Here is a 57,671-nt window from a genome sequence, read left to right as displayed (position 1 = left end):
GGCACTTCTTTGGGAATGGACATGAAGCGGGGCGTCTCGGTGCGCGGCGGACATCGGCACCATCTCAAAGCCATTAATACCATTCGGCGGTGCGGTAGTATTGCCAATGCCGTCGAGCAAGGCGTTCTTACCAGTGGCGTGTTTTATGAATGCGTCAAGCACGATGTGCCTTTCTCTCTTGCAGGCTCTATCCGGGATGATGGGCCCCTACCCGATACTAAAATGGATCTACTAGAAGCCCAATCCGACTATGCTCGGTTGATTCAAGGAGCCGATCTGATTCTGATGCTCTCTTCCATGCTGCATTCCATCGGCGTCGGCAATATGACGCCAGCGGGTGTCAAGATGGTGTGTGTCGATATTAACCCGGCAGTTGTGACCAAGCTGAGCGATCGCGGTTCTGTAGAATCGGTTGGTGTTGTGACGGATGTGGGGTTATTCCTCAGTCTGCTGGTGCAACAGTTGAATAAATTGACCAGTCGGTATCAAATGGAAAAAGAACTGCAAGTTATTGTTCCGCAGTAGCCGTTCCGCAATAACCGTTTGACAATATCCCGATGAAACTACCTCGCACTCTTCGCAAAAGTCTGATCCTGGGCGGATTGTTCGCACTGATGGCATTTTTGTACATCGGTCTTCAGGGCAGCGCGATCGCTTATTAGAGACTTTCAAGAAATTGTGCGAGAACCCGCGCTCCGCGCGGGTTCTCACACAACCTCCTGATTTAACCATCTCGACGATTGCTATAAATCACGTCGATGATTTATTTCAGGGGCGAACGGTCGTTCGCTCCTGAAAACGATGCCATGGTCAATGTTATTTAATTCACGCTCCTCAGGAAAATGCGATCGCCAACGCAACAGCCATGGATCGGGATGGATGACACTCAGCTTACCCACCAGTGGTCTGTCCATTAAAAATTGACGGTTAAAACGGGTGATGTGCCGCGCGAAACGCGGCACATCACCCGTCAGAAAATACTGGACAAAGCACTAGAGCCTAGAGACTTAAGTCCGATCGCAAAAGGGAGTGTTGCGCAGCAACACTCCCTTTTTTCCTTAACGATTTAACCTGTGGGAGCTACGAACCCCGCTTCAGTGCCGATTCGATCTGAGCAAACTCTTGCTCCAGGCGAAGTTTTAGCTTTTCAGGGACGGGACGATTGGGATACGAACTGTAGTGCCCTGCCAGCGAATTTAGAGCCGTCCGCATCGTCGTGAAAGAACTTAATTTAGTGAGCGATGGGTTACTGCGATAGCGCGATGCAAAATTATTAATCATCTGCCGTGCTTCTGCTTGCGCGGCTGCCTTATCAGGCGAACCATCCGGCAGATTAATGGCAGTTCTCAGGCTACTCACCACGGCTAGAGTATCTTCCCGATAGCTACCAGTAAGTCCGCTGGGTGAGGCAGAGCAACCCATCAAGCCAACGACTAGCATCAAAGTCAGGGCAAGCAGGCGAGACAAAAATCTTTTCATAAAACCTCAGCAGAAAAAGCGGGGATCAAATACTCATTTGCCAATCATAACTTGAAGCGGGTACAGGTTTTGTAGACCGATAGGTAGGGATCACAGGCAAGACAGGTCTACCCCACCCCCAACCCCTGTTTTCGCACTACCCTATAATAAACCTCTCGAAAATTAAGTTTTTTGGATTAGTTTGGGCGGGGGCTTTGCCCCCGCCCAAACTAATCTGCAAGAGGTCTAATCAGTTCTTCCGATTCATCAACAACCCTATGAGACCGCAACGCATTCCCCCTCAGCCCGGACAAGAATCTGTTTGGGACTACCCCCGCCCCCCTCGATTAGAAGACTCGACCAAACATATTCAGATCGTTTTTAACGGCGTTGTTATTGCCGATACTCACCGTGCCAAGCGGGTTTTGGAAACCAGCCATCCGCCCGTGTATTACATTCCCCCGGAAGACCTGAAACCTGACTGTTTCATCCCAACGCCCCGCTCAACCTTTTGCGAATGGAAAGGACAGGCTGCCTATTACACAGTGACCGTTGGCGATCAACGGGCTGAAAATGTTGCCTGGTATTACCCCGACCCAACCCATGCATTTGCTGGCATCAAAGATTACGTGGCAGTTTACCCCAGTCGCATGGAAGCTTGTTATGTCGATGGCGAGTTGGTGCAGGCGCAACCCGGAGACTTTTATGGCGGCTGGATTACCCAGGACATCGTAGGGCCGTTTAAAGGCAGTACAGGCACTTGGGGCTGGTAAAATACGGTTTGCCGATAGATTTACTGTACTTTATGACCTGAATAGAGTACGATGAAGAGATTCATCCAGCAAAACGCGACTCCGATGGAGAGCTAATCTTAGCCAGGAGGCATTGGCGATGATTCAATCTGACAACGCGACCCAACCCAACCCCAACGTCACTAAAATATTGAGTTCGACGCCCCAACGTCCTGCCGACGCAGACGATAATCGTTACGCTCAAACTCGCATCCGTCTTCGGATTCCCAAAGATTATTGCCAGGAACCCGTGATCTCCCATCTCATTTCTGAATATGGAGTGACAGTCAATATTTTGGCAGCCCTATTGGGGGCAGATGCGCGGGCTGATGGCTGGTTTGATTTAGATATCAAGGGACCGATGAAACAGATTCAGAGTGCGCTGATGTATCTCAATGAGCTAGATCTAGAGATTTGGTATGACACCGACGCCCAGACAGACGGTTGGTAATGTCAGAACCCCGATGGTGATGTGTTGAAAAAAAAGGCGCAGAGCGCCTTTTTTTTTCAACACATCACCATCAATGCTTGCGCCCCTATGAAACAGCATGGCTCAAGAGCGGCATCAATCCAGCCGGGTCGGGTTTTGTAGCTATCGTGAGTGTAGCGTCAGGAGTGTGACTGGCTGAAGGACCGATGGGCTTGTTCAAATCATCGGCGCGAATCGAGCGAATCAACAGCCACCCCAGCCAAACGCAGACCGCTAACCCACCCAATGCCAGCAACAACGAAAGCAATTGCCGCAAGCTGTCAGAAGTGCTGGATGTCTCTCGGATCATCGTGTTACTTTTGCGCGTCGCTGTGATCCGAGAGGGGTGGGTTGAGGTGAGGCGAGAGGACGGTGTAGTGGATGTCGAAGGCATCGGTGATGAGTTCAATCGAGATTGCGATGTTACTTGCGGCATCCCCGATTTGATACCCGTGGTGAAGCCTGTGTTAAAACCAGAATTGGGTGGCATCCCACTTTCAACCCGCAATCGTTGTAGCTTTTGACTCACCGCAATGGGACGTTGACCTGTACGGCACCATTGCAACAACGACTGCCCCGTCACGGCACAGAGATTAGACGCCTGGATATCGTAAATCCGCTGGAGCATGGTGCGATCGCTACTGACCAACACCACCAGACTGGCAGGAAAACTTTGAGAAATCGCATAGGCACAACGACCGACCGCCAGCGACACCCTGGCACGCTTGGTCAGCGATTGCCCTGAAGCCGACTTCAAAACAGCATGATGGGCATGGGCTTCACTAATTTTCCAGCCACTGGTGGCATAAAATCGATTAAATTCTCGGGCGATTCGCTCTAGATCGGGGTCTGGAGAGCGATCGAAGAGAAATTTCATCTCTTCATACACCACCTGCGGAATAATACAACTCCCCACCCGACTAAACTCCAACCATTCTCGCGGAGTTGCGGTCGATAGAGCGTTAATATCTAAAACCAAAATCACGGGAGGGAGAGCTGCCATAAATTAACCTCCAATACCAAGACGACCTGCCAAACTGGGGGTCAACGGTAGTAATATTGCCAGCATTAAAAACAGTGCCAGTAGCGCCAGGGCAGCTCTAGCATCATTTGGCTCGGACAATTCATTGAGCGACGGTCTTTCCAGATCTCGCTGCAAAAATAAAATGACCACTGCCCAATACAGTGCCAGTGGGTTGACCAACGCCGCCAACCCCAATAGCACCAACGTTGCGATCGTTGTTCGTCCTGCGACTTTACGTCCATAGATCGCTTGCACAACGCGCCCGCCATCGAGTTGTCCGGCAGGCATCAGGTTGATTGCCGTCACAACCAACCCCAGCCACCCCATCACCATCAATGGATGAACATCCACCAACGGTTGTTGCAACACATCACCCAAAATCACTCGCGCCAACGTTCCGACTAAAATTGACCCTTGGAAAAAATCAGACGGAATTTGGAATAAGCTGCCTTGACCGGATAACAATAACCCGACCACCAGCATTGCCAGGGACACCAGACCACCCGCAGCGGGGCCGGCAAATGAAATATCAAACAAGACCGAACGATTGGGGAGTAACGATTCAAATCGGGTTAACGCACCGAATGACCCAATTTGCCAGGTTGGGATGAAAAAGGGTGGGCTTAGCCGGATCTGATGTCGTGCCGCCAATACACGATGCCCCAACTCATGCGCCGCCAGAATAGCAATAATGCCAAGGCTGATCGGCAATGTTTCATGAAATCGACTGACGTTGCCAATCAGGTCAAACCCTAATAAAAAGCCGGACGCTTCCATGCAGGTCGCGATCGTCGCCAATGCCAGCATGGCTGCAACCATGGCTTGCAAAACGGTCGTTGGCTTTGGATCATTCGCACTCGGCAACACAACGACCACAGGCTTACCATCGGGTCCCTCTACCAAAAATAGACGGTAGCGATCGCTCAATTTATCCGCAAGATGACTCGAAAGTCGGGTAAACGTGTCTTCTACTTCTCCCCGCAAATTTCCTCGAAAAATTGCCCCATTCTGATAGGGAATCGTCTCGGTGACAAAAAAGGTATCAATCCCAAAAATACTTTTGATCAGAGTCAAATCTTCAGCGGGAATAGGCAATAGCTCAGGTGCCGCATCGGCTGGCTGCGTCTCTTTTAGGGTGTCATCCACCTTGCCATCTGCAAACTTGACTGCCTCTGGATCAAATGAATCAGAGCTAGCCTCCGGATCAAGCGATCGCAGATCGGACTCTTCACTCGAAAGAGCTGTGGAAAATGTCTTGGGCACACCGGCATCTGCCCCTATTGCTCGCAACCGCTTCCCTAAGAAAATGTATAAGCCGATCGACGTTACAAATAGAAATAAAATTCCTGCCAGGTTTAGATAGACCCCAACTATGGTCAAACCAAAAATAATTAGCCAGGGAGCCATTAAAGTGAATGACTGAAGCCAAGCCAAAATGCCCAACTTACCAAAGGGTCTGGCGCGATAAAACCCCCAACCCAAAATGCCCAATGCTGCTAATAAAATTAATGTGGTGATCATCTCCAACCATTCCTCTGCCCTATATAACAGAGCCAATTAAGGCATGGCATCTGACTGAGTTACTTATCCAAGACCGTACGCAGATACTAGTAGATGCAGCCCAATGTTTGCTTTGGCTCTATCCTAAACCTATCAAGCTATCATCCAAGATCAGCAGAAATGCAAATGCTTTTTTGAAAAGTCAATATTTGGACTGAGCCTGTTTTAAGTGCCTATGCGAAAAGTGATGAGAGGGGTTGATGGTTCGTTCCCGAATCGCACAAATCATCAACTTTTCAGATAAGCTCTCAGACCGGACCGTTCATCGCAGACAAACTGCCCGATCTTCAATGAAAAACAGGTTCGGTGCCTGACCCAGATGCTCATGAATAAATCTGCAACCCTGGTCTAGAAGTAGCACGCAGCGCGCGACACGTCTAAACCAGGATGGGAGTAAATGTCATCCATGTGTCTGAAAATAGATCTCGAAACGTCGGGTCAAAGCGGTAAAACCCTCCCCTAAAGGCGAGCTTGACCAAACCCTTCTAAGGATCGTGAATTGAATAAAACCAGAACTTCACGTTCGGCAGCGCAGCGTCGCCGCACTTCCCAAAACAAATGTCCGGGTTTTATTGGATGTGTGATCCTAAGTTTCAAACTCTATTGACTCAGACCTGCACCAAGGACTTGCCCCAAAAAAGCACTTTTTATTATCTGAGATAGATATAAACCGCCAGATTCAACAAGTGCTTGCCGGATCTAGCTCAGCCGGATGCCCCTGAAAGAGATTATTTTACGTGCTATTGCAGCACATTAGGATGTGAATGCGTAAGTCTTGACTTACGGGGAGGCAATGAGAAATAGCGTAAATACACTGACACCCAACATTTATTCTATGTTAAACCATAATCTCTAGTTGTATCTGTGAAAGCCAGATTCGATAAGGCTTTTCATAAAAAATAGAGCAAAATTTCACAGGAAAGTGACGGACGGAGATTCGGTATAACTGGCATTGACACAATTTTGGATTTAACGGTTGGGAAGGAAATTTCCCCATATAGCTGAAATCACTGAGCGTTTCCTCAAGAAACATTCAGCGATTTCAGCATATAAAAATCTTAAATGGAGTGACTCAGCACCGCTTGTCGTAAATTACCTTGATGCATCTCTAACAGGCGATCGCCTGCCTCTGCGTCCAGCCCTGTCCAATGCATCAGTAATGCTAATTTCACCCGACGACCGCTTTTTTCGAGCAAAACGGCAGCGGCTTCTCGGTTCAACTCCGTCAAGTCTTGGAGAATGCGCAATGCCCGATCGTGCAGTTTTTTGTTAGTCACGGCGACATCGACCATGCGGTTGCCATAGACTTTGCCCAACCGCACCATAACCCCGGTCGAGAGAATATTTAACGCCAGTTTCGTCACGGTTCCGGCTTTGAGGCGAGTCGAGCCTGCCAAAATTTCGGGACCGACCAACAGGCGAATATCGATATCCACCTCGGCACTCACCTGTTCTGCGGGTACACAGGCAATCAGAATGACGCTAGCGCCTCGCTGACGAGCCGACTGCAAGGCACCATGAACAAAGGGGGTAGTGCCCCCAGCAGTGATGCCGACGACCACATCCAAATCAGTGATATGACGATGGGCGATCGCCTGTGCCCCATCTTCTGCCCGGTCTTCTAAATCTTCAGAGCTACGCACCAGTGCCCCAGCTCCACCCGCAATAATGCCCTGCACCAATTCGGGAGAGGTGCAAAATGTGGGCGGACATTCGGCAGCATCCAGCACCCCCAGACGCCCACTGGTACCAGCACCGACGTAAAACAGGCGTCCACCATGACGCAGTGCCGCTGCAATACAGTCAATCGCAGCCGCCAGAGAATCTTTTGCTGCCGCGATCGCGGCGATCGCTCGGGCATCTTCCTGGTTAAATAGCTCAACGATTTCCAGAGAGCTGAGTTGATCGAGGTTTTGGCTATGAGGATTGGCTTGCTCGGTGAGCAAATGACCGCGTTCTTCTAACTCATGCGCCGACTCAAAACGTTGATTGCTCACAACAACCCCTCTAAACGGCGACGAATTTGTTCTAACTCAGATGCAGACAAGTCTGGTTTGCCATCGGGTTTGCCATCAGTCGGAGATTGATCAGGGGTCGATTCGAGTTGCCAATCGAGATTTTCTACATTTGATTCTGGCGGAATTGCCAGCGTGCCATCGGGCACCAACACGCAATCGTAATCGGCTTCTTCGCAAAATTCTTCGACCTCTTCCGATTCAATCGCTTCGACCGTCGGACTCATAAAATCTTGCGCTTCTAGCAAAAGCCCATAGCGTATGGCGTCGTCTTCTGATTCAAACATCAGCACGACATTCCGATCCGTATCTTTGAGCTTGAGGGTATGTATGCCCTCATTCACGGTTCCGAGGTTAAACAGTAAAACAAATACGCGCATACGCTTTTAGAGGCTGTCAAGCTCACAATAACGGCTGACATTTACATTTTGCCGGGTTGTCATTGGGCGATCGCGGAGGATGGCACAGACGACTGCGCGGACTGGCAAGATGGTCGAAATGTCGTTCACCTGTCTATGGTAATGGGGAATGGAGATCAGGGATCAGCCTCCGTATAATTTCACTCGGTGTAGCAATTTAGCGATTGAATTCTCCAGGCTAATTGAACTCTGGAGGAAACTACTGTAGGTTTTTAGTGTCTGATCAGGGTAGCCATAGCAGTCATTCGAATCGGCAGGATAAGGGCGAACATGACCAACTCTCCTAACCCAGAGAATGAATCGGAATCGGTAAATGAGGCAGAAGCCTTACGGGAACGGCGATCGCGTCGTCGCCGCCGTCGGCGACGCATCGGTTTGGGCGTGGGTACAGTTGTCCTGGTTGGCATTGCTGTCGGGGCATGGCGAGGGTGGGTGTTTATCTACGAAGATTTGGTGCCCGAGGTCGAAAGCAGTCTATCCGATACAATGAATCGCCCGATCGAGTTAGGAACGGTCGAACGCGTCAGTTTATCGAGTTTGCGCCTGGGTCCTTCCAGTCTGCCTGAGACGGCTACCGATCACGATCAGGCTTCCGTCGAAGCTGTCGAGGTGCAATTTAATCTGCTAGAAGGTTTATGGACGCGACGGGTGGGTCTCAACATCCGGCTGATTAATCCCCAGGTGTACATCGATCAAACTGAGGATGGTCGCTGGATCGAGATTGAGCCCCAGACTAAAGAATCATCTGGGTTTATTAAAACCCAGCTCGATAGGATTGAGGTGGACAATGCTGAGGTCATCTTGGCTCCGTTTCCAAAGTCCCAGAAACAGCCGGACGCCTCGGATGCCTCAGAGCCTGCGGCGAGTGGCGATGCAAATGGCAATGCGGCTGGAAATACCGATACAGTAGACCGTCCGGAAGCCACAGCTGAAGCAAACCCGAATGGAAACAGCCCCACGGGCGAAGCGATTACCGAAGATACAACCTCGACCGATATTAAGGGGAACGCGCCAGTTCCGATCCAGGTTGTGTTTAAGCAGGTGAATGGTTGGGCATCGTTTCAGGATGACAACAAACACATTACCTTTGAGGCGATCGCCCTACCGAAAAAAGGCGGCAGAGTCGAACTTGGCGGTGAAGCATTATTGCGATCGCAAGATATTAAACTAGCAATCCAGGCTGAAAATCTGGAGGGTTCAGACGTCCTCACGTTGATCCCGGTGCCGCTAGCGCTTCAGGCAGGAAAAGTCTGGGGTAATTTAGAGCTTGCCTTCCATGAGGGGAAAATTGCCAGTATCAATGGGACAGGACGCTTTCAAGATGCGATCGCCACAATTCAAGGGGTACCCAGCCAATTCACCGATGCCAGCGGACGCTTGCGGTTTCAGGGCAAACGCATCGGCTTAGAAGAAGTGCAGGCTATCTATGGGCAAATTCCGGCAACTGCCGCCGGGTCAATCGATTTAGATCAGGGCTATGATCTGACTGCCCAGGTTCGAGGTGTACCCGTTGCCAATATTCTCAAAACCTTTTCGCTCAGCACGCCAGTTGCCCTGAGTGGGGCATTCAATTCCGACATTCGTCTCACCGGGGCATTGCCGGAACCGCTTCTGACAGGAACCGCTGAGAATACGCAAACGGTGCGGGTCGATCGGGTCGATCTCAGATCGGTACAAGCCAAGTTTACAGTGACGCCGCAAGGGTTGACCTTCGACCAGGTTCTGGCAACTCCGACTGCCGGAGGTCAGGTGGTCGGCGATGGACAGATCGTCTTTGCCACCCAAACCCTGGCATTTAATGCGATCGCCCGCGATATCCCCGGAGATACCGTCGCTCGTCCCTACGGCTTCAACAATGCCAGCGTCCGCCTCGGTCGGGTGGCAGCGGATGTGCGTGTGGCAGGGACGTACTCTAACTTTCAAACAACGATCCAATGGCGTGCTCCAGAAGGCACCTATCCCGGTCAAGGGGAATTGTTGATCGCAGGCGATCGCATTCAGGCTCGCAATACAACCTTGCAAGTGGCAGGTGGCACCGTCACGGCGAGAGCCGACTCGATTGGCGGACGCTTACAGGCGGCGGTGACGATTGCCGGGGTGCGGCTGAACCAATTTGCCAGCAACCTATCGGGTTTATTTGACGGCACCATTCAAGTCACAGGCAATTTATTTAACCTCAGCCCCCGTACGATTCGGGCAACGGGAGATGTACGGCTGTCGGACGGTCTGCCCGGACTCAATCGCCCCCTGACAGCCGCCCTTCAGTGGACAGGCGAAGGCTTGCAGATCGATCGGGCAACCGCTCCCGGACTGGATGCCAGCGGCTTTATTGCGGCTCGGCTGGAGGGAGAAGGTGCCCCCGGCATCGGCAATCTTAATCTTGACGTGCGCCTGAACGATTACAGTCTGGCATCCTTACCCGTGACGCTGCCACCCCAACTGCAACTGGCAGGGCAGGCAAATTTTGCAGGTCAAGTCACAGGGACACTGGATGATCTGCTCGTTGCCGGGAATCTCCAACTCGAACGCTTACAGGTGAATCAGATCACCTTTGAACCCTTGCTCAGCGGCGCAATTCGCTACGGTACCCAACGCGGGTTAAACGCCGATCTCAGGGGCGATCGCGATCGCATTGCTGTCAATCTCGATAACCAAAACCGTCCGGTGACCTTCGCCTTAGTCCAGGGCGACATCACCGCAGAAGGCAGGCGTCAGGGCGATATTCTTCAGGCAGAAGTCCGCAACTTTCCGTTGCTGGCGCTCAATTACGCCCCGGCTGCCCAACAGGGATTCGGTGCCATCGGTGGCATTGTCAACGGCAACTTTGCTGTGAATATCAACGACCTGTCTAATCCTCAGATTGTCGGTGCAGTGGCGATCGCCAATCCAGCGTTGGGCTATATCGATGCGGATAGTTTTGAGGGCAGAATCAGCTATGTCAATGGCGTTGCCAGCGTCACCGAAGGCGAATTGTTGTTGGACAATAGCCGCTATCTGATTAACGTCGGCGTCAATCTTGCCAGTGCCGATCCCAATGTTCGAGGAGAAATCATCGTCGATCGGGGTGATGTTCAGGATGTATTGACGGCGCTGCAATATTTTGACCTCGGTGACTTTGGCAGAGGCGTTGAAACGCCCACCTATAACGATGCCGCCGATGTGCCAACTGTGCCGATCGATGTCACAGGCAGACCGTTGTTCTATCAATTGCGCCGATTCTCTGAAATCGTTGCCCTGGTGCAACAAGAACGCGATCGCCAGGAAGAAGCAGAAATTCTTCCGGCACTGGCGAAGCTGCAAGGCACCTTTACCGGCAGCATTCAGCTGGGCGGGTCGGTGCAAACAGGGGTGAATTTAGATTTCAATATCAACGGCGAAAACTGGAATTGGGGCGACGATTATCAAGTGGCTCAAGTGGTTGCCAATGGGAACTTTGCCGATGGCATTCTGACGCTATTTCCGGTGCGACTGCAAACGGGCGATCGCTTCCTCTCGTTTTCTGGGCAGGTGGGGGGCGACCAACAATCGGGACAGCTACGGGCACAAAATATTCCAGTTGAACCGCTTCAAGATTTAATCAATCTCCCCGTAGATTTGACGGGCAATCTCAACGGCAGCGCCACCCTGGCAGGCAGCATCAAAAATCCTCAAGTCATCGGTCAACTCGGTCTCAGCGATGCCACCCTCAACGAAACCCCGGTTGAACAAGCCCAAGCCACGTTTGGATACGACGACGCCCGCCTCAGCTTCAACGGCAGAATGGCAATTAGTGGTCCCGAACCGCTTCAGGTTGTCGGCAGTGTCCCGTATCCGCTGGCATTCATGGATACCGATCCAGAACAGGAAGGAATTAACCTGCTACCAGACATTAATCTCACCCCTGACCTGGCTCTCGATATCAATGTTCGCAATGAAGGGCTGGCACTGCTCAATGTTCTCAGCCGTCGCCAGTTGACCTGGGGAGGAGGAGAAGGAGCGGTGGATGTCGTGGTTGCCGGTACCCTGGAGCGCCCTGCGGTCACTGGCACGATCCAACTCAGCAATGCCGAACTCGGAGTCCAGGCTTTACCCGAACCCATCACCGCGATTAATGGGCAAATTTTGTTTGATTCCACCGTCATTCACGTTGCCCAGTTGCAAGGGCAGTTTAGCCGGGGCGAAGTCGCGATTCAGGGCGATCTACCGATTTTTCCGGGTGCTGTTCATAACGATGGCACCAGCTTAGAGCCGCTCTTGGTGAGCATGGATCGACTGGTCTTAAACTATCCGGGTCCCAATGGAGAAGACCTCTACAGAGGCAAAGCCGATGGTCGGGTGTTGGTAACGGGCAGTGCTTTTGCTCCGCTGATTGGTGGACGGCTGGTCTTAAGCAATGGTCGGGTGATTATCCCCAGCGGTACTACCGTTGTTTCCACCGCCGCGCCAGCCACGAATGACGCCGATTCCGGTTTTTCACCCCGCCTGGAAAATTTCCGCCTGACTCTGGGTAATAATCTACTCGTCACCCGCCAACCCGTGCTCAACTTTGTTGTGCGGGGCGATCTCAACGTCAATGGCAGCTTCGATGATTTGCGTCCCGAAGGAACGGTTAACCTGTTGAGTGGTCAGGTCAACTTGTTTACGACTCAATTTAATTTGGCAAGAGGATACGACAGCAGAGCGACTTTCTCGCGCAGTTCTGGGTTAAATCCCTATGTCGATGTCCAACTGACAACCTCAGTGCCCGAAGTGAACCGCAATCCGTTTCAAACCACCACCTCCCTCTCGTCATCGGAAATTGCTGATCGCCCCATTACCGATTTCGGCACGTTGGAAACCGTGCGGGTGCAAGCCAATGTCAGAGGTCCAGCCGATCAAATTTTTGACAATCTAGAACTGACCAGTAGCCCGCGTCGGTCTGAAAACGAAATTATTGCCCTCCTGGGTGGTAGTTTTGTCGATACCCTGGGGCAAGGGAATGGGGTATTGGCGATCGCCAATTTGGCGAGTTCTGCCCTGTTAACCAACCTTCAAAGCCTGATTGCTAATACACTGGGATTGAGTGATTTCCGCCTCTTCCCCACGAGTATCAGTTCATCGAGCGATCGCACCTCTTCGTTTGGCATTGCCGCCGAACTTGGCTTTGATATCACCAGCGACATCTCCATCTCAGCCCTGCAAATTCTCACCGACGACAGCATCCCCACCCAGTTCAACATCCGCTATCGGCTGAGTGACGAGTTCCTGCTGCGTGGCTCTACCAACCTTTCTGGCGACACACAGGCAGTCTTAGAGTTTGAAACGAGATTTTAGTTGAGGAATTTAGGGGCTAGCAACAAAATAAAATCCCAGTTTTGGTGTGGCGCGGCTCCGCCGCGCCACACCAAAACTGGGATTTTATGAATTAGATGGCAGGTGCTAACGCGGTTACGCTTTCCTTCTGGGGAACAGGTTGATACACAGGAATCTCGATGATAAATTTCGTGCCTGCTGCTGGCACGGATTCACACCAGAGTTTGCCGTTGTGTTTTTCGGTAATGATTTGGTAGCTAATCGATAACCCCAGACCTGTGCCTTTGCCAATAGGTTTAGTGGTGAAAAAGGGATCAAACAAGTGCGATCGCACGGTTTCGGGAATACCCGATCCATTATCGGCGATCGCAATTTGTATCTGCTCAGCCTCCGTCACAGACGTTTGAATTCGAAGGAGATTGGGAGTTGCCTGGATCTCTTGAAAGGTGCGGTTTTCATTTGTGTCTTCTAAAGCATCAATAGCATTACTCAACACATTCATTAACACCTGATTGAGTTGTCCAGGATAGCATTCCACCAACGGCAGCGCACCATACTCTTTGATCACTTGGATTTCAGGACGCTCGGCTTTTGCCTTGAGGCGATGATGCAGCAATAACAACGTATTATCAATACCCTCATGAATATCGACAATTTTAAATTCGGCTTCATCGAGACGAGAAAAGTTGCGGAGAGACAACACAATCTCACAAATTCGCGTCGTCCCCACTTGCATCGACCGCAGAATTTTAGTTAGATCGTCGGTCAAAAAGTCGAGTTCTGTCTTTTCTAACTGAGCTTGCAGGGATTGAGGCGGATTGGGAAAATGCTGCTGATAGGCTTGGATTAACACCAACAAATCCTGGGTGTACTCTTCGATATGGCACAGGTTGCCGTGAATGAAGTTGACAGGGTTATTGATTTCGTGCGCCACACCTGCCACCATTTGCCCCAATGCAGACATCTTCTCGCTTTGCACCATTTGTATTTGAGTGCGGCGCAGTTCTGCCAGTGTGTGGTTCAGTTGGGTATTCTTTTGACTCAATTCTTGAGTGCGTTGCATCACTCGATCTTCGAGTTCGGCATTGCTCTGCTCTAACGCCGCAAACGCGGTTTGCAATTGGGCTGCCATGTGATTAAACGATTGCCCGACGGCATCGAGTTCTTGAATACCGCTGGTTGTTACGTGATGGTCTAATGATTCGACTGCATTGGTCGAACTGGCTCTCTCGGCGATCGCTTTAGACGCTTGCTTTAATGCCAGAATCGGTCGGGCGATCGCCTTTGCTGTAACAATTCCCAACCCCGTTGCCACCACTAATGCAGCCAAACAGAGCATAATCGTTGTGCGGGTATTGGCGTTAATTTGTGCCATAAAATCTGATTCGGGCACGGTCACTACCACAAGCCAATTCAGCCCATAGGCATCTTTCCAGGGATTGATTTGCACATACTGGCGTTGCCCATTCAAAACAATGGTCAAGTCTTGTGGGGTTTGAATGGATTGCAACGGTAGAGATTGGTCTTGCAGACTATGGGCGATCGCCCGAATCACAGGTTCAGGGCTGTCGAGCACGTTATAGCGCTTGATTTCGTCATTTTCCTGATAAAAAATGGACTGGTCGCTAGAACTGCCAACCAATAAACCATCCCGCCCTACAATAAACACCTGTCCAGACGCACTAACATGCAGATCACGCAGAAATTCGCTAATTTGGGTGAGCAACAAATCAATGGTCATGACCCCCTGAAGCTGACCGCTCTGGTCATAAAACGGAGCCGATGCCGAAATAGCAACGTAAAAGAACCCGCTACTCAAATCCACATCTCTTTGCGCTTCTAGAGTATTGCCTAGCTGACTCACGGAAATATCGAGGTTTTCAGCAGAATAAATCCGCGTCCAGGTCAACTTGCCTGCGGCAATCGCATCTGCATACCATTTGTCGCTAAGGGGATCATAGTCATAGGTCTGCAAGCGTTCACCCCGATTGCCATAGCCATCCACCATAAAGTCGGATGAATTATCGTGTCCTGGCAAGTTTTCGTAGATAATGCTGTCCAATCCTCTGACCCATCGACCAACCCCAGTTTCACTCCCGTCTGGAAAGGTATCGCCGACGTACGCCAGAATTGGAAATGCCTGCGATTGTCTCCAAAAGTACCGTTCACTGGCACTGCGATCGCGAATATTCAAGTCTCCAGAGGCGATCGCATTGAGATTCATCTGTACCAATTGAATCGGCAATGATAGATAATCATCCAAATGATCATCCACTTGCTGACCTGCCTTATCCATCAATTGGCTAGATAAATCGTTTACCGCTTTCTGACCATTTCTGAACGATAAATACCCGACGATCCCCACAGCCGTAAAAATTTGCAGCACAAACGGGACAATCAACAGCCAATGCAATGAAATCGAGCGGGGGCGAAGACGACGGGCAGTTAGCATAGCGAGTCACTGCTATTTAAGAGCGGATGAGAGTTTTATAGCAAGTCTTAAGGGCGTGACGTACAAATTTTTGTGAGAGAGCCGCGCTCCGCGCGGCTCTCTCACAAAAACCATCACCTATCCAGTTGTGAAGCGCGATATACCTAAACAATGCCCATGACGTAGCATTCATGCCACACCATTGTGTAACGTTTTAGAGGAGAGAGGGAACAAAGAGCCAGTTGCATCGTTGCTATAGCAATCCCCAACGGGTTGTGAGAGGCGCACCCCTTCAGGCAGACGCTTTCACATCTGAACACTGAACAATTTGCTCATTCATCAGAGGTCGGCTATTTTGGGTTGGTTCAAACACGCGCTAAAAACCTGGTTACAGGGCAAACACAGTGCTGACTGGCTGTGGACAGGGGTTTTGTTAACCGCAGCGCTGATTTTGTTTTGCACAAACTTGGGTGGATTACCCTTGCGCGACTGGGATGAAGGCACGGTGGCTCAGGTTGCCCGTGAGATCTGGCGGGGCACACCCGATTCCCAAAGCTGGCTGTTTCCAAGCATTTGGGGTAAACCCTATCTCAATAAGCCGCTGCTGGTGCATTGGCTGATTGCGGTTGCCTATCACCTGGGTGGGGTGAATGAGTGGACGAGTCGGTTGCCAGGGGCGTTATTAACGGCTTTCTCGGTGCCGTTGTTGTATTGGACGGGACGAGAATTGTTTCACCGCCGTACCCCTGCCCTATTTGCAGCACTTATCTATCTAACAACGCTGCCGGTAGTCCGGCACGGGCGCTTGGCAATGTTGGATGGTGCCATCCTTTGCTTTTTGCTGTTGATGATGTGGTGTGTGCTGCGATCGCGTCGAGATAGCCGATTTGCGTTGGGCATTGGCATTGCCTTTGGCTTGTTGTGTCTGACCAAAGGGGTAATGCTGGGAGTGTTATTTGCGGCGATCGCCCTTGTCTTTCTGGCGTGGGATACTCCCCGATTGCTAACTCATCCCTACCTGTGGTTGGGCGTGTTTTTGGGCAGTGCACCCGTTGGCTTCTGGTATACCATCCAGTTGCAGCATTACGGGTCTGACTTTTTCAACAAAAATATGCTGGATCAGTCCTGGAGTCGGGTTTGGGACTCGGTCGAAAACCACGCGGGTCCACCCTGGTATTACCTGCTGGAAATTGTGAAATACGGCTTTCCCTGGTTGCTGTTTTTGCCGCAAGGATGCCGACTCGCATGGGAAAACCGCAACCTCAGTTGGGCAAAGTTAGCACTGGTTTGGGGGGCAGGTTACTTCATCACCGTTTCGCTCATGGTGACCAAATTGCCCTGGTATATTCTGCCAATCTATCCGGCGCTGGCATTGCTGGAAGCGGCTCAAGTCACAGCATTGTGGGATAGTGGCGAACACAATGGCGTGCGCCAAACCCCAACTGCCTACCCACCGATCTGGATCAGCATCTTTACCTTCCTGGCAGTGTTGAGCAGTGCTGGAGCCATTTTCTTTACCGGATGGTTGAATAGTTGGCTGGGGCTTTTCTCAACGGTGCCGTTTGGTGGACTGTATGTTGCCCCAGAACCGGATGTGGTCGCCGTATTGGTCAGCGTCACGATCACGATGATTGCCTCTGCTCTCTTGGTGGCTCGACAAAATGCACAGTTTTTAGTGGTGTTAATTTGGGGGATGTTTTTGTCGTTACTGACCCTGGTTTTATCAAGTCACTGGGTTTGGGAACTGGCAGAATCCTATCCCGTCAAGCCGGTGGCATATATTGTGCAAACCCATACGGCGATCGGCAGTCAGATTTATAGTTCCGACCCAGTGAATCGTCCATCATTAGCGTTTTATAGCGATCGCCAAATTATTTCAGCCCCCAATATCGATCGTCTCAGGCGACAATGGACGCGCTCAAACACACCGTTTCTCTTGCTCGACGCCGATACCCGCCAGGAACTGGCACTTAAACCAGAAGAAGTCAAAGTTTTAGGCAACGCCGAAGGCTGGACACTCATCACTAAAACCAATCGCAACCCCTAAGATTTCCCAATCCAAGAATGCCGCTCCGTGAGCGATCGCACCTTACAATAGTGCGTAGAACCTCTTAATTATTCATTTCACAGCAACCGCTATGGCAGTCAAAAAAGGTGATTTGGTGCGTGCCGTCCGAGAGAAGCTAGAAAACAGCATGGAAGCCAAAGCCAGCGATACTCGCTTCCCGTCCTACATTTTTGAGACGGCAGGTGAAGTTGTTGATGCCAGAGGCGACTATATGCTGGTGCGGTTCCTGGTACCCACCCCAAATATTTGGTTTCGCGCAGATCAACTCGAAAAAGCAAATTAGATATTTCGCCCGACACCTCGGTCGTCCTAAAAAAGTCTAAAAAAGTAATGATTTTTTGTGGCGCGGGCGACGCCCGCGCCACAAAAAATCATTACATGAATACCCTACCAACATCCCGCCTGACACCTTTATGCCGCCCGTGAAGTAAGCAGCGTGGTAGGGCATAAGGAATACATTCGCTTAAAATCCAGCCTGGAGTAAACGCGCCAGCCAGGCTGGACGATTTCCATAGGTCTGTTTGATGGAGCGAACGCGATCGCTAAATTCTGCTTGCTTACCTTGATGCACGGCTAATTCTTGTAAGGTCAGAATATGGGCAAGCGCCTCATCGTACGCCTTGGGTCGTTTCAACTCAATCAACTGAATAATCTTCTGCCATTGCTCATCGGCTTTAAGAGCCAGCTCTTCTAACTGTTTTAGCCGTGCTTTCTCAGCAGCTTGTTGTTGGTTGCGCTGCCGTTGTTCTTGTTGCTCAGTGGCGATCGCCATCAACGTTGCCAGCGATCGCTGTGATGAAATTCTTGTAGACCCAACAGGCGAGCCAAACCGCTGTCGCAACAGCAGCAGCAACTCTCTTCCCACCGTTTCACCCTGGATCGCACGAATTAAATAAGGAATGGGAATTAAATAACTCCGATGATTTGTTGTACGGGCGAACGGCCGTTCGCCCCTCCGAACGATTTAATATTCGCTCTTATTCAATCCACGATCCTAAGCATTGCGCTCTGCTAACGCTCAGCCGACTTGAATTTCACTATGTACCTCAGCCTCATTAAAAACTGGGTCGTGATAATCACAATTTTTCGTGACGCGGGCGACGCCTGCGCCACGAAAATCCTATCTGGGTCAGATTATTTTTGAAATGCTAGACCCCGCATGGCGTTTCAAAAATAATTTGCTTCTAGCCGAGCGCGAAGCGTTGTAGAACCTTTACAGGATGTAAAGTTTTTCCCTCCGGGAAAACTCTAGGTTCTTTGGCTAAACACGGTATCAATTCAGGGATCCAGCTCCATATTTGGGGAACAGGAACGAATGATATTCATCATAATGAAGGGGAATAAAATCAATACAGTTTGGCACCAGGAGATTCTTTCCAGCCATTCCTGATAGTGCCAAACTCAATCCGGCTGAAATGACTGTGCGATCGCCAGGTGTCTAACATCCAACGGTCGCACTCAACGTGAAATGAAGGAGGATCAAGGGTTGAACCAGCGATCGCTGTTAGAACAAGAAGCATGGGATGCACTGGAAAAATCAATTATTTACTACCGGGGGCTACCCATTGGCACGATCGCTGCCCGTGACTCAAACGTTGCTGCACTCAATTACGACCAATGTTTTGTCAGAGATTTTGTGTCCTCAGCCCTGCTGTTTTTGATCAAAGGTAGAGCAGAAATTGTTCGCCATTTCTTAGAAGCCACCCTCTACCTGCAACCCAAAGTTCGCCATTTAGATTGTTCCAAACCCAGTCGGGGTTTGATGCCAGCCAGCTTTAAGGTGGAATTGGCAAACGGGCAAGAAATCCTTAAAGCCGATTTTGGCGATCATGCGATCGGTCGCGTTGCCCCCGCCGATGCCGGACTCTGGTGGATTTTATTGCTGCGTGCCTATGTGATTGCAACCGACGACATGAGTCTGGCACGCCGTCCCGATTTTCAAGAAGGCATTCGGCTGGTTTTAGAACTTTGTCTGGTGACTCGGTTTGATATGTATGCCATGGTGTTGGTTCCCGATGGAGCCAGCATGATCGACCGTCGGATGGGTCTGTATGGGCACCCGTTAGATATTCAATCCCTGTTCTATGCGGCGTTGCGCGCCAGTCAAGAACTTTTGGTGGTCAACGACGAAAACCAAACCATGATTCAGGCTGTGGAATTGCGCCTGCCCTTATTGCTTAAGCAATTGCGCGAACATTATTGGATCGACCCGGAGCGGCTCAATGTCATCTATCGGTTTCGGGTAGAAGAATATGGGGAAGAAGTCCTCAACCAATTCAATCTCTATTCCGATTCCATTCCGTTTTATCGGTTAGCCAAATGGTTGCCCGATGGCGGCGGCTATCTTGCAGGTAATTTAGGACCGTCTCAACTCGATTGCCGCTTCTTCTCGATTGGCAATTTAATGGCAATTATTGCATCGCTGGCAAACGAAGAACAATCTCACAAAATTTTGAATTTGATTGAATTGCGCTGGAATGATCTGGTCGGCTATATGCCGATGAAGTTGTGTTATCCAGCATTAGAAGATATTGATTGGCGAATTGTTACGGGAGCCGACCCCAAAAATCGCCCCTGGTCGTACCACAATGGCGGCAGTTGGCCTGTTTTACTCTGGCTACTGACGGCAGCCGCCAAGAAGATGGATCGAGGGGAATTGGCACATCATGCGATCGCCGTTGCTGAGCGGCGTTTATCCGACGACCAATGGCCAGAATATTACGATGGACCCGACGGACGGTTAATTGGAAAAGAGGCTCGCACCCATCAAACCTGGACGATCGCAGGCTATCTGCTTGCCAAAGAACTGATCGCCAACCCTCAACATCTCAACCTCATCACACTCTAAATCAGGTCTTAGCACAGACCCAACCAGCAATTCTCAATGGCATGAAGCACAAGGTGTTGTGAGAGAGCCGCGCTCTGCGCGGCTCTCTCACAGCAAGTTTCAATCGAGCAGAGTACAGATTATTTTTTGAAAGCCATGCTCCGCATGGCTTTCAAAAAATAATCTGGTTCTATCCGAGCACAAAGCGCTATGAGCGAGACGAATCGACCCAGGCGCGAAGTGCGATCGTGATGCCGATCACGGCGATCGCCCATTAGTATCACATTTCCTTGAGAGGAAAGTCACGAATCTGCCCCTGAAATCTGTCTGTTCCAGCGTGAAGTACTTACTATCACAGCCCAACGAACTCAGGAGTCAACCCCCATGCACCTCAACTATCGTGGTCTTTCCTACCCCTCGGAAGCGACTGTTGAATCGGTTTCCGGTGAAGCTTCCGGCAAATATCGTGGCATTGCAATGAAAATGGGTCGCACCGTCAGCAACATGGCTCAGTCCCCTGTTGCGCTCCGCTATCGCGGTGTTCCCTATACCAGCCATCCCTAAAACATTAGATTGAGGCAATGAGCAGGCGATCGCCAAGGATCGACTTCTCCTATACCTCGATCGCACCAGACTCTCCTCTCACAGCACTTGAGTTTAAACGCTAGTCAGAAACACCATGAAATCGATCTATCGCGGCAACGTCCACACCCAGACCCCCGCCGAATCCAACCTCCATTGCAAACCCAATGTGATTAACTGGCGCTATCAGGCTCCAGGCGAAACCTACGGTCAAGACTACGAGCCAAGCTCAATTTACCGCCAACCCCACACCCTCAATCGGCATTACCAATCGAGTTAGTCATCCGCAAAGGTAAACTCCGATCCTCTCGGTACCCCTAATAAATAGATAGATAGATAGATAGATAGATAGATAACAACAGACCTCGTTTAGCTTGGGAACTGGAGTTTCCTTACGAGGTAGCTCCAGTTCCCAAAATAGACTGAGTTCAGGTCGTCAGACTCAGCTCTGATATCGATAAGTAGGAAGTTGTTAACGGCAACCATCGCCACCGCATCAGTCACTGCATCCATACACGCCTATTGCACTGACCTCCCACAACTTCTGGTGATACCTATATAAGCCCTGGGCGTGAGCAAACATAGGGTCAGGAAGAAACAGCAAGCTGTTTCTTCCTGACCCATAGACTTAAATCAGCGGTGAAAGCGCCCGCCTGAAGGGCGGGCGCTTTCACCGCTGATCGTTAGCATCATGCTTAATAACGAATCCGGGGATCAACCCAGGCATTGAGGATATCGATCAAGATAGAGGCGATCGCCACAATGGCTGCAAAAAAGACAATTAAACCCTGAACCACAGGATAGTCACGAAAGGCGATCGCTTCGTATAGGCGATTGGCTAACCCTGGCCAGGAAAACGTCACTTCAGTTAAAACTGCGCCACCCAAGAGCGAGGCAACCGTCAAGCCCAACACCGTGATCACCGGGATCAACGCATTCTTGAGCGCATGAGCCACGACAATGCGAACTTCGGGAATACCTCTTGCTCGTGCCGCTTCCACATAATCCGATCGCAAGGTTTGCTTCAAATTCACCCGGACAATGCGTTCAAAAATGCCACTGAGCAAAATCCCCAACGTCAGACTGGGCAACGTGAGGTAGTAAATTGTGGTAAAGAAATGGGCTAAATTTCCTTCCAGCAAACTATCCACCAGATATAACCCTGTGATCGCAGCGGGTGGCGTTTCCGATAACGGAAACCGAGTGCCAATAGGAAACCAGCGCAACTGCACGGCAAAAATCAGTTGCAAAATCATCCCAAACCAATACATCGGCACCGCATAGGTGATAATGCCAAACAACCGTCCACCCGCATCCAATGGTGTGTTCGGTCTAGAAGCAGCGATCGCCCCCACACTAATGCCCACGGCTGCCGAGATCAGCATACTCAACACTGTCAATTCCACTGTTGCCGGAAAATGGTGTTGAATAATTTGCCAGACCGTCTCGCCCTGGCTGGTAATCGACGATCCCAAATCCAGCCGCAGCAGGCTGCCCAGATAGCGCAAATATTGCAGCCACAGCGGCGCATCCAACCCCAACTGTGCCCGCAATGCCTCCTTTGCACTATCGGGTGCCCGTGGTCCTAACACCACATCGACCGGATCTCCTGGCGTTGCCCGCAACAACAAAAACACCAGCGTCGTAATCGTCCAGATCATCAACGGTGCAAGTAAAATCCGCGAGAGGATGTAGTAACGCAGAGCAGTGGATCGGGACATATTTACTTACTGATTTGCCATAACAAGAACTGTTGCGTTGGCTCGATCGCCACTCCATTGACCCCATCTTGAGCAAACACATAGTCTTTGTTTTGCCAGAGAGGAATGTAGGGTACATCGGTTGCCATGATGTCTTGCAGTTCGGTGAAGATGGCATCGCGAGCTGCCGGATCTTGTTCAGCCCGTTGCTTTTGGATCAGCTCATTGGCTTTTTCGCTGTAATAAAACGAGCCTTGCGCCTGACTTTGTCCTGCTTCACAGAGAGTATCGGCAGACCCCTTGGTGCAACTGAGGAAGGGTTCGACGAAGGTATCAGCGTCGTAGTAGTCGGGATACCAGTTCGACAGCAAACTGGGGTAGACGCCTTTTTCGACGTTTTCCCACAGGGTTGCCCCTTCGGCACTGTTGACTTCGACAGTGACTAAACCGGGCAGCGCTTTTTCGACCGATTCTTTTAGCGTATTGGCAACGATGCTACGGGAGGTAGACGCGGAAGGGTACCACACTTCAAAACTCAGCGGCTTGGCTTCCGAAAATCCGGCTTCTGTGAGAAACTGCTTGGCTTTCTCAAAATCACCATCCCCATAGGCATCTTTGAAGACGGGTTTGTAGATATCGAAGCTATTGGGCAGCATACTGTAAAGCGGTTCTGCTTGCCCCTGGAACACCCGTTCGTTGATCAGGTTGCGATCGACCATTGAGGCGATCGCCTTTCGCACATTGAGATCATTAAACGGTTCAATCTTCTGGTTTAACGGCATGTAATTGATCACCGTTGTCCCGGCTTCGATCACCTGCCATCCTCCCTGATCGGCTTCTCGCTCCAGGCTGGCAATTTGGTCGGGATCAAGCGTCTGGTATGCCACATCTAAGCCACCCGTGCGGAAGGTATTGTACAGGTTGGCAGGGCTGGCAAAGATTTGGATATCAATCCCCTGGTTGGTCGGCTTGTCACCCCAATAGTCTGGATTCACGTCTAGCTTAATCGAATCGGTGGTGAACGATGCCAGCTTATAGGGACCCGACCCAACAAATGTATCCGGTTTAAACTGACCATCGCCAATGGCATAGGCAGTCGATGGCACTGGCGTCACACCCCAAAACGTCAGCAGTGAGGTAAACGCGGCAAAAGGTGAGTTGAGCTTGATCGTTAACTCATACTCTGCGGTTGCCTCAACCGATGCGATCTTTTCAGACAGCAAAAATGCCGGACGTCCGCCATTTTTCATAAACCGCTCGATCGAAAACGCCATGACCTCAGCATTAAAGTCGCTGCCATCGTGCAACGTTACCCCTTCGCGCAAGGGAATGGTGTAGGTTAGCCCATCGTCGCTGATGGTTGGCATCTCGGTTGCCAGTTGCGGGGTCAGTTCTGTTGTCCCTGGTTTGTAGGTGTAGAGGCGATCGCCCAGGTTATAGAGCAAAATTCCCGGAAAAATCTCATAGGCATCTGCCGGGTCAACCGTCCGCGCTTTCAACGTCGTCCCCATGGTCACTCGACCATTGCCTGAGGCAGACGAACTGGCACCATCGGTCGGTGGTGTATCTTTCGCACCACCGCAGCCCACGATCAGCGCAATACATAAACTAAACAGCCCTAAAGACTGAAGGAGCGATCGCCAGTGGCGACGAGAGAAGCCAAACCCGTTCATAAGGCAGTGCCAAGCATCAACAAGAATATCAAGTACTCCAAAGTTTATACCCTGTCAGTCACCCCTCAGCAAGATCTAAGGGGATGTGGATGGGGTCGTCGTCAAAAAGTCATGATGTTGTCTTGTGTGGACGATGCCGACGCCACACACCATCATGCTATGTCAATATGTCAATCAGAGTCTGAGCAGATCTCGTTTACAGCAATTTTCCATCGGATCAGGGATGCAAAGCCGCGCTCTGCGCGGCTTTGCATCCCTGATCGATCCAGGCGCGAAGTGCTATATCGTACTTCGTGTAAGGCTCTCACCTCGTTATCTGCGATCGCTGATTATCGCTTTTTGGCGAACATGCCAAACAAACCACCGCCTTTGGCTTCTTTACCATTGCTCGGTTGCTCTAGCTGTATTTTTAATTTGCGAGCATATTCCAATGCCAGTGGGTCGTGAGGATTTAGCTTCAAAGCCTGCTTAAAATGCACCTTTGCCATGCCTTCCATATTCTGCATGAAATACACTTTGGCTAGCAGAGAATGATATTCGCCCTTATTCGGTTCAATTTTGATGGCATCGCGTAATTCCTGAACTGCCATTTGCCAGTTTTCTTTTCTGACATATTCTTCAGCCCGACGATAATGCCGTAATGCGTAGTTGGTGCGAGAGGGGCTTTCTGCTGGCGTCGGAGAAAACTGGATGCTTGGGGCATCCGTCACCGGAACCATGCCCAGACGTTTTTCGCGGATCAGCGGCTCTCCCATCTTCATCCGCAGATACACGAGGTTGAGTTCGCTCAACTGTTGGATCGTGCGCTCTAGTTGATCGATCTGCTCGCACCGTTGATATTGTTGTTCAGATAAACCAGCGATCGCCTGTTCATAAAACACTTCAATATCGGCAACGGGTGTAGTGAGCAATCGCCGAGACAGATCCATTTGCGGATTGAGCGGTTCTTCTCGACTGGTGCGGCGCACTCGAAACCGCAACGTTGCCATCGCTTCTGCCCGACCATTTTCTAGCTTGAGACGCTGATAGGCAGGGTTGACCAGCCGAGCCAGAATTTGACTGGATAGTTCTTTAGTAGAAGGTTCTTCAGTGGCATAGCTGTCTGGATGGAGGAGTTTGGCGATCGTTCGATAGCGTTTCAGCACACGGCGATCATCCGCAGCTACAGAGATACCTAGCACGGCATATGGATCGGATGACAACTGACTCAGCCAGTCTGAGGAAAACACAGTCTGTGACATTTTTTAGTCAGCTTTAGCACTGTAAATGAACAAGAGCGGTATACGGGTGGTATACGGAGATAGCCCAATTGTTCTCCTGAGTAGGTTTTGATCCACTACTGAGGGGCAGGTGACTTGATGAGTGAGTCCTGAAACGGTACGCGCAACACCGACTGAATCGAGGCTGACTCTAAACCAATTTTTTCTGCTCTTTGATTGAGGCTTTGAGCGGGTTGATCTTAAAGCTCTGAGAGTTAAATTTCAGATTTGAATGTTTAATTTACTTAAGTATCAGCCATGCTCGGTCGCATACCGGAAAGTTTTACAAAGACTTATCTATACTGCAAACCGTATAGACGGTGTCTCAAAGAATCAATAAATACTCGGTGGATGCGGTAAATGCTGACCTCAGAGTTGATGGGATATTCATCAACCTGCTATATATTTAGCTTCTAACGTTTAGTTTAACAGTCGTCTATAAGATTGGCATATCTTCCAAAAGATACACACAAAAGATACATACTTTACGGACAGACCCCCTGTTAAATTTTAATGTTTAATCGCCCCGTATCCCCAGCTTCTACTGAGTACTGTATCAATTTTTTTTGGATAAGGGGTAAGGGTACCACCACCCTATCGGAGTTTTTCCCGCTCGATTCAGGATCTCTACACCCTTAAACCCCGCAACTTTTTTGGGAGAGTGCGGCTTCGCCGCACTCTCCCAAAAAAGGTACTCAAGTTATTTTTATGAGGATCCTTAACGAGGTGATGTGCTAGAAATACGGATCATGATTTGCCGGATGGGAACTCTACGCAAAATTATTATTCGCCGATGGGAGACATTGATGTTTCTCCCTCCTTTTTGAATAAGTTCTCGATCCGCAAGCCAAAATCGGGACGACTGCTTTAGGCTTGAATTATGCAGGGTATTGACGGTAAGATTCCGCTCAATCTGCACATTCAACGGAAACCCCTGTGAATAGTATGCTGAGCGCGCCTAAAAACCAAAAAATAGCCGTTATTCTGGCGATCGCTGGCTTGTTTTCGCCAGTTGCAGGTTTACATAAGTTTTATTTGGGTCAACCCGGATGGGGCGTACTGTACCTCGTTCTATCCTGGACACCGATTCCTAAAATTGCCAGCGTGATTGAGGGACTCTGGTATTTGTCGTTGCATCAAGACGAGTTCAATCGCAATTTCAACCTCGGTCGGATGATGCCCGGCACCGCCACACCGACGGGGGGAACCGCAAGCGATCCAACGGGAGTGGAGGCGATCGCCTCTGCATTACGACACTTAGACCAGTTGCGAGAAGATGGGTTGCTTTCGGAATATGAATTTGAGCAAAAGCGGCGACAATTGCTCGATCGAATTAGCTAGGAGACATGCATGGCTCTGTTCGATTGGTTAGCCTCTGCCAGACAGGTTGGAGACAGTATGAAAAGCCAACTTCAACCCTTGCGCTCTAAGCTATTAAACGATCCGTATTATCGGTTTCAGTCGATTGAAGAGTTGCGGGTAGCCGCCAGCCTGGGCATTAAAATTGACGCCAATCGAGCAACTGTCGATGACTGGTTACGCTTACCAGGGCTTTCGATCCACCAGGCGCGATCGCTCGCATCCCTCAGTCGTACCGGCGTGCAATTTCATTGCCTGGAAGACTTAGCCGCTGCGCTGAGCCTTGCCGTCGAACGACTGAGACCCTACGAACCCGTGCTGCAATTTTGTTATTACGATGCCAACAGCATTTGTGACGTGCAATCGATTGACCCCAATACAGCCTCTATTGAAATGCTGACGCGCCTTCCCGATGTTGATTTGTTTTTGGCTCGCAGCATTGTGCAAAATCGTCAACGCCTGGGTCGCTATCGCAATCTCACCGATCTACAACAACGGTTAGCGCTGCCAGGGTCACTGGTTACCAACCTGATGCACTATCTCCACTTCTCTGCTAAATGAGCCTGGATCTGCCAGTTCATCAGATCTTAGTTTTTTGGGGCGCGGCTCCGCCGCGCCCCAAAAAACTGGGATTTCATTGAATGTTGAGTCCCTTAAATAATCATTTGCTCCAATGCCGTTTGCAGCTCTTGAGTCAGATCGGCAACGGCTTTGCGGCGATTGGCTTGATAAGCCTCCCAGCGATCGCCCACTACAATCGGTTCACCGACCGTCATTTGCACCTGTTGCGGCGCTAACTTAGGTCGAGCAGAGACGGTTTTCCCGGTAATCTTTGCCACCATTTCCCAAACCAGCAATAGGGTTTCGGCAAAGCGTTCGACCGTGGGTTTTTGGATCACATATCGCCCGGTAACACTGACAAAAGACTCCACCAGCCGCATATGCCAGATCCGTAAGCTAGCTTCTTCGGCAATCCGGTCTGCCAGCCCTCGTTCTACGGGAGAGAGCGATTCAAATTGTTTGAGATCATCTCGATAAATCCGATCCCACCCTGCTTGTTCAAGCCGACGACAGCGATCGGTAAAGCTGCCTTTGGGGGTCAGTTCAAAAAATTGCTCGGCAACGGTCAGTGCCGCATTCATTAAAGCTTGCAGTCGTTGCGACAGGTGTTGATTAATCGGCTGATCAATCGGTTCAGTCCCGTCTCCCAGATCCACAGCCGGAGTATCTGCGACCGGGATGGCAGAGCGATCGAGTTTTTGATGATAGAACTTGACATAAAACTGTTCGACCAGCGTCAGCAAATGTTCACCCAAGCGATATAGCCGTTGATAAAGCTGGGCTTCTTGGTCGCAGGTAAAAGGGCGATCGCCTGTGCTGAACTCTGCTGTAGACGCGACATCCGGAGGGGAAGCACTGGTCAGACCACTATCCTCTTCCAGCTGACGCAACAATTGCTCTAGAGCATTCCACGGCTGATTGAGATAGTGATATTGAATTCCGAGGGGCACAATCAACACCTGTTGCGATCGCCCTTCTTTGCGCAGGTCATCCAGGCACCAAAAGCCGAATTGAGCGATCCCCGGTTCGATCGGGCTTACAATTTCGTTGTGTCCATTGGTTGCTCCCTCTGGAGCCGCTGCCATAGGAAATGGACCCCTGGCAAACAATTGACGAATCGAGCGCAACCCTTGAGTATCAACTTTGCCCCGTCGAATCGGCGTACAACCCAACTGAGCACACAACCAGCCCACCGCTTCGCCTGCCCAGAGCGGAATCCCTCGGTCATAAATAAAATGAGCATGGGGGAGGGATTTCAGCACAATTCCTTGTTGTCGGGCAATTTTAGGCAACTCATGCCAGAGCAAATATGCCATACACAACGGGTCGTTGGTGCTGGGATGGCGAAACGCAATCATAAAGCGAATTTTGTCGGCTTGAAACTGCTCGTAGAGCTTCGCCAAAATGGCTGCATTGTTGACCTGAATTTCAGGAATTTGCACCCGCCAGCGCAGCCACAGCGGCAGCAGCGGACGCATCACTTGGGTCACAAGGGGATTAAACGCTGGCTCGATAAACTCCAAAGAAGGCTGAGCTTGAGAGATAAGACGGGGCAAGGGAACGACCTCCAGGAAACTGTAACCCAACAAAATTCGCGATGCCGCAGGATCAGCGATTGAACAAAACCGGGAATTGAATGAAGTATTTTTTTATCGTCCATGCTCCATCGGTCCGTCAGTCCAGCGAGCCAGACACTTTTTTATCTGGACGCTAAATCTGGAATCTGATGCCATGCAGGTGAGATGCAGATGCAGGGAATTAGGAAAGCCGGGAAGATTACTGCTAACGAAAATACCCGAATTCGCACGGTGTCGCGTTTCGACTTCGCTCAACGCTCAAGATATATGAGCTGGGCTGCTGTCGCGTTTCGACTCCGCTCAACGCTCGAGATATATAAGATAGGCTGAGCGGAGTCGGGTGGGCTGAGCGGAGTCGAAGCCCAGATCAACAACCAGATTCATCCCTGGACATCTTCTAAGACCCCATCCCAAGTCCTCACATTTAAATTCATGGTTTCATTCAGCAATGCGGCTTGCGAAACCACACCATCCAATGGGCAAAGGCAGGCATCTTGCTCTAGCCACTGACTCCCCACCAGATGGAGAGCCGCCATAACCGGCTGAAGACCCTGACCTTTTTCGGTCAGAGAATACTCTACATGGGGCGGAATTTCTGCATAAACTGTGCGACTCACCAGCCCATACGCCTCCAGTTCTCGCAATCGCCCTGTCAGCGTTTTGGTACTGATCCCCGGTAGCGCCTCCAGCAATTCATGGGTGCGGCGATCGCCCATAAATAACTCTCGAAAGATCAAAATTGACCATTTGTTGCCGATCAAATCCAAGATGAACTGGATCGGACATTTGAATTCCATACAGGGATTGGTGCGATTCATTGTCATCTTTGTTGAGCATGCAGCAAGGCACAACTGTAGAGTTTGATCTGAGTTTTCCTCATTACAAAGGCTTGTTCAACAAAGTGGAATAGCTTTAGTTATATTTAAAGGTTTTTTACAGAACAGCCCGAAGTCGGTCAGGCATCCAAATCTTTTACTTTGCGCCACTATAGAGCCGTTGAGAATCTGTCTTGCCGCTGCCTGAGAGATCGCTAGGATGCAAAGTAGGTAGCTCACACATGTCTTGTCATAGGGAACTACCTAACTTCGTCAGGTTCGGGATGATTGGCAGCATCGTCTACCAATCATCCCTGTCTATCGAAGCGATCAAGGTGAGCTTACCACTGACTTTAGTTGTGGGATTCGGAGAGTTTTCATGATTCGCTTATTGGTTGGCGTTTTAGTTTTTGTGATCAATACCGTCTATCGCGATCGCCCTATTCCTCGGTTTTACGTGCTGGAAACCGTAGCCCGAGTGCCCTACTTTTCTTACCTGTCTGTCTTGCATTTGTATGAAACCCTCGGGTTATGGCGGAAAGCAGATTGGCTGAAAGTCCACTTTGCAGAATCATGGAACGAACTGCACCACCTATTGATTATGGAAGAGTTGGGCGGTAGCCAGTATTGGATCGATCGCTTTTTGGCGCGTCACGTCGCCTTACTGTACTACTGGATTATTGTTGTCCTTTATTTCTTCTCTCCCCGTTCGGCTTACCACTTCATGGAACTGGTTGAAGGTCACGCCTATCATACCTACGACCAATTTTTGAAAGATCAAGAGGCAGACCTGAAAGCCCAACCGGCTCCCCAAATTGCCATCAGCTACTACCGCGACGGTGATCTCTATATGTTTGACGAATTTCAAACGGCTAGAACACCCGAAGAACGTCGTCCTAAAGTCGAAAATCTCTACGATGTATTTGTCAATATTCGAGACGACGAAATCGAACATGTGAAGACCATGGTGGCGTGTCAGCGACCCAATGCCCAAACCACATTCAAGAGTCCTCACAATGCCAGCGTTATCCCTGCGGTAGACACCGAAAACGATACGACTGCTTTAGCCCACTAACCCGAATGATTCACCAGAATTTTCGACTCCAGTGTCCCGACTCTAACTGGATATCGAATTGACCCTAAATTGAAGGGACATGGCGTTGATTCAGTACGGTGTTGTGGGGCGCGGAGCGCCCCACAACACCGTTTCTGTGCTTGACGAACTTGCACCCCAATGTATAGCGCTTCGCGTGGCTAGATTACGGGTGTTGCGAGAGAGCCGCACTCTGCGCGGCTCTCTCAATAGTTTGTACTTCACGCCATTGAGATAGGACAGGTGAGGATTGGAAACGCGGCGTGCCGCGTTTCCAATCCTCACCATTCTGGTGCTGAGCGCGTGGCGCTATAACTTAGAATTGAGCTTGTCTTGATGTTGCTGGGGCTTTTATGTCTGCCATTTCCTCTGCTCCGTTTTCGCCCGAAGAAATTGCCTCTGAAGGTCTAAAGCCAGATGAATATGATGAAATTGTTCATCGGCTCGGACGACATCCTAATAAAGCCGAACTGGGTATGTTTGGGGTGATGTGGTCAGAGCATTGCTGTTATAAAAACTCCCGTCCGTTACTCAAGCAGTTTCCCACGACAGGCGATCGCATTTTATTGGGACCTGGCGAGAACGCAGGTGTGGTCGATATGGGCGATGGCTTGCACCTGGCATTCAAAATCGAATCTCACAACCATCCATCGGCGGTCGAACCGTTTCAAGGCGCAGCCACAGGCGTCGGTGGTATCCTCCGCGACATTTTTACCATGGGTGCCCGCCCCATTGCCATCCTCAATTCTCTTCGGTTTGGTTCATTGGATGATGCCCGTACCCGGCAGTTAGTCAATGGTGTGGTTGCAGGCATTGCCCACTATGGCAATTGCGTTGGCGTGCCAACGGTGGGTGGCGAAGTCTACTTTGACCCCGCCTATTCAGGCAACCCCTTAGTCAACGCCATGGCTTTGGGACTAATGGAAACCCCAGAGATTGTTATATCGGGGGCAAAAGGCATGGGCAATCCCGTTCTCTATGTCGGTTCTACGACCGGACGCGATGGCATGGGTGGAGCCAGTTTTGCCAGTGCTGAACTGAGTGATGCCTCAATGGACGATCGCCCTGCGGTGCAGGTTGGGGATCCGTTTTTAGAAAAATCGCTGATTGAAGCCTGTCTTGAAGCCTTCCAAACCGGGGCAGTAGTTGCCGCCCAGGACATGGGAGCAGCTGGCATTACCTGCTCTACATCAGAAATGGCAGCCAAAGGTGGCGTCGGCATTGAACTGGATTTAGATAAAATTCCCGTGCGCGAAACCGGGATGGTGCCTTACGAATATCTCCTATCCGAGTCGCAAGAGCGGATGCTGTTTGTTGCCGAAAAAGGGCGCGAACAAGAACTCATCGATATTTTCGAACGTTGGGGACTCCATGCGGTGGTCGCAGGTCGCGTTATTCCTGAACCAATTGTCCGGATTTTGTTTCAGGGCAACGTAGCTGCCGAAATTCCGGCTACAGCATTGGCAGACAATACCCCAATCTACCATCGGGAATTGTTAGCCGAACCACCCGATTATGCCCGTCAAGCCTGGGCATGGACAGCAGCCGATTTACCCCCCTGCGCCCCTGAAGGCATTGAAATTCCCCGCTCGGGTACCTCCGGTGAAACGCTTCACGCTAGCTGGAACGATATTCTGCTGACGTTATTAGAAACCCCCACGATCGCCTCTAAACGGTGGGTCTATCGGCAATACGATCATCAAGTGCAAAACAATACCGTTTTGCTCCCTGGAGGCGCAGATGCGGCGATCGTCCGCCTCCGTCCACAAGTCAGCCAGGATGAAACACCTAACTTATCATCGCCTGCATCCTTCACCAAAGGCGTTGCGGCAACCGTCGATTGCAATGCCCGTTACGTCTATCTACATCCCTACGAAGGTGCAAAGATGGCAGTTGCCGAAGCAGCTCGCAATCTTAGTTGCGTTGGGGCTGAACCCTTAGCCGTCACAGATAATTTAAACTTTGGTAGCCCCGAAAAGCCGATTGGATACTGGCAATTGGCAGAAGCCTGTCGAGGACTCTCGGAAGCCTGCCGGGAATTTAGCACACCCGTCACCGGCGGCAACGTCTCTCTCTATAACGAAACTCTCGATTCCGATGGTAAACCCCAACCCATCTACCCCACCCCCGTCGTCGGCATGGTTGGATTGATCCCCGATTTAGCAAACATTGCAGGTCAAGGCTGGCAAACGGAAGGGGATGTGATTTATTTGCTGGGCGTTGTGGGAGATGGGGGAGTTGGGGGAGATAGGGGAGATAGGGGAGATGGGGAAGTTGGGGGAGATGGGGTCATAGCATCTTCCTCACCCTCCTCACCCTCCTCACCTCCCTTACCTCCCTCACTCTCACCCCTCACCCTTGGCGCTTCGGAATATCTGGCAGCAGTCCACGGGATTGTAGCTGGGATGCCGCCTGTGGTGGATTTTGCTCTGGAAAAGCAGGTGCAAGCTGTGTGCCGAAACGGGATTCGGCAAGGTTGGGTGCGATCGGCGCATGACTGTGCCGAAGGAGGCTTAGCCGTTGCGTTAGCCGAGTGTTGCATTAGTGGAGGTAAAGGTGCAGCGATCGCCTTAAAGGTTCCAGATCAAGCAGCCGCAGCCTCTCCATCGGTTCTGCGGTGGGATCACCGTCTCTTTGCAGAAGGAGGAGCGCGAATTTTAGTATCCGTATCTCCAGATCAGGTGGAAACTTGGGAATCTTATCTAGATGCACACCTGGGCAGGAATTGGCAACAACTGGGTCGGGTCGGTAGTGTCAAAGACACACTGACTATCACGACGACCGATGGATTGGGTTTGATTAATCTAGACGTTGCAACGCTCAGCGATCGCTGGTTACATGCCATCGAGCGACGTTTGGCAGTTTGAATCTGAGGTTGTGGCTTTCCGGCTCGTCCTTACGCTAGTGTTGAGGTAGTAGATTAAGAAATTGTTATGATCATTACCTTTGATCCTGAGTCGTTTAGGGTCGTGGATGTAATAAACCCGAAGAATTTATTGATGGAAGCGTTGCGTTGCAACGCTTCCATCAATAAACGTCTGGGTTTTATTTAATTTGTGATCCTCAGGTATTGATCTCGTTTAAATCCATCTCACTGTTCACCGATTTAGCCATGCCAAATTGGGTAGTGGTGAATGGCGATCGCTCAACTCCGTGACTGTTCCCTGTCCTTACATTACTTGCAACAACATAGGAGCTAGATTCTCGCATGATGCCACATCCTGCCGACCATCTATCCTCTGGAGAAAATTCTTCAGAGTTTGTGAAACCTGGTTCCGATTTGAATCGTCCCGATAAACCCGAAGAAGCCTGCGGCGTCTATGGGATTTATGCACCGGGAGAAGATGTTGCCAAGCTGACCTATTTTGGATTGTATGCTTTACAACATCGCGGGCAGGAATCCGCAGGGATTGCTACCTTTGAGGGTGATCAGGTTCATCTCCATAAAGAGATGGGGTTAGTCTCTCAAGTCTTTAATGAAAAGATTTTGATGAGCCTACCAGGGCAAATGGCAGTGGGACATACACGCTATTCCACCACCGGGTCGAGCCGTGTGGTTAATGCTCAGCCCGCCGTCGTCGAAACCCGTCTGGGAAAGCTGGCACTGGCACACAATGGCAACCTGGTGAACACGTCTGGCTTGCGAGAGGAGTTGATCAAATCAGATTTCCAATTGCTTACGACCACGGATTCTGAAATGATTGCGCTGGCGATCGCCCAGGAAGTCAACAGCGGTAAAGATTGGATTGAAGGCACCATCAGCGCCTTGAAACGGTGTCAGGGCGCGTTTAGCCTGGTCATCGGCACGCCCGATGGACTGATGGCGGCGCGAGATCCGAACGGCATTCGTCCCCTGGTCTTGGGCAGCCTCGACAATAGCGACACCAATGGCAGCCAACCTTACTACGTATTGTCGTCGGAAACCTGCGGTTTAGATATTATCGGTGCCGAGTATCAACGGGATGTCGGTCATGGTGAACTGCTTTGGATTACTGACCAGGGGTTGACATCGATTCAGTGGGCAGAACCCGTCAAGCGCAAACTCTGCATTTTTGAGATGATCTACTTTGCACGACCCGATAGCATCATGAACGAGGAAAGCCTCTATAGCTATCGCTTACGACTGGGGCGGCAGTTGGCACAAGAATCGCCAGCCGATGTGGATTTGATCATCGGGGTTCCTGACTCTGGCATTCCAGCTGCGATCGGATTTTCTCAACATACGGGCATTCCGTATGCAGAAGGGCTGATCAAAAACCGTTATGTCGGACGGACATTCATCCAACCGACCCAGAGTATGCGGGAATCGGGCATTCGCATGAAGCTGAACCCTCTGCGCGATGTCCTGGAAGGGAAGCGGGTGCTGATGGTTGATGATTCAATTGTGCGTGGCACCACCAGTCGGAAAATTGTCAAAGCCCTGCGCGATGCCGGAGCCACCGAAGTTCATATGCGGATTTCGTCGCCCCCAGTGACGCACCCTTGTTTTTACGGCATCGACACCGACAATCAAGACCAGTTGATTGCTGCTACCAAAACGGTCGCTGAAATTGAACAGCAGATCGAGGTGGATAGTCTGGCGTACCTGAGTTGGTCGGGGATGCTAAAGGCGACTGGAGAAGACACTGAAAGCTTCTGCTCTGCTTGCTTTACCGGCGATTACCCAGTTTTGGTTCCCGACCCGGTCAAACGGTCGAAGCTACTGTTGGAAAAAACAGCCGCCGCTTCCACCTCGGTGTAAAGGGACGATACGCTAATGTCAGGGGATGAGCGTGGTTACACTACGCTCATCCCCTGCATCATGTGATGCACTCAGAGTGCGTCACGCGATACCCTACGATCCCTTGCCAACAATCATTCGTGAGACGCTTCTCCTGGTTCATCACCAGTATCCTGCCCTGGCTAGGATATATGGTTGTGCTGGTCTTGCCATTGCCTGGGCAGATCGGTTTAGCGGTGCGATACAATCCCGCGATCGCTCTGATTCTGATTGCGGGACTGTATCCGATCTATCGTCGTCCCGGCCGGATTGCCGCATCCATCAGCCTTTGCCTGACGCTCATCTTATTTGCCTTACCGCTGGCGGGTTTATGGAATAGTGGGGTGAGCGAGTATCCCACCCTGATTAGCGGATTCTTTCCCTTCACCGATGGCAGCAACTATTACACCGATGCCCGTCGAATTTTAGCAGGCAGTCGATTCAACGTTGTTTCGTCTGGCAGACCGCTATTTCCCGGATTGTTAGCCACCGTACTGGCATTAACCCAGCAAAATCTACAACTGACGCTGGCAGTATTAGTGGCGATCGCCACCCTGGCTTGCTTTTTCTTAACCCGCGAAATCCAACGGTTGTATGGCGTCATGCCCGCCCTCACCAGCCTCAGCGTCTTATTTTTGTTTTATCGCCGATTTATTGGCACGGTTTGGACGGAGCAGTTGGGCTTAGCCTTGGGGGCGATCGCCTTTACCGTCTTGTTGCGATCGATTCACCAGCGACAATCCAGCTTATTTTTAGGCGGCTTATTGCTGCTGTCGCTGGCACTGAATGCCCGTGCCGGAGCCTTTTTTGTGCTACCGCTGCTGATTGCCTGGGGCAGCTGGTTTTTCGCCCAACCCAGCCACTCCACCCATTCGTTTTCTCACAAACGAGCGTGGCAATGGTCGAGATCCTGGGCAGCGATGGGCTGTATTGCTGTTGGGCTGGGCTTTGTGCTCAATCACGGGGTGCTAGCGATCGTGGGTCGAGCCGATTTAGGATTTTCTAACCTGTCCTATACCCTCTATGCTCAGGTGGTGGAATCGCCCAACTGGCGGCAAGTCTGGATTGATCATCCCGACGTCTTTCAGATCGAGCAAGCCGACGTTGCCATCCGCCGGATTTATCAACTCACCTGGACTGCGTTTCTGCATCACCCGCTGGGCATCGTTCGCAGTAGTCTGGCAGCCATCCTCACCTACATCAATCCGGCAGCATCCGAGAATGCCCTTGGATTCATCGGCACCTATGGCAGAACAGCGCTGAGTTCGCTGATCACCGGAATTCTGTATCTTCTGAGTGCCATAGGACTATATGTGGGGTTTCAGCATCGCCAGGAGCCGAAGCAAACCTTTTTAGCGATCGCCAGTTTAGGGATTTTGCTCTCATTGCCCTTCGCCCCACCCTGGATGGATGGTGTGCCCTCGTCGTTGCGAATTTATGCAGCCACACTGCCGATTTCAGCGATTTTACCGGCATTGGGATTGTATTTTTGTCTGGAGCAACTGGGTTGGCAAGAACGCACCCAGGTCTCAACCCGCTCGACCCAAACCGTTCGATCGCCTTTGCCTCTGATCTTTGCGATCGCCCTGGTTATCCTGACGGTGGGAGGTGCGATCGCCAGCAAAACTCTCAGCCCCCTGCCCCAACTCAGCGCCGTCACCTGTCCCAATGGCACAGCCGCCACTCACATTCGCTACCATCCCCATGCCGTGATTCACCTGGTTGGCGATGACGAACCGACCCGTCTACCCAGGGTTCGCATCAGCGACTTCCACCCCGGTGTGGTGCAGGTGGTTCAATCCCTGGCTGCCACCTCTGGTCGTCCCCTACCTCTGGTAAAAACGACAGAAGAATTGCTCACGATCCCAGTCGGCAACACCCTGATTGATGCCGTTGATCTCAAAACCTTCCAACGGCTCTGGGTGGTTGCCAGCACCGATCGCTTACCAACCCAAGCAGGGGCGATCGCTGTCTGTGGGAGCCTGCGACATCAAGTTTTGCGAGTTGATCCTACCTAGCATTCCTATAGCGGTTGAGTCGTGCCGATCAGCCACATCGTCAGCAATGCTAAGGCGATCGCCGCGATCGCACCAATCAAGGTATTCACCACATTCACCACTTCATTGGTCAGCCAGTCCACCTTGGCTTGCAAGGTTGCCCCAATCACACTTTCTAGATTCGTGGCAATAAATGCTGCGACCATACAAATGCCAATGCTAAGCGGATCGATCAATTGCACTGCCCAGGCAACAGTGGCGATCGCTGCTGAACCCACAATACCTGCCAGAGTTCCTTCTAAACTGACTGCGCCTTCCGTTCCTTTCGGGACGGGCTTAAAGGTTGTGATCAAAAATGTATGCTTGCCATAGGCTTTGCCGACTTCACTGGCGCAGGTATCCGATAGTTTAGTACTGAGGCTGGCGACATAGCCCAATAGCAACAACCATAGGACTGCCTGCGGTAGAGCAGGACTCACCCCAACTGTATAAAACCCCAGGGCACAGATCGTAGCGACCAATGCCGAACCCCAAACATTTTCGGGGCCTCTGGCTCCAGAGCGTTTTTCAGCAATGCCTGCGGCTTCCTTTTGCGCCATCCCAATTCGCGTTACCGCCGACCCGACCAGAAAATAGACCATCATGACGCTATAGCCTCGCCAGCCCAGCGTTCCCCAGATAATAATCCCCAAGACCCAGGCGTGCAGTAATCCAGCCGGGGTCAAGAGTTTTTTGGGCGCAACCCAGGCGATCGCTGCCAATACCGTATTCAGCCCAACGGCAATAACCCAGGGCATGAAGATATCCAATAGCAAGGGATCGAGGGTAGAAAGCTGAAAGGGCATGGTTCGCCTCCGTAACAGAGTGATAGCCAGTAGGTTGATCGTCCAGGATTTTTAAGATCTTCGCTCAGGATCGGGGCTGAAATCATCGACCTTATACAGTGGGGGTGTGGGGGCTGTGCCCCCAGCCAGGGGTTCCACCCCTGCACCCCGTCCTGATTAACCCTCCAATGGCGGCAGTCGTTGGTAAATGGCGAGGTCCGAATAAATCATGCTTCGTCCCTACGATTAAAACCTAATTCGTTTAAAGGAAGCGATGGCTCCGCCATCGCTTCCTTTAAAAAAATCAGTGATCCGAAAGCAGGGATGCTAAAAATCATTGGGGGTCCCCGATTTTGCAAATCAGGGTGACTATACTATTGGCTAGACACTAGCCTAACAGTCAACGATTTATGCAACCAGTGTTATTTCATCTCGCCTTCCCGGTCGGCAATATTGCTCAAACCAAACAATTTTACGTCGATGGCTTGGGTTGCACAGTCGGGCGCAACAATGCCAGTTCAATGATTTTGAACTTATACGGGCATCAACTAGTCGCCCATGTCACCGACGACCAAATACCGCCACAACGCGGGATCTATCCCCGTCATTTTGGTCTGGTTTTTGCCAGTGAAGCAGATTGGGAAGCATTGTTGGAGCGATCGCAATCCCATGGCTTAAGTTTTTACCAGAAGCCCAAACTGCGCTTTCCGGATCTGCCATTAGAACACCGCACTTTTTTTCTAGAAGATCCGTTTCACAATCTGCTGGAATTTAAGTTTTATCGCCATGCCAGTGCCGTGTTTGGGGAAGCGGAATTTGCCCAAATTGGCGATCGCACTTAGGGCTTATCCGATAACGCGTCTGCTACCGCTTTTATGCTTCTTGGATCGGTCAGCATCCACGGATGGGCAGCGACATTAATTTTTACCTCTCGACCGAACGGCATATGGGAACTGTTTGCCGGAAAAATCATTAGATCCAGCGGTGTCCAAATCGAGGTGAAGCTAATTTTGTTGAGCATTGCCACATCTTGATTTAACCGTTCCAAAAAAGCACCGCCCGGTTTCATCTGTTCTGCACCAATATTGGGCCGAAAGTGAGCCGTCAAGGTGCCGTGATGGGGAGTGGCGATCGTGACAAAGCGTTGAATCCGGTTGATGCCGCCTAAGCGTTGCACGTAGTAGCGACTGACGATGCCACCCATACTAAATGCCACCAGATCAAACGGTTGATGGGCTGGAAACGTGCGATCGGCATAGTCGCGGATTTGCAATGCCAGTTTATCCAGTCCGACGTCACCATTACAGGGAATTAAATCGAGGGTATGTACCGACCAGCCCGAATTATTGAGATAGGCAGACATTTTGTTAAAAACAGCAAAGGTATCGTCAATCCCATGAATCAACAACACAGGGTTACGCGGACTGGAAGTACTCATAAGAGGCAACAACGTTAGCTAAGCAGGATTTAGAACGATCGAGATTCGATACCTCTAGCTTAAGCAGAAGATCGAGACGGTTCCAGATCCCGTCAGCCAGATTATCAAGCTGTACCTGATTGAGTCCCGGATATCTCCAGCCAATAGCCAGAATTAAAACTCTTCAAGGAATTAAAAATTGCAACGTTTTCGGTAAATCTACATAAGGCTCAGTAGGATCGGTTATCCATAAATCACAATTTTATTCGTCTACGGAGATATAAAAACATGAAGGCTTTATATCCTAGCGTTAGCACGTTTGTACTTTTTTCAATTATTGGACTATCCCTTCCTGCTCAAGCTGCTCAGTTATCCGCTAATGTAACGGCTGATAACCACTATGGAATTTATTACGGACAGGTTGATGGCTCTGATTTGTCCTTCGTCGGCACAAACGAAAGCGGTAACGGTCACATCCCTGATATCGATTCACCTATTCCTATTGAGCCTTGTAGTGGAATATTTAACTGGCAATGCCCTGAAACATGGACATTTAGCGTAGATACGGGAGATTACTTATATATCATTGCTTGGGATGATGCTGGGCCACAAAGCTGGATCGGTGACTTTCAGCTTCCTGATGGTAGTTTGCTCTTGTCCAATACTACGGATTGGGAATATGCGATCGCCAGCGGCAGTACTCCCTTCACCGGGACTCTTCCTTCCGTATTAGACCTAGCAACAGAGATTGCAAGCGCGACTTGGAATACGCCCCAAGCCTCTGCTCCCCAAGGAAGCGATCCTTGGGGGACAATTCCCAACATATCTTTGTCATCTCAATTTATTTGGCATGACACGTTGTCTGATGACTCCTTGAGTGATGGAAACTACGTCATTTTCAGAAGTAAATCTTCAGTTTTCTCGACTCCGACCAGTGTTCCGGAACCGACTACAGTCTTGGGATTAGGCTTATTTGGAATCACTTGGTTATTCAACAGAAAACGTAGAGTTTAAGTGCTTGATAGATTCATTTCTAATCTGGGCTTCGACTTCGCTCAGCCCACCTGGTGTTGCAAACATGAAATTTTGCAACATGGGGGTTTGGGGGCTGCGCCCCCAAAAGGAGGTTTTACCCCCTCCACCCCCTCTAAAACTTTTAAGTTGGTGTACTAGACCGAGCGTTGAGCGAAGTCGAAACGCAGGAACGCAGGAACTCAAGTATTGTCTACGGGTTACCTGCCAAAATTGCTTCGCAGGTGCGTGCGCGGGCTTGCTCTAGGTGAACCTGGGCGCGGCAATGTTCGTAAGCTAATTGGGTTGCCAATCTTCCAGGAAACTGGGCTCTATTGTCTAAAGCGGTTTGAAAGTCAGGCAGGCTCGCTTCGTAGTTACCCTGACGCACCCGGATCTGGGCTCTCAGGTAATATAAATCGGGGTTATCGGGTGTGGCAGCGATCGCCCGATTGACGGCTTCTAACGCCGCTGCTTCTTCATCTAAATCTCGATAGCCGATCGCAATACCTCGATAGACCAGGTAATCGGGTGCATTCGATGCTCGTAGCCGTTCGATAGCTTGATTGGGGTCAGCAAAAGGTAAATTTACCGCCAGCATCAAATCCATATAGCTTTTGAGCAGCGTCAGTTCTGGATCGGTTGGGTCAATCCGTTCGGCTTCGCGCAAACTATCAAAGACATCCTGGAGTTTTGCCAACAGCGTCGGTGTTGAAGAGACAATTCCCTGAGTTGAAGCAATATAAGCACCCTGGAGAAACTGACCCACTGCAACATAGAGGTGCCCTCGTAGCGGATCGGTTGCAATTAACTGTTGCGCGGTGCTGAGGGTAGCATCGGCACTGGCAGACATGGCTCCCCAATCTTGATCGAGATAATCAAGGGCAGCTTGCATGGCATGAGCCAGAGGTTCATCGGCTTCAGCCGTTTGCAGAATTTCAGCCGCCTCAACATAATTGCCTTGCTCAAAGATAGCCCGGAAGGCAGCTTCGGTGCGATCGCCAATCGCATGAGGGTTGGTGCTGCGAAACGGATCAGCTGCCGCTGCCGAAAAAGTCAATAAATTCAGAGCGATCGCCGTAGTTCCTGCGATCGCTGCAATGGTACGGGTAAAATTAGGCGATCGCCACGTTCCCATTTTCAAACACTGCAAAGATACCATGCGCCGATCTGTCATGAATTGAGCCTCTAAAACTTTGGATGCGAGCCTGCGCGGATCAAGATACCACTAAGCCTAATTACGAGTCTAGCTGGGGGATTTCAGGGTGTCTTTATCAGATGATCCACACTAATCGCCAAGACGCGATCGCCAATTGCAGGTTCCTAATCTAGAGTGGGGTCGTTACACTTAAGATTGAGTCTTGCCACACCCGTAGCTAACCTTTTAGTTCAGTCCTAACGAATGCTCTATTTACGCAACCTGACTTACCACCCAGCCGCGACAGAAACTGCCATTCTTAAATCCATTGATTTAGAATTGGCTCCCCAGCAACTGGGTTTAATTGTGGGGCCAAGTGGGTCAGGCAAAAGTACCTTGCTGGAAATTTTAGCAGGGCTGGCACAAAAAACCTCTGGTACCATCCTATGGCGCAGTCAAGACCTTACCCCAGAACACTTACAACAACTGGGTGGGTTAGTGTTTCAGTTTCCAGAGCGGCATTTTTGTGGCAAAACGATTTTAGAAGAACTACGTCTGGGGCATCCCGAACTCAGCAAAGAAAAGATTGATCAATCCCTCGCTGCCGTTGGGCTGGCACACCTGAGCATGAACACGTCGCCCCAATCGCTCAGCGGTGGGCAACAACGACGGCTGGCGCTAGCTGTGCAACTGATTCGTCAACCCTATTTACTGTTGCTCGATGAACCGACCGCAGGGCTGGATTGGTCGATGCGCCGCCAGGTGATTAGTCTGCTGGCAACGTTGAAAAAAGACTGGAGTTTGTTGATCGTCACCCATGATGCCAGTGATATGGTGGCGATCGCCGATCGTTGCTGGACGCTCAGTCATGGCGAACTCACCCCTGCCGACCCAAGTAGCTTTGAAACCAAATCTGAAGTCGGAGTGGGAAGATAGAGACGCGATTAATTTGGTAAAGACGTCATTAATGACTCCTCTTCATCCCAACCCACACCTAAAACCCTCATGTCCATTGACCCATCTACCTTACCAACCTTGCCAGAGATGACAGAAACCTGGCAGCAAACCTTGACGTGGTTGCCCGATGCCAGCCAGCAGCAACAGTTTCAACGGTTATATGAATTGATCGTAGACGGCAATCAGCAGCTTAACTTAACGCGGATTACAGAACCCTCTGAATTCTGGGAAAAGCATTTATGGGATTCTTTGCGCGGCATTTACCCGTCTACGTTTTCTTTGTTTGCCCCCCCTGCTGCCTCCGACTTAGCCCCTGAACTTTCCATCCCAACCCTCGATCCCTCAGACATAGCCGCTGAACTCTCTGACCCCACCCTCGATCCCTCAGATCTAGCCCCTGAACACGCTAACCCCATCGTCGATTCTGCCGAGCAGATCTCTGACGCCCAAGCGTTACCCTCTGATCGTCCCACACACGCACCAAAACCCTCTGTTCTCAAAATTATTGATATTGGCACGGGTGGCGGATTTCCGGGGGTGCCTGTGGCGATCGCACTTCCCCATGCCAAGCTGACGTTGGTTGATTCGACCCAGAAAAAAATTACATTCCTGTCCACTGTATTAGAGCAGTTGGGACTGGATAATGCCCGAGCGATCGCCAGTCGAGCGGAAGCGGTCGGTAAAAGTCCGCAATACCGCAAGTCGTTTGACATCGCCCTAATTCGTGCCGTTGCCTCAGCCACTGTGTGTGCCGAGTACGTTCTACCCCTGCTCAAAATTGGCGGAGTAGCTATCCTTTATCGGGGACAATGGACAGACGCCGAACAGCAAACCCTGGATGTTGCCGCCCACCAGTTGGGTGGCACTGTTGAGCACGTAGAAGCCTTTACAACCCCGCTCAGTCAGGGAATTCGGCATTGTTTGTACCTCCGCAAAGTGAAACTCACGCCCTCCAAGTTTCCCCGTTCCGCAGGCGTCCCGGCACGTCAACCCTTACCCCTGTCATAATTAGGGTGTGTGTCGCAGGCTAGCCAATTTTCCTATATGTTGCCAAAAGAAGAATTGCTCAAGGGTGTCGAAGAACGAGAAGCTGCAACGCGGGTGATTGACCTGGCAGAACAGGCAATCAAAACCTGGGACGTGGTCTGCACCGACTTTCTTTCACCCCCCGAATGGGCAGATGTGCAACAGATGTTTAAGCGGCTGACCGATGTCGAGATGCTGCCCTGGGGCGGCTATCCGCAAGCCGAACGACAACGAGTGGCGATCGCTCGTACAGAATTACCCTTAGATCCATCGCAGGTGGCGATCGCAGCGCTCGATATCAGTGGCAACTTTTTGTTTGACCCTGCTAGCCATCGCGATTTTCTCGGCGCGTTGCTGGGCACAGGCATTGTTCGCGAAAAAGTTGGCGACATTCTGGTGCTGGGCGAACGGGGGGCACAGGCAATTGTCGTGCCCGAACTGGTGGAATTTTTGGAGATGAGTCTGACCCAGGTGCGCTCGGTTCCCGTTAAAACTCGACGAATTGAGTTGACCGAACTGAAGATCCAACCGCCCAAGAAAAAAGAACTGACGACCGTAGAAGCGTCCCTGCGACTCGATGCGATCGCCTCTGCTGGATTTGGCATGTCGCGCAGCAAAATGGTCGATCTGATCACCTCAGGCGATGTCCGGGTTAACTGGAAAGACATCACGCAATCCAGTCATGCTCTGAAATCCGGCGATTTAGTCGCGATCCGGGGCAAAGGACGCCTGGAAATTGGCGAGATTGCGGTCACTAAAAAAGAACGATACCGCATTCAACTCACCCGCTTTATGTAAACCCCAGCCTTTGACTCGGAGATCGGTGTGCGGCAAGGCGTTGCCTTGCCGCACACCGATCTCAAACCAAAACATTGAATTCATCCAGCGGGCGATAAATCTACACTTGACAAGTGTAGATTTATCGCCCCAATTTTGTCATGAGGCTGGTAGAAAGCGATCGCCCCTCTCATCACCTCCGAGACTTCCGAGGTTTTCAAAAACATCGGAAGTCTTGCCCTATAAAGATCTGAGCAGCAATCTGTCGATCCTTTAGATAGGCGCTCAACAAAAAGAAATTTTTGTCACTGAAGACATCCACAAGATTAGTGTGCTATAAATCTACAGTAAGTCACTCGACAAAGTGTGGATTTGACTTACAAGAATACTATATTTATCGGTCTTCCTGAATAGTGAGATGGGGTTGACCCGTCAGAGGTTCTCCGCTCAAAGACCCTACAGAATCAGCAGCACTTTTTATCCTTTACTTTTACTTAAGGCAGGTAAGCAGTCGTGGGTATTGTTGTTCACAACGTCTCTAAGCGATTTGACAACTTTCAAGCCGTTGATCAGGTTGATCTAGAAGTTAAAACAGGATCATTGGTTGCATTATTGGGTCCCTCCGGTTCGGGTAAATCAACGCTGCTACGACTGATTGCAGGATTGGAAATGCCGGATACTGGACGGATTTATTTGACCGGCAGTGATGCCACTTACCAGAGTGTACAAGAACGCAGTATTGGGTTTGTGTTTCAACACTATGCCCTGTTTAAACACATGACCGTGCGTAAAAATATCGCATTTGGTTTAGAGTTACGGAAAACCTCTAAGGCAAGAATTAGAGCGAAAGTTGAAGAGTTATTAGACCTTGTTCAGTTAAGTGGTTTGGGCGATCGCTATCCATCCCAATTATCGGGTGGACAACGGCAACGTGTCGCCCTCGCTCGCGCCCTCGCTGTCGAACCGAAAGTCTTACTGCTAGACGAACCCTTTGGCGCATTAGATGCCAAAGTCAGAAAAGATTTACGCGCCTGGTTGCGCCGACTTCACGACGAAGTCCATGTCACGACCGTATTCGTAACCCACGACCAGGAAGAGGCAATGGAAGTGTCTGATGAAATCGTGGTGATGAACAAAGGCAAAATCGAGCAGGTCGGCACTCCAGCGGAGATTTACGATAACCCTGCCAGCGCCTTTGTTATGGGCTTTATCGGCCCTGTGAATGTGTTACCCAGCACATCCCATATCTTCCATAACAACGGCTTTAAATCTCCCCATCCCTCCGTTTTTGTGCGACCCCAGGATGTCATGATCGAAACCCATCCCGATAGCGCCACCGTTCCCGCCAAAGTCAGCCGAGTGATTCATCTCGGTTGGGAAATTCAGGCAGAAATTACCCTGGATGACGGGCAGGTCGTCATAGCCCATTTGACCCGCGATCGCTTTGATGAACTCAATCTCCAGCCCAACCAACGGGTCTATGTAAAACCCAAAGAAGCTAGAGCATTCCCGCTCCATTACGCAATTTAACGTTCATAGTGTTCGAGGGTTTGAATCGTCGGCACAATCTCAAGCTTTTGATTGAGATAAAAGTGGAGTGCCCAGGTCAACTCAAAAAATAGCGCTGCGTCTTGCTCAGATAGTTTCATGGCTCAACTCACTTGCAATTAACTTACACCCATCAATAGCCATTATCCAAAACCAATGGTTTGCAGACTGAGGATCGTGGATTAAACACGATCGACTATGGAATCATTTGCAGGGGCAAACAGCCGTTCGATAGCAGTGTGCAAGTTCGTGTACGGTGTGGTGGGGCGCTCCGCGCCCCACCACACCGTACTGAATCAACCTGCACAGCGGGTGATTTGTGAGAACTGCATCCCTGGGAAGTACGATTCTCACACACTATTTGAGATGGCGATATCGCCCTATCTCAGCAACTGCATTAGACCGCTTTATATTTATTTGGAAACGCACTTAATAAAACTTGTAGAATGCAGACTCAAAACCGTCTATTAATCTCTGATCCCCAGTTTTATAGCGAATAAAATTTTGAAATATTTTAAGGATTGACTCTAACAGTATCTTCTGCTAACAAGATCCGGTCACACCGTTAAATTTCAGTGCTACGATTGCGACAGAAGAAATAACGAGAACAAGGGTACACCATTACACATGCTGAATGAAATAGATAAGTCAATATCCTTTGATGGAAGGGATATTAGGCTGAAGGTAGGTCTGCTTGCGCCACAAGCAGGCGGTTCTGTATTGGTTCAGTCTGAAGAAACTGCGGTTTTCGTCACGGCAACTCGCGCCTCAGCCCGTGAAGGCATTGATTTCTTGCCTCTTTTAGTGGATTACGAAGAGCGGTTGTATGCGGCAGGGCGCATACCAGGAGGGTTTCTCCGACGGGAAGGTCGTCCCCCAGAAAAGGTGACGTTAACAAGCCGATTGATCGATCGCCCAATGCGACCGCTATTCCCTAACTGGTTACGCGATGATATCCAAATCGTCGCCATTACCATGTCTAGAGACGAGCGCGTACCGCCCGATGTTCTGGCAGTCACAGGGGCTTCGATCGCCGCCTTGTTAGCCCAGATTCCCTTTAATGGACCCATGGCAGCCGTGCGAGTTGGGCTAGTGGGCGATGATTTCATCATTAACCCCACCTACAGCGAGATCGAAGCGGGTGATCTCGACCTGGTCGTAGCAGGTTCCCCGGATGGGGTGATTATGGTGGAAGCCGCCGCAAATCAATTGCCAGAGCAAGACATGATCGAGGCGATTGATTTTGGTTATGAAGCCGTTCGTGACTTGATTCAGGCACAGCGTGACCTGATGCAAGAATTGGGCATTGAGTTGGTGCAAGAAGCGCCACCTGTAGTGGACTCTACCCTGGAAGAATACATCACTGAGCGATCGCAAGCGGCGATTAAAGAGATCTTGGCACACTTTGAGCAAACCAAAGGTGAACGAGATAAGGCATTAGACGAAGTCAAAGCGGGCATTGATGCGGCGATCGCCGAACTTCCAGAGGAAGATGCAATTCGGGTAGCGGCAACCGCCAACCCCAAAGCCTTGAGTACGGTGTTTAAAGACGTGACCAAAAAGCTGATGCGCCGTCAGATTGTCGAAGACGGGGTGCGGGTCGATGGTCGTAAATTGGATGAAGTCCGTAAAATTAGCTGCCGCACCGGGTTGTTGCCCAAACGAGTTCATGGCAGTGCGCTCTTCCAGCGTGAGTTGACCCAGGTGCTATCGGTTGCAACGTTGGGTACCCCAGGGGATGCCCAAGATCTACTGGATGACTTGCATCCTGAAGATGAAAAGCGGTATCTGCATCACTACAACATGCCTCCTTACTCGGTCGGGGAAACCAAACCGATGCGATCGCCTGGTCGCCGTGAAATCGGACATGGTGCCCTGGCTGAAAAAGCTTTGCTACCCGTCTTACCGCCCAAAGACCAATTCCCTTACGTCATTCGGGTGGTGTCGGAAGTCCTGTCGTCCAACGGCTCGACCTCCATGGGTTCCGTCTGCGGCTCAACGCTGGCATTAATGGATGCTGGGGTTCCTATCCTCAAACCCGTCAGTGGTGCAGCCATGGGTTTGATCAAAGAAGGCGATGAAGTCCGCATTCTCACCGATATCCAGGGAATCGAAGACTTCCTGGGCGACATGGACTTCAAAGTGGCTGGCACCGACAGTGGCATCACTGCATTGCAGATGGATATGAAGATCAGTGGCTTGCCGATTTCGGTAATTGCTGACGCCATCCATCAGGCAAAAGCTGCTCGCCTCCACATCCTCGGCAAGATGCTAGAGGCTCTGGATAAGCCGCGTGCTGAGCTATCTCCCTTTGCCCCTCGCCTGTTAACCATCAAAATTGACCCCGATCTCATCGGTCTGGTCATCGGGCCGGGTGGTAAAACGATTAAAGGCATTACCGAGCAAACGGGCGCGAAGGTGGATATTGAAGACGATGGCACCGTCACCATCTCTTCGTTAGATTCCGACAAAGCCAAGCAAGCGCGTGCCATTATCGAAGGCATGACTCGCAAACTCAGTGCCGGAGATGTTTATGTCGGCAAAGTCACTCGCATCATCCCCATCGGTGCCTTTGTTGAGTTTCTCCCTGGCAAAGAAGGCATGATCCACATCTCTCAACTGGCAGACTATCGCGTCGGCAAAGTGGAAGATGAAGTGGCACTGGGCGATGAAGTGATTGTCAAAGTGCGCGAGATTGATAGCCGGGGTCGCATCAACCTGACACGCTTGGGAATTCATCCAGATGAAGCTGCCGCTGCTCGCGAAGCCGCTGCATCCTAACAACCCGTAGGGGCTAATCCTGTATGGAGATGCCCAAGGGGCAATCCTTGAGTGGATGCCCCGCTCTATAGGGCACGGGGTTGGCACATGTCACAACCCCTACCAACTCAAATCTGGATTCTTCCTATTGCCCAATCGATTGTTGGGTGATTCGCGTACAATAAAACCAAATCTTGCAGGTGTAGCACACCGTTCTGAACCGTCAAGTCTATCAGCGGCAAACGCTTTGATGGTGATTCAGGCGGTGTGTTGATCCATCCGGCAGCGATCGCACCCTTTTAATCGTTCATGGCAATCTTACACGGTAGCTGGCTCAATCTGCCTCAGGAAAGCTCTGCATCTCCGTCCTCTCAGGGGGCATCACCTGCCGGAGAGGCATACTTTTTGATCTGGGGAGAAACCTGGCGAAAAGTTGAGCCACTGGAAACGAGTACTGTGACAGCACCCCTGCTGCATCCATTTGCCATGAATGCAGCGGAATTGGTTGCATTTTTGCGATCGCTGCATCATTCGAAACAATTGACCTGGAGCATTGCTGATGTCCCGATCGAAGTCGTAGCACCAGCGGCAACCAAAGGCAAACGCAAGACCAGTAAAGCAGCAGACCCGGAGATAGAAATAACAGCGGCACGATGGCAGGCGATCGCTCTATCTCTGCCCACCTATACGCTCAAGCATCCCGACACTCAGACGATTGCCCTGATGCCTCAACACTCGGCGGCATTAGCAGCCTTCAGCAGCGACACAGACCCGAGTTCCAGCACAGCGGAACTGAGTCTTCATCCCTGGCAGGTTGAGGGCATTGTGGTGCAGCCCAGCGAAGTCATGGCGTTGCTCAATTCGTTGCCGCTCAGCTCATTCAACCCAGAAGACTCGTTTGTGGCAGGTGATTTGCGGTTTTGGTCGTATATTGCCCGCTGGAGTTTGGACTTAATGGCACGGTCTAAATTTTTGCCCGTGTTAGAGCCGGTATCCGAAGGTGTGGCGATTGGACAGTGGCGATCGCTGGTCGATAGTGCCATCGATCAAGAGCGGTTGCAGCAGTTTGTTAAAACGATGCCGCTGGCGTGTCGTGCCTATCACCGTTTAGACGATCTGCATCCGGGGGAACCTTCGGCGTTACTATCATCGCGATCGCTGATCTTTAGTTTTTTACATCAGATCATCGATGCCCAAATTCGGGCTGTCTCCAGTACGAATCTGCCCCCCGCCAACCACCTGCCTAAAGATCTCCCCTTGCGCGAATGGTTGCAGGCATTGACTTGCGATCGCCTCCCCTCGCCCACCCCGTCCCAGGCAGCGATTACTGCCAATCCAGACCAGTTAGAACGGCTCCATACCATTCTCATTAGTTGGTTGGCTCCGCTGCAACGCCAACTCAGTCAGGAAACCACCACCTTTCGCACCTGCTTCCACCTCAAACCACCGGAGATTGCCAGTGACAAAAACTGGACGTTAGACTATTTCCTTCAGGCAACCGATGATCTGGATTGTTTGATTGATGCCAAAACGATCTGGCAAAATCCGGTCGAGCGTCTGGTTTATCTGGGACGTAGCATTGACCAACCCCAAGAGACGTTGCTGGCAGGACTTGGGCTTGCCTCGCGGCTCTATCCGCTGATCGAAGAGAGTCTGCAAATTAAGCAACCCGAACGGTGCGTCCTCAACCCCGGACAGGTCTATGACTTTATCAAAACGACGGCTTGGCGACTGCAAGACAACGGATTTGGCGTAATTTTGCCCGCCAGTCTCTCCAATCAAGAAGGCTGGGCAAATCGCCTGGGGCTGAGTATCCGCGCCGAAACGTCTCTGGCTAAGGGGCAACGGTTGGGGTTACAAAACCTGCTCAACTTCAAGTGGGAACTGACTATTGGTGGACAACGCCTCTCGAAAAAAGAGTTCGATCGCTTAGTCAACCTCAACACTCCCCTGGTCGAAATTAACGGCGAGTGGGTCGAACTGCGCCCCCAGGATATCAAATCAGCGCAGACCTTTTTTCAAAGCCGCAAAGATCAGATGTCGCTGTCGCTGGAAGATGCTCTGCGGATTAGTACGGGCGACACGCAGATGATCGAAAAATTGCCCGTTCTGAACTTCGAAGCATCGGGGGCGCTACAAGACCTGATTACCACCCTCACGACCGGCAACCAAAGTGTAGATGCCATTCCTATTCCACCCTCGTTTCAGGGCGAGTTACGCCCTTACCAGGTGCGCGGCACGTCGTGGCTGGCATTCCTTCAGCGTTGGGGTTTGGGGGCGTGTCTGGCAGATGACATGGGCTTGGGTAAAACCGTCCAATTCATCGCCTTGATGCTGCATTTGAAAGAGCAAGATACCCTGACTAAACCGACATTGCTAGTCTGTCCTACGTCCGTTTTGGGAAACTGGGAACGAGAGGTCAAACGCTTTGCACCCAGTCTGCGAGTGCTGGTACATCATGGCGACAAACGCACTCAGGGAAAAGCATTTGCCAAAACTGCCAAAGACCACGATTTAATCATTACGAGCTATGCTCTGGTCTACCGCGATGAAAAAGACCTGCAAAGCGTCTCCTGGCAAGGAGTAGTGCTGGACGAAGCACAAAATATTAAAAATGCCGAGTCCCGACAGTCGCAAGCTGTCCGGCAGTTGGACGCAGAATTTCGCATCGCCCTGACGGGAACTCCGGTGGAAAACCGCTTGTCGGAACTCTGGTCGATTCTCGACTTTCTCAATCCCGGTTATTTGGGACCGCGAAATTTCTTTCAACGGCGCTTTGCCATCCCGGTGGAACGATATGGCGATGGGGCTTCGCTACAAACCCTGCGATCGCTCGTCCAACCCTTTATTCTACGGCGGCTCAAAACCGATCGCACCATTATTCAAGACCTGCCCGACAAGCAAGAGATGACGGTTTTCTGTGGGCTATCTGCCGAGCAAGCGGCTCTATATCAGGCGATCGTCGATAAATCGCTAGTAGATATCGAATCTGCTGAAGGCATTCAGCGCAAAGGCATGATTTTAGGCTTGCTGACCAAACTGAAGCAGATCTGCAACCACCCCACCCTATTCCAACCAAAAGGCAGCTCTGAAGACAACTCTGAACCAGACGCAGACGCCAAAACTGCAACCCGCAGCTCATCATCGGCTTTATCCTTCAACTCAGACCCATTCGCCTTTCAAACGCAATCGGGTAAGCTCCAACGGCTTGCGGAAATGCTTGAAGAAGTGTTGGCAGAAGGCGATCGCTCTCTCATCTTCACCCAATTTGCCGAATGGGGAAAACTGCTCAAAGTTTATCTAGAAAGACACTTTAATCGAGAGGTGCTGTATCTCTATGGCAGCACCCCGCAAAAGCAACGCGAAGAAATGGTCGCTCGCTTCCAAAACGACCCCCAGGCTCCCAAAGTCTTTATCCTGTCGCTCAAAGCCGGTGGGGTAGGCTTAAACCTGACCCGTGCCAACCATGTATTTCACTACGATCGCTGGTGGAACCCTGCCGTCGAAAACCAGGCAACCGATCGCGTCTTTCGGATTGGGCAAACTCGCAATGTTCAGGTTCACAAATTTGTCTGCACCGGAACTTTAGAAGAACGAATTCACGAACTGATCGAAAGCAAAAAAGCCTTATCGGAACAAGTGGTCGGGGCTGGAGAAAACTGGCTCACCGAATTTGACACCGACCAACTGCGGAACTTGCTCTTGCTCGATCGTACAGCGGTCATCGATGAATCCTAAAAGCACAAGTTGCCGTGAGAGAGCCGCGCGGAGCGCGGTTCTCTCACGGCAACCGTCATCTATCCAGGTTGGATTTTGCGGTCAATCGCACGCTACACGACAAAGTTTCTGCGAGCATCGAGTTCCGTGACCGACACATTTCGCACTCTGACCATGGAGACAGCTGCCTGTCCGCCATCAAACCCATCTCGGTCAAATTGTACGATTGTGGTAGTTCCCGACGCGCGGAAGCGGAGATAGCCTTCACTGATCGCTTGCCGATAGGTAGAAACCTCAGACGCAAACGTCTGGAACAGGCGACTCATGACAATTTTGTCGCTGCCTACGGCAAAATCCGTAATCACATCAGTCCGGTCTTGCAATGACAAGCAAACAAATTTATCTTTGCCAGCACCCCCAGTTAGCGTATCTCGTCCGCCGTTGCCTTTGAGCGTATCACTGCCGCCAAGCCCACGCAGGCGATCGCTACCTCCTAGCCCAATCAACGTGTCATTGTTAGCGGTGCCTGTCAGCACATCCGCCTGTGCCGTACCCCGAATCGTTTTGCCCGCTGTGCCCGCTGTACCCCCACCCGTGCCTGTCTGATCGGTGGTATTCCAATCCAACTTCACATTTGCCGAATTGATTGTGATGGATTGGGTGAATTGATCGACGTCGCCATCCTGATCGACATCGCCCTTAAACGTCACCTTATAGGTACCTGGCGTTAATTCTATTTGATAGCCACCCGATGCCCAGGTTGTTGTGCTTACCGTATTGCTGGCATCACTTTGATCGACAGCAGTGACAGTGATATCACCCAGCCCTTCCCCTGCCGTATAGAAATTATCATCCACCGTTTTGTCATTGAACACGACTCCGACCACTTGAGGGACGTAGTCAAACCGATAGCCAAAGTCTTGCGTAATGATCAGCGGTCCCACTTGAGTAGACGAATCGTTTTCTTCTCGAATATCGATGCCGATCTCTTGATAGTCTGCATTCATCAAATTTTGCCGATGCCCATACCCCGCTTGAATGCCGGAACCATCGGAGTTATAGCCCCAGTCAATCGCAAAACCTGCATGACCATAAAACACAGAATCGACTACGGCAAACGCATTTTCGCCACCGCCGCCGGGGTAAGTCCAGGGGTTATTAGAATGCCCTGTATTGTCAATTTGAATTTGGTAATCATTGTTGGCACTGGCAGAACTTTTGAGCAGATCTGACCATGCCAGAGGGGCAACAGGACTTAGATCTTGCCATTGGGTTGCCAGCACCGTCAGGTCAACCCCAAAGAATTGGATCGCGCTATTAACATCTGCATCACCGGAGTTGGTTAGCTTTGGCAACTCGGCAGCGGGATCGATGCGCATCCGATTGACCAATTCAAGCATCTCTTGCTCTAATGCGGTTGGGTTAGCCATACTGCTCTACGCTCCTTGCAATGCAAATAAAGTTCATATAGCTGTAGGATCACAGATTCATTAAACCCGTCACTCTCTCAGAGAATTGGGTTTGGTTAAATTCAGGATCCTCAACGTCTGAGTTAAACTACTCAATCCTATGAAATGATTTTCATTAACCTTATCCGTGGAATTGCTAACAAAACAGGATATTGAGCGCTAAATTTACCTTAGTTTCACGGAAAAAGCCCTGTCTATGATTCAGCGTTACCCATAACTTATGAATAGAAAGCGTAGATGCGATCGCACTGATAGCAATTCTCAATACCATGAAATACAAGTTTTTGAGAAAGGGCTTCGCGGAGCGAAACCCTTTCTCAAAAACCATAATTTATCTATATGCAAACGTTATACAAACGTTTAATTTGACGTGAAGCGATCGCATTTTAAGCCGTTAAACACAACGTCTATTTTTCATCTCTATAGCGCTATGCAGGTTGGTTCAGTACGGTGTTGTGGGGCGCTCCGCGCCCCACAACACCGTTTCTGTCCTGAACAAACTTGCACGCCGCTATAATACGATTCAAGATTCTAAGAAAATCTTAGTTTCGACATATTTTTGTCGTAGTTACAGCGCTTTGCGCTTGAGTAAGCCACAATTATTTTTGTGAGAACCGCGCGGAGCGCGGTTCTCACAAAAATAACCTGGTTGTAAGCGATTGAAAATCGCTGTATTACATCCTGTAAGAGCAAAGCATCCGTTAGAGAGTCTTTGGTCAATGGCGAACATCATTGTCTGAATGCTTGTCGGTAGGACGACAACTTTTCCGCCGCAAGAAGCATAACTCTTCCGCTACAAACTCTGGAACTCCGATTCCTTCGATGCTCAAATTCAGCATTTTTAGCACTGATAGAAGCATAACTTTTCCGAAATCCCAAATTGGAAGCATGGCGATTCCGCGACAAAATATTAATTTTTATTAAGTTTTGCTGTCCTAAATACTTTAGTTCACGCGAATCATCAATTCAGCTTATACAAGAAGTTAAAAACATAAGTAGCTTTTGTCACAAAACCTGAGAAGCTTCTATAAGATTTGCTTATAAAATTTTCAGTAGATCCACGTAGCCACAATAAACCTAGTAAATATTGAAGTAGAAATAGTGCTAGCGAACATTTTGCAATAATTTAGGAGAAGCGTAGCAAAGCCACCCTACAGCGATTCGTACTTTGGATGTTACGCAAAACCTCTCCATCTGCGTTTAAACAATTTTTCCGTAACTCACTACAACCTGCTAGGCAAGCATATAGAAGAAGCCTAGTTTGATCGCTATAGCTGTCGGTTTGAGAACTATCGGTTGCCTAATCTTGATGGTAAGCAGGAAGTATTAGCAAGTACCATTGGTCATGATGAATTGATGTTAATGAATGCGATCTACGCAAAAAAAACTCCCCTTTGAAGATAAATTTAGAAATTCTCTTCTGAAGCATCAAGTGGAGGTTGCTCGTTCGGTTTCTGTTCATTGGAGGTAGCATTTGGATCTTGAATTTCAGGAATTTCCAAACGGACTGGTGGAGGTTCTGTCGAGGGCTTTTGTGGGGAGAAAAACTTGGGTTCAGGTGGTGCTGGCAGTGTCGTTGATGCAACGTCTGGCATTGCAACAATCGGCTCTTTTCTCAGTCGGTAACACAGTTCTCTAAAGCTTTTCTCATCTTCAAGAACATACTTATCACTCCCATTGAGAATGATGGGAACGTGAACCAGGTCTTTGGCAGAAAACACAACGGGAATAAACTTCGTGTTTCTCAATTGGTCGTTATACAGGTTCTGCCTGATGATTGTTCCTTCCCAAGTAACTCCTCGACCAGCCCCTGGCTCTTCATCTCCTCTGAATCGCCGCTTATAGGTTTCAGTACAAACGATTAGAACAAACTCAGCCCACTCAATCCTTTTTTCCATCCATAGATCCCATCCTTGCTCTGGAGTATAGGGAGGTTTAGCTCTAACGTACCGATCTATATCAGCTTCTATTCCCCCAGGGTTGCGTAGCGTATTTGCCAGCATCAGCACGCGGTCTTTGTGTTCTTCGGAGTCCCAGCTATAGCTAATAAAAACTTTTGTAGGTTCTTGTGCTTCCGCTGATGCCAAATTTTCTGCTGGTAAGCTGGATATTTCTGACCTATCTAAAGATGCATTAATAGAAATTAGACTGAATCGTATTCCTTTAGTATCAACCGACTCAACTTCCTTGAGCTTTTCACACAGCTTTTCACGCTCTGATTTTTCATAAAGAAAAGCTAAATAATAACAAGAAGGTATAGAGTTTTGCTTGAGACTATCAAATGAATTCTTTAACTCCTCTTTCTCAAGATGAATGTTGGCAAAAAGTTTTAGCCTGATCAAAGCTTTATGCCTGCAATTATCTGAAAAGATAAACTCAACAGGCTTTTCTCCTAAATGAGTTATGTCTTTTTCAATCTTTATTTCGTTATTTTTACAGTGATATCGTACAAAATATCTAAATATATCTTGTACAACGTTTTCATTATAGTGCCGTTTTTTACTGGAAGAATCTTTATTATCTTCAAGCCAAAAAAGCTTATATCCATCATATTTCTCAATAAATTCTTTAAACTGAACAATTATCTTTTCGATACACTCAACAACCTCATTCTTGTTTGAGGCTTTTAAATCGAGCGGAGGTTGTCCAGATATAAATTCATATATTGCCTTGGGCAGGTTATATAACCCATTGGGATCTTGCTCAAAGTTGTATGAACCGAAGTATTCTTCATTGCTTGGATCTTCCACAAAATTGAAGAATTCTGTTATAAGGTCTGGCTTCTTAGTAACAAGATTTAGGATGGTATTCTTCTTTTTAAGCTCATCTCTAAATTTTTCAAGTACTTTATTGTCCTTATCTTTAAGAGATTTCCCAAGTGTGTTATTCAATAACGCTCTTAATTCTTCATTAGGCTTGCCTATAAGGTAGTTGCTTAGTTCATCAGAACTGATAGATTGTATTGTACATAAGAAAACCTTTGGGACTAATATTACTGCTGTTGGTTGTTTCAATTCATAAGGATTAATTGGTAAGTAAAAACATTGATCATCCCAATAGCCAGTATCATAATCAAACTCAACATTTGTGATTGGGAAACATTTTGTTTTAATTTTAGGATGTCTCTTACAAACGTCCAAAGTGTACTCAATTAATTCACGCTTAACAATGTTTGCCATTGCATCACTAACCTTATCTTTTCCTACACCAGGGGTGAAGATTTCAAGTGCCTTAAACAATTCTGGTGTAAAAAAATTCGACCGCATTAATTCAATTAGAGTTTGAACAACGTTTTTGGCGAACTTTCTATCTCTTCCAC

At 50.1% G+C, this 57,671-nt stretch carries 43 protein-coding genes (1 of these 43 running past the window's edge); 23 read left to right on the top strand and 20 right to left on the bottom strand.

What is annotated here, in order from left to right:
- A protein-coding gene (gene argZ / locus ACR6Z4_RS17875; RefSeq protein WP_479718662.1) for a bifunctional arginine dihydrolase/ornithine cyclodeaminase crosses the window boundary here: on the top strand, positions 1-525 show its 3' portion. The gene continues 1,608 nt to the left of window position 1, outside the view; 525 of the gene's 2,133 nt are visible here — the last part of the coding sequence; its start codon lies off the left edge, out of view; it ends in the stop codon at positions 523-525.
- A gap of 218 nt (positions 526-743) precedes the next feature.
- Here argZ and ACR6Z4_RS17870 read toward each other — a convergent pair whose 3' ends face one another.
- A complete protein-coding gene (locus ACR6Z4_RS17870; RefSeq protein ID WP_479718661.1) occupies positions 744-914 on the bottom strand; it encodes a hypothetical protein in 171 nt (56 codons plus the stop codon).
- Between the two features lie 166 nt (positions 915-1,080).
- Positions 1,081-1,479 (bottom strand): photosystem II protein Psb27, encoded by a 399-nt coding sequence (gene psb27 / locus ACR6Z4_RS17865; RefSeq protein WP_479718660.1) that lies wholly within the window; start codon positions 1,477-1,479, stop codon positions 1,081-1,083.
- 257 nt (positions 1,480-1,736) lie between these two features.
- Between psb27 and ACR6Z4_RS17860 the strand changes: the two genes are divergently transcribed.
- Both ACR6Z4_RS17860 and ACR6Z4_RS17855 read left to right on the top strand, forming a co-directional pair.
- Entirely contained in the window at positions 1,737-2,231 is a 495-nt protein-coding gene (locus ACR6Z4_RS17860; protein ID WP_479718659.1) for a DUF427 domain-containing protein, read from the top strand.
- Between the two features lie 118 nt (positions 2,232-2,349).
- Positions 2,350-2,700, top strand: a complete 351-nt coding sequence (locus ACR6Z4_RS17855; RefSeq protein WP_479718658.1) for an NIL domain-containing protein — start codon at positions 2,350-2,352, stop codon at positions 2,698-2,700.
- A gap of 85 nt (positions 2,701-2,785) precedes the next feature.
- Here the strand turns inward: ACR6Z4_RS17855 and ACR6Z4_RS17850 are convergent, their stop codons facing one another.
- The 5 genes from ACR6Z4_RS17850 to ACR6Z4_RS17830 all read right to left on the bottom strand — a co-directional run bounded on the left by ACR6Z4_RS17850 (position 2,786) and on the right by ACR6Z4_RS17830 (position 7,826).
- Positions 2,786-3,721, bottom strand: coding sequence for a PIN domain-containing protein (locus ACR6Z4_RS17850; protein ID WP_479718657.1), 936 nt, complete (start codon positions 3,719-3,721; stop codon positions 2,786-2,788).
- Between the two features lie 3 nt (positions 3,722-3,724).
- Positions 3,725-5,263 carry a site-2 protease family protein gene (locus ACR6Z4_RS17845; protein WP_479718656.1) on the bottom strand — a complete coding sequence of 513 codons (1,539 nt, stop codon included), beginning with the start codon at positions 5,261-5,263 and terminating at the stop codon, positions 3,725-3,727.
- A 1,097-nt stretch (positions 5,264-6,360) separates the two neighbouring features.
- A complete protein-coding gene (gene murQ, locus ACR6Z4_RS17840) occupies positions 6,361-7,299 on the bottom strand; it encodes an N-acetylmuramic acid 6-phosphate etherase (protein WP_479718655.1) in 939 nt (312 codons plus the stop codon).
- Complete coding sequence (locus ACR6Z4_RS17835) at positions 7,296-7,697, bottom strand: DUF3110 domain-containing protein (RefSeq protein WP_479718654.1); 402 nt, start codon at positions 7,695-7,697, stop codon at positions 7,296-7,298. The genes murQ and ACR6Z4_RS17835 overlap by 4 nt, the downstream gene beginning before the upstream one ends.
- A 6-nt stretch (positions 7,698-7,703) precedes the next feature.
- Positions 7,704-7,826: a hypothetical protein gene (locus ACR6Z4_RS17830; RefSeq protein ID WP_479718653.1), complete on the bottom strand. Its 123-nt coding sequence runs from the start codon at positions 7,824-7,826 to the stop codon at positions 7,704-7,706.
- 180 nt (positions 7,827-8,006) lie between these two features.
- Between ACR6Z4_RS17830 and ACR6Z4_RS17825 the strand changes: the two genes are divergently transcribed.
- Positions 8,007-13,028, top strand: a complete 5,022-nt coding sequence (locus ACR6Z4_RS17825; protein WP_479718652.1) for a translocation/assembly module TamB domain-containing protein — start codon at positions 8,007-8,009, stop codon at positions 13,026-13,028.
- 91 nt (positions 13,029-13,119) lie between these two features.
- Here ACR6Z4_RS17825 and ACR6Z4_RS17820 read toward each other — a convergent pair whose 3' ends face one another.
- Positions 13,120-15,459, bottom strand: a complete 2,340-nt coding sequence (locus ACR6Z4_RS17820; RefSeq protein WP_479718651.1) for an ATP-binding protein — start codon at positions 15,457-15,459, stop codon at positions 13,120-13,122.
- A 334-nt stretch (positions 15,460-15,793) separates the two neighbouring features.
- Between ACR6Z4_RS17820 and ACR6Z4_RS17815 the strand changes: the two genes are divergently transcribed.
- Positions 15,794-17,485, top strand: a complete 1,692-nt coding sequence (locus ACR6Z4_RS17815) for an ArnT family glycosyltransferase (protein WP_479718650.1) — start codon at positions 15,794-15,796, stop codon at positions 17,483-17,485.
- A gap of 91 nt (positions 17,486-17,576) precedes the next feature.
- Positions 17,577-17,789 carry an NAD(P)H-quinone oxidoreductase subunit O gene (gene ndhO, locus ACR6Z4_RS17810; RefSeq protein WP_479718649.1) on the top strand — a complete coding sequence of 71 codons (213 nt, stop codon included), beginning with the start codon at positions 17,577-17,579 and terminating at the stop codon, positions 17,787-17,789.
- 180 nt (positions 17,790-17,969) lie between these two features.
- On the opposite strand, the gene ACR6Z4_RS17805 is transcribed toward ndhO, so the two are convergent.
- Entirely contained in the window at positions 17,970-18,371 is a 402-nt protein-coding gene (locus ACR6Z4_RS17805; RefSeq protein WP_479718648.1) for a hypothetical protein, read from the bottom strand.
- Between the two features lie 603 nt (positions 18,372-18,974).
- On the opposite strand from ACR6Z4_RS17805, the gene ACR6Z4_RS17800 reads away from it, so the two are divergent.
- The 3 genes from ACR6Z4_RS17800 to ACR6Z4_RS17790 all read left to right on the top strand — a co-directional run bounded on the left by ACR6Z4_RS17800 (position 18,975) and on the right by ACR6Z4_RS17790 (position 21,195).
- Positions 18,975-20,354: a glycoside hydrolase 100 family protein gene (locus tag ACR6Z4_RS17800; protein WP_479718647.1), complete on the top strand. Its 1,380-nt coding sequence runs from the start codon at positions 18,975-18,977 to the stop codon at positions 20,352-20,354.
- A 363-nt stretch (positions 20,355-20,717) separates the two neighbouring features.
- The gene (locus tag ACR6Z4_RS17795) at positions 20,718-20,897 is read left to right on the top strand and encodes a DUF4278 domain-containing protein (RefSeq protein WP_479718646.1); all 180 of its coding nucleotides are present in this window, start codon (positions 20,718-20,720) and stop codon (positions 20,895-20,897) included.
- A gap of 115 nt (positions 20,898-21,012) precedes the next feature.
- Complete coding sequence (locus ACR6Z4_RS17790) at positions 21,013-21,195, top strand: hypothetical protein (protein WP_479718645.1); 183 nt, start codon at positions 21,013-21,015, stop codon at positions 21,193-21,195.
- 415 nt (positions 21,196-21,610) lie between these two features.
- On the opposite strand, the gene ACR6Z4_RS17785 is transcribed toward ACR6Z4_RS17790, so the two are convergent.
- From ACR6Z4_RS17785 to ACR6Z4_RS17775, 3 genes are all read right to left on the bottom strand, one after another.
- Positions 21,611-22,636 (bottom strand): ABC transporter permease, encoded by a 1,026-nt coding sequence (locus ACR6Z4_RS17785; RefSeq protein WP_479718644.1) that lies wholly within the window; start codon positions 22,634-22,636, stop codon positions 21,611-21,613.
- 2 nt (positions 22,637-22,638) lie between these two features.
- Positions 22,639-24,288, bottom strand: a complete 1,650-nt coding sequence (locus ACR6Z4_RS17780; RefSeq protein ID WP_479718643.1) for an ABC transporter substrate-binding protein — start codon at positions 24,286-24,288, stop codon at positions 22,639-22,641.
- 329 nt (positions 24,289-24,617) lie between these two features.
- Positions 24,618-25,529 (bottom strand): J domain-containing protein, encoded by a 912-nt coding sequence (locus ACR6Z4_RS17775; protein ID WP_479718642.1) that lies wholly within the window; start codon positions 25,527-25,529, stop codon positions 24,618-24,620.
- 963 nt (positions 25,530-26,492) lie between these two features.
- Here ACR6Z4_RS17775 and ACR6Z4_RS17770 point away from each other — a divergent pair.
- Together ACR6Z4_RS17770 and ACR6Z4_RS17765 are read left to right on the top strand one after the other, a co-directional pair.
- Positions 26,493-26,888 (top strand): NINE protein, encoded by a 396-nt coding sequence (locus ACR6Z4_RS17770; protein WP_479718691.1) that lies wholly within the window; start codon positions 26,493-26,495, stop codon positions 26,886-26,888.
- Positions 26,889-26,897: 9 nt separating this feature from the next.
- Positions 26,898-27,467 carry a ComEA family DNA-binding protein gene (locus ACR6Z4_RS17765; protein WP_479718641.1) on the top strand — a complete coding sequence of 190 codons (570 nt, stop codon included), beginning with the start codon at positions 26,898-26,900 and terminating at the stop codon, positions 27,465-27,467.
- A gap of 92 nt (positions 27,468-27,559) precedes the next feature.
- Here ACR6Z4_RS17765 and ACR6Z4_RS17760 read toward each other — a convergent pair whose 3' ends face one another.
- Positions 27,560-29,023 carry a 1-acyl-sn-glycerol-3-phosphate acyltransferase gene (locus ACR6Z4_RS17760; RefSeq protein WP_479718640.1) on the bottom strand — a complete coding sequence of 488 codons (1,464 nt, stop codon included), beginning with the start codon at positions 29,021-29,023 and terminating at the stop codon, positions 27,560-27,562.
- Positions 29,024-29,424: 401 nt separating this feature from the next.
- Entirely contained in the window at positions 29,425-29,862 is a 438-nt protein-coding gene (locus tag ACR6Z4_RS17755; RefSeq protein ID WP_479718690.1) for a winged helix-turn-helix transcriptional regulator, read from the bottom strand.
- A 376-nt stretch (positions 29,863-30,238) separates the two neighbouring features.
- Here ACR6Z4_RS17755 and ACR6Z4_RS17750 point away from each other — a divergent pair, with 376 nt between their 5' ends.
- The 4 genes from ACR6Z4_RS17750 to ACR6Z4_RS17735 all read left to right on the top strand — a co-directional run bounded on the left by ACR6Z4_RS17750 (position 30,239) and on the right by ACR6Z4_RS17735 (position 37,729).
- Complete coding sequence (locus tag ACR6Z4_RS17750; protein ID WP_479718639.1) at positions 30,239-30,934, top strand: alternative oxidase; 696 nt, start codon at positions 30,239-30,241, stop codon at positions 30,932-30,934.
- Positions 30,935-31,305: 371 nt separating this feature from the next.
- A complete protein-coding gene (purL, locus tag ACR6Z4_RS17745; protein ID WP_479718638.1) occupies positions 31,306-33,819 on the top strand; it encodes a phosphoribosylformylglycinamidine synthase subunit PurL in 2,514 nt (837 codons plus the stop codon).
- 341 nt (positions 33,820-34,160) lie between these two features.
- Positions 34,161-35,693, top strand: a complete 1,533-nt coding sequence (purF, locus tag ACR6Z4_RS17740; RefSeq protein WP_479718637.1) for an amidophosphoribosyltransferase — start codon at positions 34,161-34,163, stop codon at positions 35,691-35,693.
- A gap of 119 nt (positions 35,694-35,812) precedes the next feature.
- Positions 35,813-37,729 carry a hypothetical protein gene (locus tag ACR6Z4_RS17735; RefSeq protein ID WP_479718636.1) on the top strand — a complete coding sequence of 639 codons (1,917 nt, stop codon included), beginning with the start codon at positions 35,813-35,815 and terminating at the stop codon, positions 37,727-37,729.
- A gap of 5 nt (positions 37,730-37,734) precedes the next feature.
- Here the strand turns inward: ACR6Z4_RS17735 and ACR6Z4_RS17730 are convergent, their stop codons facing one another.
- Positions 37,735-38,553 (bottom strand): TIGR00297 family protein, encoded by an 819-nt coding sequence (locus tag ACR6Z4_RS17730; protein ID WP_479718635.1) that lies wholly within the window; start codon positions 38,551-38,553, stop codon positions 37,735-37,737.
- A gap of 389 nt (positions 38,554-38,942) precedes the next feature.
- On the opposite strand from ACR6Z4_RS17730, the gene ACR6Z4_RS17725 reads away from it, so the two are divergent.
- Complete coding sequence (locus ACR6Z4_RS17725) at positions 38,943-39,374, top strand: VOC family protein (RefSeq protein ID WP_479718634.1); 432 nt, start codon at positions 38,943-38,945, stop codon at positions 39,372-39,374.
- On the opposite strand, the gene ACR6Z4_RS17720 is transcribed toward ACR6Z4_RS17725, so the two are convergent.
- Positions 39,371-39,970 carry an esterase/lipase family protein gene (locus tag ACR6Z4_RS17720; RefSeq protein WP_479718633.1) on the bottom strand — a complete coding sequence of 200 codons (600 nt, stop codon included), beginning with the start codon at positions 39,968-39,970 and terminating at the stop codon, positions 39,371-39,373. The genes ACR6Z4_RS17725 and ACR6Z4_RS17720 overlap by 4 nt on opposite strands.
- Before the next feature lie 267 nt (positions 39,971-40,237).
- Here ACR6Z4_RS17720 and ACR6Z4_RS17715 point away from each other — a divergent pair, with 267 nt between their 5' ends.
- Positions 40,238-40,963, top strand: a complete 726-nt coding sequence (locus tag ACR6Z4_RS17715; RefSeq protein ID WP_479718632.1) for a PEP-CTERM sorting domain-containing protein — start codon at positions 40,238-40,240, stop codon at positions 40,961-40,963.
- Positions 40,964-41,174: 211 nt separating this feature from the next.
- Here the strand turns inward: ACR6Z4_RS17715 and ACR6Z4_RS17710 are convergent, their stop codons facing one another.
- The gene (locus ACR6Z4_RS17710; RefSeq protein ID WP_479718631.1) at positions 41,175-42,137 is read right to left on the bottom strand and encodes a Sll0314/Alr1548 family TPR repeat-containing protein; all 963 of its coding nucleotides are present in this window, start codon (positions 42,135-42,137) and stop codon (positions 41,175-41,177) included.
- Positions 42,138-42,362: 225 nt separating this feature from the next.
- Here ACR6Z4_RS17710 and ACR6Z4_RS17705 point away from each other — a divergent pair, with 225 nt between their 5' ends.
- The 4 genes from ACR6Z4_RS17705 to ACR6Z4_RS17690 all read left to right on the top strand — a co-directional run bounded on the left by ACR6Z4_RS17705 (position 42,363) and on the right by ACR6Z4_RS17690 (position 46,388).
- Positions 42,363-43,034, top strand: a complete 672-nt coding sequence (locus ACR6Z4_RS17705; RefSeq protein WP_479718630.1) for an ABC transporter ATP-binding protein — start codon at positions 42,363-42,365, stop codon at positions 43,032-43,034.
- Positions 43,035-43,103: 69 nt separating this feature from the next.
- Positions 43,104-44,063: a 16S rRNA (guanine(527)-N(7))-methyltransferase RsmG gene (gene rsmG, locus ACR6Z4_RS17700; protein ID WP_479718629.1), complete on the top strand. Its 960-nt coding sequence runs from the start codon at positions 43,104-43,106 to the stop codon at positions 44,061-44,063.
- Between the two features lie 36 nt (positions 44,064-44,099).
- The gene (locus ACR6Z4_RS17695; protein ID WP_479718689.1) at positions 44,100-44,879 is read left to right on the top strand and encodes a photosystem II S4 domain protein; all 780 of its coding nucleotides are present in this window, start codon (positions 44,100-44,102) and stop codon (positions 44,877-44,879) included.
- A 492-nt stretch (positions 44,880-45,371) separates the two neighbouring features.
- Complete coding sequence (locus ACR6Z4_RS17690; protein WP_479718628.1) at positions 45,372-46,388, top strand: sulfate/molybdate ABC transporter ATP-binding protein; 1,017 nt, start codon at positions 45,372-45,374, stop codon at positions 46,386-46,388.
- Here ACR6Z4_RS17690 and ACR6Z4_RS17685 read toward each other — a convergent pair.
- Positions 46,385-46,507 carry a hypothetical protein gene (locus ACR6Z4_RS17685; RefSeq protein WP_479718627.1) on the bottom strand — a complete coding sequence of 41 codons (123 nt, stop codon included), beginning with the start codon at positions 46,505-46,507 and terminating at the stop codon, positions 46,385-46,387. The two genes, ACR6Z4_RS17690 and ACR6Z4_RS17685, sit on opposite strands and share 4 nt — an antisense overlap.
- Positions 46,508-47,036: 529 nt before the next feature.
- Between ACR6Z4_RS17685 and ACR6Z4_RS17680 the strand changes: the two genes are divergently transcribed.
- Both ACR6Z4_RS17680 and ACR6Z4_RS17675 read left to right on the top strand, forming a co-directional pair.
- The gene (locus tag ACR6Z4_RS17680; RefSeq protein ID WP_479718688.1) at positions 47,037-49,187 is read left to right on the top strand and encodes a polyribonucleotide nucleotidyltransferase; all 2,151 of its coding nucleotides are present in this window, start codon (positions 47,037-47,039) and stop codon (positions 49,185-49,187) included.
- A 288-nt stretch (positions 49,188-49,475) separates the two neighbouring features.
- Positions 49,476-52,904: a DEAD/DEAH box helicase gene (locus ACR6Z4_RS17675; protein WP_479718626.1), complete on the top strand. Its 3,429-nt coding sequence runs from the start codon at positions 49,476-49,478 to the stop codon at positions 52,902-52,904.
- Between the two features lie 92 nt (positions 52,905-52,996).
- Here the strand turns inward: ACR6Z4_RS17675 and ACR6Z4_RS17670 are convergent, their stop codons facing one another.
- A complete protein-coding gene (locus ACR6Z4_RS17670; RefSeq protein WP_479718625.1) occupies positions 52,997-54,313 on the bottom strand; it encodes a CAP domain-containing protein in 1,317 nt (438 codons plus the stop codon).
- Positions 54,314-55,758: 1,445 nt separating this feature from the next.
- A partial coding sequence (locus ACR6Z4_RS17665) for an SEFIR domain-containing protein (protein ID WP_479718624.1) occupies positions 55,759-57,671 on the bottom strand: 1,913 nt, incomplete at its 5' end.

It is taken from the genome of Calyptranema fuscum S582 (assembly GCF_055793305.1).
Note: the sequence above shows the minus strand (reverse complement) of the source record. Positions and strands in the feature narration are given on the sequence as shown.

What these genes read in the sequence shown, in the direction of transcription:
- ACR6Z4_RS17670 (WP_479718625.1), bottom strand. Translation starts at nt 54,313, where the DNA reads ATGGCTAACCCAACCGCATTAGAGCAAGAGATGCTTGAATTGGTCAAT.
- ACR6Z4_RS17780 (WP_479718643.1), bottom strand. Translation starts at nt 24,288, where the DNA reads ATGAACGGGTTTGGCTTCTCTCGTCGCCACTGGCGATCGCTCCTTCAG.
- ACR6Z4_RS17695 (WP_479718689.1), top strand. Translation starts at nt 44,100, where the DNA reads ATGTTGCCAAAAGAAGAATTGCTCAAGGGTGTCGAAGAACGAGAAGCT.
- ACR6Z4_RS17730 (WP_479718635.1), bottom strand. Translation starts at nt 38,553, where the DNA reads ATGCCCTTTCAGCTTTCTACCCTCGATCCCTTGCTATTGGATATCTTC.
- ACR6Z4_RS17705 (WP_479718630.1), top strand. Translation starts at nt 42,363, where the DNA reads ATGCTCTATTTACGCAACCTGACTTACCACCCAGCCGCGACAGAAACT.
- ACR6Z4_RS17820 (WP_479718651.1), bottom strand. Translation starts at nt 15,459, where the DNA reads ATGCTAACTGCCCGTCGTCTTCGCCCCCGCTCGATTTCATTGCATTGG.
- ACR6Z4_RS17860 (WP_479718659.1), top strand. Translation starts at nt 1,737, where the DNA reads ATGAGACCGCAACGCATTCCCCCTCAGCCCGGACAAGAATCTGTTTGG.
- ACR6Z4_RS17835 (WP_479718654.1), bottom strand. Translation starts at nt 7,697, where the DNA reads ATGCGCGTATTTGTTTTACTGTTTAACCTCGGAACCGTGAATGAGGGC.
- ACR6Z4_RS17770 (WP_479718691.1), top strand. Translation starts at nt 26,493, where the DNA reads ATGCTGAGCGCGCCTAAAAACCAAAAAATAGCCGTTATTCTGGCGATC.
- ACR6Z4_RS17870 (WP_479718661.1), bottom strand. Translation starts at nt 914, where the DNA reads ATGGACAGACCACTGGTGGGTAAGCTGAGTGTCATCCATCCCGATCCA.
- ACR6Z4_RS17750 (WP_479718639.1), top strand. Translation starts at nt 30,239, where the DNA reads ATGATTCGCTTATTGGTTGGCGTTTTAGTTTTTGTGATCAATACCGTC.
- rsmG (WP_479718629.1), top strand. Translation starts at nt 43,104, where the DNA reads ATGTCCATTGACCCATCTACCTTACCAACCTTGCCAGAGATGACAGAA.
- ACR6Z4_RS17715 (WP_479718632.1), top strand. Translation starts at nt 40,238, where the DNA reads ATGAAGGCTTTATATCCTAGCGTTAGCACGTTTGTACTTTTTTCAATT.
- ACR6Z4_RS17800 (WP_479718647.1), top strand. Translation starts at nt 18,975, where the DNA reads ATGAAGGAGGATCAAGGGTTGAACCAGCGATCGCTGTTAGAACAAGAA.
- ACR6Z4_RS17785 (WP_479718644.1), bottom strand. Translation starts at nt 22,636, where the DNA reads ATGTCCCGATCCACTGCTCTGCGTTACTACATCCTCTCGCGGATTTTA.
- ACR6Z4_RS17850 (WP_479718657.1), bottom strand. Translation starts at nt 3,721, where the DNA reads ATGGCAGCTCTCCCTCCCGTGATTTTGGTTTTAGATATTAACGCTCTA.
- ndhO (WP_479718649.1), top strand. Translation starts at nt 17,577, where the DNA reads ATGGCAGTCAAAAAAGGTGATTTGGTGCGTGCCGTCCGAGAGAAGCTA.
- ACR6Z4_RS17855 (WP_479718658.1), top strand. Translation starts at nt 2,350, where the DNA reads ATGATTCAATCTGACAACGCGACCCAACCCAACCCCAACGTCACTAAA.
- ACR6Z4_RS17675 (WP_479718626.1), top strand. Translation starts at nt 49,476, where the DNA reads ATGGCAATCTTACACGGTAGCTGGCTCAATCTGCCTCAGGAAAGCTCT.
- ACR6Z4_RS17765 (WP_479718641.1), top strand. Translation starts at nt 26,898, where the DNA reads ATGGCTCTGTTCGATTGGTTAGCCTCTGCCAGACAGGTTGGAGACAGT.
- ACR6Z4_RS17710 (WP_479718631.1), bottom strand. Translation starts at nt 42,137, where the DNA reads ATGACAGATCGGCGCATGGTATCTTTGCAGTGTTTGAAAATGGGAACG.
- ACR6Z4_RS17685 (WP_479718627.1), bottom strand. Translation starts at nt 46,507, where the DNA reads ATGAAACTATCTGAGCAAGACGCAGCGCTATTTTTTGAGTTGACCTGG.
- ACR6Z4_RS17825 (WP_479718652.1), top strand. Translation starts at nt 8,007, where the DNA reads ATGACCAACTCTCCTAACCCAGAGAATGAATCGGAATCGGTAAATGAG.
- purF (WP_479718637.1), top strand. Translation starts at nt 34,161, where the DNA reads ATGATGCCACATCCTGCCGACCATCTATCCTCTGGAGAAAATTCTTCA.
- ACR6Z4_RS17720 (WP_479718633.1), bottom strand. Translation starts at nt 39,970, where the DNA reads ATGAGTACTTCCAGTCCGCGTAACCCTGTGTTGTTGATTCATGGGATT.
- ACR6Z4_RS17845 (WP_479718656.1), bottom strand. Translation starts at nt 5,263, where the DNA reads ATGATCACCACATTAATTTTATTAGCAGCATTGGGCATTTTGGGTTGG.
- purL (WP_479718638.1), top strand. Translation starts at nt 31,306, where the DNA reads ATGTCTGCCATTTCCTCTGCTCCGTTTTCGCCCGAAGAAATTGCCTCT.
- ACR6Z4_RS17795 (WP_479718646.1), top strand. Translation starts at nt 20,718, where the DNA reads ATGCACCTCAACTATCGTGGTCTTTCCTACCCCTCGGAAGCGACTGTT.
- ACR6Z4_RS17755 (WP_479718690.1), bottom strand. Translation starts at nt 29,862, where the DNA reads ATGAATCGCACCAATCCCTGTATGGAATTCAAATGTCCGATCCAGTTC.
- psb27 (WP_479718660.1), bottom strand. Translation starts at nt 1,479, where the DNA reads ATGAAAAGATTTTTGTCTCGCCTGCTTGCCCTGACTTTGATGCTAGTC.
- ACR6Z4_RS17775 (WP_479718642.1), bottom strand. Translation starts at nt 25,529, where the DNA reads ATGTCACAGACTGTGTTTTCCTCAGACTGGCTGAGTCAGTTGTCATCC.
- ACR6Z4_RS17725 (WP_479718634.1), top strand. Translation starts at nt 38,943, where the DNA reads ATGCAACCAGTGTTATTTCATCTCGCCTTCCCGGTCGGCAATATTGCT.
- ACR6Z4_RS17790 (WP_479718645.1), top strand. Translation starts at nt 21,013, where the DNA reads ATGAAATCGATCTATCGCGGCAACGTCCACACCCAGACCCCCGCCGAA.